52 protein-coding genes, 2 tRNA genes and 1 other annotated feature (1 of these 55 only partly in view) are annotated in these 57,671 nt (G+C 41.2%); of the genes, 24 read left to right on the top strand and 30 right to left on the bottom strand.

Annotated elements, in window-relative coordinates; all coding sequences use genetic code 11:
• Positions 1–508: 508 nt before the first annotated feature.
• The 5 genes from HPC67_RS12620 to HPC67_RS12600 all read right to left on the bottom strand — a co-directional run bounded on the left by HPC67_RS12620 (position 509) and on the right by HPC67_RS12600 (position 6,348).
• A complete protein-coding gene (locus HPC67_RS12620; RefSeq protein ID WP_217588454.1) occupies positions 509–934 on the bottom strand; it encodes a hypothetical protein in 426 nt (141 codons plus the stop codon).
• A gap of 486 nt (positions 935–1,420) precedes the next feature.
• On the bottom strand, positions 1,421–2,797 hold the full coding sequence (dnaB, locus tag HPC67_RS12615) for a replicative DNA helicase (protein ID WP_217588453.1): 1,377 nt from the start codon (positions 2,795–2,797) through the stop codon (positions 1,421–1,423).
• Positions 2,798–2,897: 100 nt separating this feature from the next.
• Complete coding sequence (gene rplI / locus HPC67_RS12610) at positions 2,898–3,344, bottom strand: 50S ribosomal protein L9 (RefSeq protein WP_217588452.1); 447 nt, start codon at positions 3,342–3,344, stop codon at positions 2,898–2,900.
• Positions 3,341–5,317 carry a DHH family phosphoesterase gene (locus tag HPC67_RS12605; protein ID WP_217588451.1) on the bottom strand — a complete coding sequence of 659 codons (1,977 nt, stop codon included), beginning with the start codon at positions 5,315–5,317 and terminating at the stop codon, positions 3,341–3,343. The genes rplI and HPC67_RS12605 overlap by 4 nt, the downstream gene beginning before the upstream one ends.
• Before the next feature lie 83 nt (positions 5,318–5,400).
• Entirely contained in the window at positions 5,401–6,348 is a 948-nt protein-coding gene (locus HPC67_RS12600; protein WP_217588450.1) for a YybS family protein, read from the bottom strand.
• Between the two features lie 358 nt (positions 6,349–6,706).
• Here HPC67_RS12600 and HPC67_RS12595 point away from each other — a divergent pair, with 358 nt between their 5' ends.
• Positions 6,707–7,201 (top strand): DUF1189 family protein, encoded by a 495-nt coding sequence (locus tag HPC67_RS12595; RefSeq protein WP_217588449.1) that lies wholly within the window; start codon positions 6,707–6,709, stop codon positions 7,199–7,201.
• Positions 7,202–7,249: 48 nt separating this feature from the next.
• Here the strand turns inward: HPC67_RS12595 and rpsR are convergent, their stop codons facing one another.
• The 6 genes from rpsR to HPC67_RS12565 all read right to left on the bottom strand — a co-directional run bounded on the left by rpsR (position 7,250) and on the right by HPC67_RS12565 (position 11,142).
• The gene (gene rpsR / locus HPC67_RS12590) at positions 7,250–7,480 is read right to left on the bottom strand and encodes a 30S ribosomal protein S18 (protein WP_217588447.1); all 231 of its coding nucleotides are present in this window, start codon (positions 7,478–7,480) and stop codon (positions 7,250–7,252) included.
• 55 nt (positions 7,481–7,535) lie between these two features.
• Positions 7,536–8,018, bottom strand: a complete 483-nt coding sequence (ssb, locus tag HPC67_RS12585) for a single-stranded DNA-binding protein (RefSeq protein WP_217588444.1) — start codon at positions 8,016–8,018, stop codon at positions 7,536–7,538.
• A 16-nt stretch (positions 8,019–8,034) separates the two neighbouring features.
• On the bottom strand, positions 8,035–8,325 hold the full coding sequence (gene rpsF / locus HPC67_RS12580; protein WP_217588443.1) for a 30S ribosomal protein S6: 291 nt from the start codon (positions 8,323–8,325) through the stop codon (positions 8,035–8,037).
• 144 nt (positions 8,326–8,469) lie between these two features.
• Entirely contained in the window at positions 8,470–9,570 is a 1,101-nt protein-coding gene (gene ychF, locus HPC67_RS12575) for a redox-regulated ATPase YchF (RefSeq protein WP_217588442.1), read from the bottom strand.
• 254 nt (positions 9,571–9,824) lie between these two features.
• Complete coding sequence (locus HPC67_RS12570; protein ID WP_217588441.1) at positions 9,825–10,040, bottom strand: DUF951 domain-containing protein; 216 nt, start codon at positions 10,038–10,040, stop codon at positions 9,825–9,827.
• A 73-nt stretch (positions 10,041–10,113) separates the two neighbouring features.
• Complete coding sequence (locus HPC67_RS12565) at positions 10,114–11,142, bottom strand: YkvI family membrane protein (protein ID WP_217588440.1); 1,029 nt, start codon at positions 11,140–11,142, stop codon at positions 10,114–10,116.
• A gap of 104 nt (positions 11,143–11,246) precedes the next feature.
• Here HPC67_RS12565 and yyaC point away from each other — a divergent pair, with 104 nt between their 5' ends.
• Positions 11,247–11,864, top strand: coding sequence for a spore protease YyaC (gene yyaC, locus HPC67_RS12560; protein ID WP_217588439.1), 618 nt, complete (start codon positions 11,247–11,249; stop codon positions 11,862–11,864).
• Positions 11,865–11,989: 125 nt separating this feature from the next.
• On the opposite strand, the gene HPC67_RS12555 is transcribed toward yyaC, so the two are convergent.
• The 12 genes from HPC67_RS12555 to rpmH all read right to left on the bottom strand — a co-directional run bounded on the left by HPC67_RS12555 (position 11,990) and on the right by rpmH (position 24,332).
• A complete protein-coding gene (locus tag HPC67_RS12555) occupies positions 11,990–12,703 on the bottom strand; it encodes a DUF554 domain-containing protein (protein WP_217588437.1) in 714 nt (237 codons plus the stop codon).
• A 32-nt stretch (positions 12,704–12,735) separates the two neighbouring features.
• Entirely contained in the window at positions 12,736–13,890 is a 1,155-nt protein-coding gene (locus tag HPC67_RS12550; RefSeq protein WP_217588436.1) for an aminotransferase class V-fold PLP-dependent enzyme, read from the bottom strand.
• Between the two features lie 95 nt (positions 13,891–13,985).
• A complete protein-coding gene (locus HPC67_RS12545; RefSeq protein WP_217588435.1) occupies positions 13,986–14,822 on the bottom strand; it encodes a ParB/RepB/Spo0J family partition protein in 837 nt (278 codons plus the stop codon).
• Positions 14,803–15,576 carry a ParA family protein gene (locus tag HPC67_RS12540; RefSeq protein WP_217588434.1) on the bottom strand — a complete coding sequence of 258 codons (774 nt, stop codon included), beginning with the start codon at positions 15,574–15,576 and terminating at the stop codon, positions 14,803–14,805. The genes HPC67_RS12545 and HPC67_RS12540 overlap by 20 nt, the downstream gene beginning before the upstream one ends.
• Positions 15,577–15,879: 303 nt before the next feature.
• Positions 15,880–16,722: a nucleoid occlusion protein gene (gene noc, locus HPC67_RS12535; protein WP_217588432.1), complete on the bottom strand. Its 843-nt coding sequence runs from the start codon at positions 16,720–16,722 to the stop codon at positions 15,880–15,882.
• 261 nt (positions 16,723–16,983) lie between these two features.
• Positions 16,984–17,697 (bottom strand): 16S rRNA (guanine(527)-N(7))-methyltransferase RsmG, encoded by a 714-nt coding sequence (gene rsmG, locus HPC67_RS12530; RefSeq protein ID WP_217588431.1) that lies wholly within the window; start codon positions 17,695–17,697, stop codon positions 16,984–16,986.
• 416 nt (positions 17,698–18,113) lie between these two features.
• On the bottom strand, positions 18,114–20,000 hold the full coding sequence (mnmG, locus tag HPC67_RS12525) for a tRNA uridine-5-carboxymethylaminomethyl(34) synthesis enzyme MnmG (protein WP_217588456.1): 1,887 nt from the start codon (positions 19,998–20,000) through the stop codon (positions 18,114–18,116).
• Between the two features lie 613 nt (positions 20,001–20,613).
• On the bottom strand, positions 20,614–21,990 hold the full coding sequence (mnmE, locus tag HPC67_RS12520) for a tRNA uridine-5-carboxymethylaminomethyl(34) synthesis GTPase MnmE (protein ID WP_217588430.1): 1,377 nt from the start codon (positions 21,988–21,990) through the stop codon (positions 20,614–20,616).
• A gap of 290 nt (positions 21,991–22,280) precedes the next feature.
• Positions 22,281–22,913, bottom strand: a complete 633-nt coding sequence (jag, locus tag HPC67_RS12515) for an RNA-binding cell elongation regulator Jag/EloR (protein WP_217588429.1) — start codon at positions 22,911–22,913, stop codon at positions 22,281–22,283.
• On the bottom strand, positions 22,910–23,677 hold the full coding sequence (gene spoIIIJ / locus HPC67_RS12510) for a YidC family membrane integrase SpoIIIJ (RefSeq protein ID WP_217588428.1): 768 nt from the start codon (positions 23,675–23,677) through the stop codon (positions 22,910–22,912). Before spoIIIJ ends, jag begins: the two co-directional genes overlap by 4 nt.
• A 101-nt stretch (positions 23,678–23,778) precedes the next feature.
• Positions 23,779–24,123 (bottom strand): ribonuclease P protein component, encoded by a 345-nt coding sequence (gene rnpA / locus HPC67_RS12505; protein WP_217588427.1) that lies wholly within the window; start codon positions 24,121–24,123, stop codon positions 23,779–23,781.
• A gap of 74 nt (positions 24,124–24,197) precedes the next feature.
• Positions 24,198–24,332, bottom strand: a complete 135-nt coding sequence (rpmH, locus tag HPC67_RS12500) for a 50S ribosomal protein L34 (protein ID WP_188695556.1) — start codon at positions 24,330–24,332, stop codon at positions 24,198–24,200.
• Between the two features lie 706 nt (positions 24,333–25,038).
• Between rpmH and dnaA the strand changes: the two genes are divergently transcribed.
• From dnaA to HPC67_RS12460, 8 genes are all read left to right on the top strand, one after another.
• Positions 25,039–26,394 (top strand): chromosomal replication initiator protein DnaA, encoded by a 1,356-nt coding sequence (gene dnaA, locus HPC67_RS12495; protein ID WP_217588426.1) that lies wholly within the window; start codon positions 25,039–25,041, stop codon positions 26,392–26,394.
• 211 nt (positions 26,395–26,605) lie between these two features.
• Positions 26,606–27,739, top strand: a complete 1,134-nt coding sequence (gene dnaN, locus HPC67_RS12490; protein WP_217588425.1) for a DNA polymerase III subunit beta — start codon at positions 26,606–26,608, stop codon at positions 27,737–27,739.
• Between the two features lie 516 nt (positions 27,740–28,255).
• On the top strand, positions 28,256–28,474 hold the full coding sequence (yaaA, locus tag HPC67_RS12485; RefSeq protein WP_217588424.1) for a S4 domain-containing protein YaaA: 219 nt from the start codon (positions 28,256–28,258) through the stop codon (positions 28,472–28,474).
• 102 nt (positions 28,475–28,576) lie between these two features.
• A complete protein-coding gene (gene recF, locus HPC67_RS12480; protein ID WP_217588423.1) occupies positions 28,577–29,686 on the top strand; it encodes a DNA replication/repair protein RecF in 1,110 nt (369 codons plus the stop codon).
• A 22-nt stretch (positions 29,687–29,708) separates the two neighbouring features.
• A complete protein-coding gene (gene remB, locus HPC67_RS12475; RefSeq protein WP_217588422.1) occupies positions 29,709–29,993 on the top strand; it encodes an extracellular matrix regulator RemB in 285 nt (94 codons plus the stop codon).
• A 77-nt stretch (positions 29,994–30,070) separates the two neighbouring features.
• Positions 30,071–31,987: a DNA topoisomerase (ATP-hydrolyzing) subunit B gene (gene gyrB / locus HPC67_RS12470; protein ID WP_217588421.1), complete on the top strand. Its 1,917-nt coding sequence runs from the start codon at positions 30,071–30,073 to the stop codon at positions 31,985–31,987.
• 75 nt (positions 31,988–32,062) lie between these two features.
• On the top strand, positions 32,063–34,600 hold the full coding sequence (gyrA, locus tag HPC67_RS12465) for a DNA gyrase subunit A (RefSeq protein WP_217588420.1): 2,538 nt from the start codon (positions 32,063–32,065) through the stop codon (positions 34,598–34,600).
• Between the two features lie 119 nt (positions 34,601–34,719).
• On the top strand, positions 34,720–35,814 hold the full coding sequence (locus HPC67_RS12460) for an HD-GYP domain-containing protein (RefSeq protein ID WP_217588419.1): 1,095 nt from the start codon (positions 34,720–34,722) through the stop codon (positions 35,812–35,814).
• 6 nt (positions 35,815–35,820) lie between these two features.
• On the opposite strand, the gene HPC67_RS12455 is transcribed toward HPC67_RS12460, so the two are convergent.
• Positions 35,821–36,783, bottom strand: a complete 963-nt coding sequence (locus HPC67_RS12455) for a YaaC family protein (RefSeq protein WP_217588418.1) — start codon at positions 36,781–36,783, stop codon at positions 35,821–35,823.
• Positions 36,784–36,962: 179 nt separating this feature from the next.
• On the opposite strand from HPC67_RS12455, the gene guaB reads away from it, so the two are divergent.
• The 6 genes from guaB (at position 36,963) to HPC67_RS12425 (ending at position 44,464) form a co-directional block, all read left to right on the top strand.
• Positions 36,963–38,432: an IMP dehydrogenase gene (gene guaB, locus HPC67_RS12450; RefSeq protein ID WP_217588417.1), complete on the top strand. Its 1,470-nt coding sequence runs from the start codon at positions 36,963–36,965 to the stop codon at positions 38,430–38,432.
• 250 nt (positions 38,433–38,682) lie between these two features.
• Entirely contained in the window at positions 38,683–39,972 is a 1,290-nt protein-coding gene (locus HPC67_RS12445) for a serine hydrolase (protein ID WP_217588455.1), read from the top strand.
• 570 nt (positions 39,973–40,542) lie between these two features.
• Positions 40,543–41,454, top strand: a complete 912-nt coding sequence (locus HPC67_RS12440) for an ABC transporter permease (RefSeq protein WP_217588416.1) — start codon at positions 40,543–40,545, stop codon at positions 41,452–41,454.
• A 15-nt stretch (positions 41,455–41,469) separates the two neighbouring features.
• A complete protein-coding gene (locus HPC67_RS12435) occupies positions 41,470–42,390 on the top strand; it encodes an ABC transporter permease (protein ID WP_217588414.1) in 921 nt (306 codons plus the stop codon).
• Positions 42,391–42,423: 33 nt separating this feature from the next.
• Positions 42,424–43,446, top strand: a complete 1,023-nt coding sequence (locus HPC67_RS12430; RefSeq protein ID WP_217588412.1) for an ABC transporter ATP-binding protein — start codon at positions 42,424–42,426, stop codon at positions 43,444–43,446.
• Positions 43,424–44,464, top strand: coding sequence for an ABC transporter ATP-binding protein (locus tag HPC67_RS12425; protein WP_217588411.1), 1,041 nt, complete (start codon positions 43,424–43,426; stop codon positions 44,462–44,464). Before HPC67_RS12430 ends, HPC67_RS12425 begins: the two co-directional genes overlap by 23 nt.
• A gap of 152 nt (positions 44,465–44,616) precedes the next feature.
• On the opposite strand, the gene HPC67_RS12420 is transcribed toward HPC67_RS12425, so the two are convergent.
• Positions 44,617–44,772, bottom strand: coding sequence for a hypothetical protein (locus HPC67_RS12420; RefSeq protein WP_217588410.1), 156 nt, complete (start codon positions 44,770–44,772; stop codon positions 44,617–44,619).
• Between the two features lie 122 nt (positions 44,773–44,894).
• Complete coding sequence (locus HPC67_RS12415; protein WP_217588409.1) at positions 44,895–46,520, bottom strand: glutathione ABC transporter substrate-binding protein; 1,626 nt, start codon at positions 46,518–46,520, stop codon at positions 44,895–44,897.
• A 194-nt stretch (positions 46,521–46,714) separates the two neighbouring features.
• Positions 46,715–46,949 (top strand) — a binding site (T-box leader).
• A gap of 80 nt (positions 46,950–47,029) precedes the next feature.
• Here HPC67_RS12415 and serS point away from each other — a divergent pair.
• Together serS and HPC67_RS12405 are read left to right on the top strand one after the other, a co-directional pair.
• Positions 47,030–48,304: a serine--tRNA ligase gene (serS, locus tag HPC67_RS12410; protein WP_217588408.1), complete on the top strand. Its 1,275-nt coding sequence runs from the start codon at positions 47,030–47,032 to the stop codon at positions 48,302–48,304.
• A 145-nt stretch (positions 48,305–48,449) separates the two neighbouring features.
• Positions 48,450–48,542 (top strand) — tRNA-Ser (locus tag HPC67_RS12405).
• 74 nt (positions 48,543–48,616) lie between these two features.
• Here HPC67_RS12405 and HPC67_RS12400 read toward each other — a convergent pair.
• A complete protein-coding gene (locus tag HPC67_RS12400; RefSeq protein WP_217588407.1) occupies positions 48,617–49,033 on the bottom strand; it encodes a universal stress protein in 417 nt (138 codons plus the stop codon).
• 173 nt (positions 49,034–49,206) lie between these two features.
• Here HPC67_RS12400 and HPC67_RS12395 point away from each other — a divergent pair, with 173 nt between their 5' ends.
• Both HPC67_RS12395 and proC read left to right on the top strand, forming a co-directional pair.
• Positions 49,207–50,685 carry a SulP family inorganic anion transporter gene (locus HPC67_RS12395; protein WP_217588406.1) on the top strand — a complete coding sequence of 493 codons (1,479 nt, stop codon included), beginning with the start codon at positions 49,207–49,209 and terminating at the stop codon, positions 50,683–50,685.
• A 161-nt stretch (positions 50,686–50,846) separates the two neighbouring features.
• Positions 50,847–51,656: a pyrroline-5-carboxylate reductase gene (gene proC / locus HPC67_RS12390; protein ID WP_217588404.1), complete on the top strand. Its 810-nt coding sequence runs from the start codon at positions 50,847–50,849 to the stop codon at positions 51,654–51,656.
• Positions 51,657–51,985: 329 nt separating this feature from the next.
• On the opposite strand, the gene HPC67_RS12385 is transcribed toward proC, so the two are convergent.
• Together HPC67_RS12385 and HPC67_RS12380 are read right to left on the bottom strand one after the other, a co-directional pair.
• Positions 51,986–52,666, bottom strand: a complete 681-nt coding sequence (locus HPC67_RS12385; RefSeq protein WP_217588402.1) for a deoxynucleoside kinase — start codon at positions 52,664–52,666, stop codon at positions 51,986–51,988.
• Between the two features lie 13 nt (positions 52,667–52,679).
• Positions 52,680–53,321, bottom strand: coding sequence for a deoxynucleoside kinase (locus tag HPC67_RS12380; protein ID WP_217588401.1), 642 nt, complete (start codon positions 53,319–53,321; stop codon positions 52,680–52,682).
• Positions 53,322–53,450: 129 nt separating this feature from the next.
• Between HPC67_RS12380 and HPC67_RS12375 the strand changes: the two genes are divergently transcribed.
• From HPC67_RS12375 to HPC67_RS12360, 4 genes are all read left to right on the top strand, one after another.
• Positions 53,451–53,523: transfer RNA gene (locus HPC67_RS12375), tRNA-Arg, on the top strand.
• A 283-nt stretch (positions 53,524–53,806) separates the two neighbouring features.
• Positions 53,807–54,328 carry a hypothetical protein gene (locus HPC67_RS12370; RefSeq protein WP_217588400.1) on the top strand — a complete coding sequence of 174 codons (522 nt, stop codon included), beginning with the start codon at positions 53,807–53,809 and terminating at the stop codon, positions 54,326–54,328.
• 697 nt (positions 54,329–55,025) lie between these two features.
• Positions 55,026–56,741: an acetate--CoA ligase gene (acsA, locus tag HPC67_RS12365; RefSeq protein WP_217588399.1), complete on the top strand. Its 1,716-nt coding sequence runs from the start codon at positions 55,026–55,028 to the stop codon at positions 56,739–56,741.
• 97 nt (positions 56,742–56,838) lie between these two features.
• Complete coding sequence (locus tag HPC67_RS12360) at positions 56,839–57,411, top strand: DUF2087 domain-containing protein (protein ID WP_217588398.1); 573 nt, start codon at positions 56,839–56,841, stop codon at positions 57,409–57,411.
• A 104-nt stretch (positions 57,412–57,515) separates the two neighbouring features.
• Here HPC67_RS12360 and HPC67_RS12355 read toward each other — a convergent pair whose 3' ends face one another.
• Positions 57,516–57,671: the final stretch of a glycoside hydrolase family 18 protein gene (locus HPC67_RS12355; protein ID WP_217588393.1), read on the bottom strand. The gene runs 1,131 nt beyond the window's last position; only the last 156 of its 1,287 coding nucleotides appear in the window; the start codon falls outside the window, past its right edge; the stop codon is at positions 57,516–57,518.

Raw genomic sequence — 57,671 nt, 5'->3', positions numbered from 1 at the left:
TCGCTTATTACTTTTCCACCTCGTTAATCAGTTTGTTAGTCGAAGCAGAGGTAGAAGCAGCATGCACGGACGAAATAGGTATGCCCGCAACTAACAACAACAAAGCCATGGATAAGGTAAAGAAGGTAAAAATTCTCTTTAGCATTATTAAAAACCTCCTTGATATTTCGTTTATAAGTTACCATATTACTTGTTTTCCTACAACGGGGATAAATACCTATTTTAAAAAGATTTTGTAAATATAAGTTTTAAAAAACGCACAGAATTATTTCTCTGTGCGTTTTATTTGATGATTCAAATCATTATTCTCGCTCGTAAAAAGAGCATTATTTCCCTCTTTAAATCAAAAATACAATTCAACTTGGTAAATTGCCTGGGTTGCGGGCTTAATGTAGTAAATAGAGTTGTTTTCCTTATCATAAAATGCATTTGCTACATTGTAATCAAGCGGAGCCGATTCACCTAGAGTAGTATGGAACAATGTAAGTGGTGACGACGGGGGATCTGATTACATCATAAATACTTCTTCATGAACCCAGTGTAAGTCTCCCAGTAAATCACCTGTCATCAGTTCGTCCGTTTCAGAGAATAACTTTTCCCCTGATTCAATATAAGGTTTCCCGGAAGTCGTATAGACCATCTGAGGGTTTCCTTCGTACAGAAAGGGAGGATTCTTGAGTTCTATGATACGTTCTTCTAATTCAAGGCCTAAAGAATAAAGTTTTTCTTGTCCATTGTTTTTATAACCAGTCACATCTCCGGTTTGTCTGTCGACAGTATAAAATCTGTACTCACTGCCTTCCACTTGTACAATCTCCTTGTTGCCTTCTATGACGTGAATACTTTCTCTATCGTTCAACCCGATGAAGTTGGTTTCATTGTCTTCTTCATCATAAAAATAAACATATTCACCTGTAAATTTAAGGTCGTTCAATGGGTGGGTTGATGATAAAATTAATCTTTCTCACTTTGATTGTAATTGATACCAGAAACCTAGTGTTCTCTAAGTCCATTCTGTTCGCCAGTAATTCTATCATAAACTAAAATATCATCCTTCACTGTGGCGAATTGGATGTGACCTACTATGATGAAGTGAAAATTTTTGACATCAAGTGGTTGTCAGGACAACTCAAAGAATTGTTCACTATCGACGGTGAGGGTATAAAGAATTATAAGGAATTTTTCAAAGCAATCTTTTGATAAATACTGAATAATAGATAGGACGCCCCTGTATTTTCGGAGCGTCCTATCTGTTGACACTGCCCTTTTAGTCTTTCAATGAAAAAAGAGTTTAGGGATTTCTATTTTTTAACGAATTACTAAGACAAGGAGGGAATTCACTATGCAATGCCATGAACAATTAAACAATAAACCAACAAGGGATGAGGACAACTTGGTATATACACCACCAACCTTATCCTTAAGCGTGAACTGGTGGGGCGGATGGGATATCACTTTCATTGTAGCGATGATCCAAGTCAACAAATTTGTTATATTCTTTTACAAAAGCAAGTTCAACTGTTCCGACTGGACCATTACGTTGCTTAGATATGATAATTTCAATAATATTTTGTTTCTCGGATTCTTGATCATAATAGTCGTCACGGTACAAAAATCCAACGATGTCGGCATCCTGCTCGATACTGCCTGATTCACGAAGGTCAGACATCATCGGGCGTTTATCCTGACGCGACTCTACGCCACGGGAAAGCTGTGACAACGCAATAAGTGGAACTTCAAGCTCTCTTGCAAGGCCTTTAAGACTCCGGGATATTTCCGATACTTCTTGCTGACGGTTTTCCCGAGAGCTCGGACTTCCTTGAATGAGCTGTAAATAGTCAATGACGATCATTCCGAGGCCATGCTCTTGCTTGAGACGGCGACATTTAGATCTGATTTCACTGACGCGAATGCCTGGTGAATCATCAATGAAAATACCAGCATTTGATAAGCTGCCCATTGCCATCGTGAGCTTGCCCCAATCCTCGGCTTCCAGACTACCTGTTCGGAGACGTTGCGCGTCAATATTACCCTCGGCACATAGCATACGGGAAACGAGCTGATCCGCTCCCATCTCCAAACTAAAGATCGCGACATTCTCATCTGTGTTGATGGCGACATTTTGAGCAATATTTAGAGCGAATGCTGTTTTACCGACGGAAGGACGTGCGGCGATAATAATTAAATCGTTTCTTTGGAAGCCAGACGTAATCCGGTCCAAATCACGGAATCCTGTCGGTACACCCGTAATATCGGCATTACTATGATGAAGCTGTTCAATGTTGTCATAAACCTCTATGAGAACATCTTTAATTTGTTTAAATGCGCCACTGTTACGCCGACTTGACACTTCAAGAATGTTCTTTTCAGCGTCATTTAAAATATCTTCAACTTCATCTTCTTTTTCATAACTCGTTGAAACGATATCCGTTGCCGTCCGAATCAGCCGGCGCAGCAAAGATTTTTCTTCAACAATTTTGCTGTAGTACTCAATGTTCGCTGCTGTCGGGACACTTCCTGCTAAGTCGGACAGGTAAGAAACGCCACCTGCTTCATCAAGTGTTTTTTCACTTGCAAGCGCGGAGGTTACTGTAACGAGATCAATCGGCTCTCCGCGATCAGAGAGCTTTGCCATCGTATCAAATATCCGCTGATGCGCAGCTCGGTAAAAGTCCTGTGGCATTAAATGCTCTGAGGCTGACGCAAAAGCATCCGGCTCTAGAAAAATAGCACCGAGTACAGCTTGTTCTGCTTCTATATTATGTGGCGGTGTACGATCATTCCACGCTTCACTCATGTTTTCTCCCCCTCTTGCTCGAGGCTGTGGCATATATGCGCCATCCTCACGCGTTTACACACATGAAAAAATGACAAACGGATATGTTAGCTCTGTATTATTATTCTTCAACAACTTGTACTTGAATGGAACCTGTTACTTCTGGATGTAATTTCACGGGCACTTGTGTGTGACCGAGAGACCGAATCGGGCTATCAAGCTCGATTTTACGCTTATCAATTTTATAGCCATGGTCTTTTTTCAACGTATCCGCAATGTGCTTGTTCGTAACAGAACCAAACAACGTACCACCTTCGCCTGATTTAGCTTTAATGACGACCTTAAGATCAGCAAGCTTATTCTTGAAATCAATCGCATCTTCTTTTTCCTGCTGTTCACGTTTTTGATCTTTACGTTTTTTCGCTTGCAAAGCATCCATGTTCGCTTTCGTCGCTTCATCTGCTAATTTATGCTTGAGCAAATAGTTACGTGCATAACCATCCGCAACATCCTTCACTTCGCCTTTTTTTCCAGTACCTTTAACATCTTTTAGTAATATAACCTTCATTCTTCGTCTCCCCCTTCAAAATAGTCCGTGAGTAATTCTTTCAACAACACTTCGACATCGTCAATCGTTGTGTCCTCGATTTGCGTAGCGGCATTTGTTAAATGACCGCCACCATTCATTTGTTCCATAATGACTTGAACGTTGACCTTGCCGAGTGAGCGGGCACTTATGCCAATTCTACCATCCTTGCGTTCTGATATAACGAATGATGCTTCAACACCTGACATCGTTAATAGCGTATCAGCTGTTTGCGCAATCAGAATTGGATTATACGTTCTGCCTGTCGTCCCTTTGGCAATCGCCACTGTATCATGAAACATATAAGCTCTTTCTACAAGTTTACTCCGTTCTATATAGATATCAAGATCTTCCTTTAAAAATTGCTGCACGAGTACGGTATCGGCGCCTTGAGATCTTAAGTAAGAAGCGGCATCAAATGTCCGTGACCCTGTTCTTAACGTAAAGCTTTTCGTATCGACAATAATGCCGGCTAGTAGCGCTGTTGCTTCAAGCATTTTTAACTTTAGCTTTTTCGGCTGATATTCAAGCAGCTCTGTCACTAATTCTGCCGTTGACGATGCGTAAGGCTCCATATAAACGAGTGTTGGATTTTCAACAAATTCTTCCGCCCGTCGATGGTGGTCAATGACAACTTTAAATTCTGTTTTATTAAGAAGACGTGGGTGTACGACCATTGACGGCTTATGCACATCAACGACGACGACAAGGCTGTTGGACGTTGCCATGTCATCTGCCTCATCAGGCGTTATGAAATAATTCCATATGTCATCATCTTCTTTTAAAGCTTGAATGAGACGATACACACCTGTTTCAACATCATCAGGGTCATATACAACATAGCCTTCAACATCGTTCGCTCGAGCAATGTTTAACACACCGATGGCAGCTCCAACAGAATCCATATCAGGCATCTGATGGCCCATAATTAAAACATTATCACTGTCTTTCACAAGCTCTCTTAAAGCGTGAGAAATAACGCGTGCACGGACACGGGTCCGTTTTTCCATCGGATTCGTTTTCCCACCATAAAACCGGACTTTTCCGGATTCATCTTTTATGGCAACCTGATCGCCACCGCGCCCAAGAACTAGATCTAGACTTGATTGTGCCAGCTCACCAAGCTCTGGCAAGTTTATTCGACTCGCTCCCACACCAATACTAATCGTTAATGGGACGTTTTGTTCTGTATCGATATGTCTAACTTCATCAAGAATATCGAAACGGTTTTTCTCAAGCTTTTCTAAAATGGCTTGTGAAGCGACAGCCATAAAACGATCCTGTGATGTTCGTTTCAAGTAAACGCCATACTCATGCGACCAATTGTTCAAAACGGACGTCACCTGAGAATTCAACTCACTTTTACGCGCATCCTCCATGTTCTGGGTAATGTCGTCATAGTTATCAAGGAAAATAATTGCGAGAACGGTTTGCTCCTGCTTAAACATCTTTTCAATTTCTGCTTGCTCTGTACGATCAAACAAGTATATGAGTCGTTCTGCTCGTTTTACATGGGCTTGAAAGACGTAATTGCCATATTGAAACATATGATTGTCTTCAGTGTCATCATTAATATACTCTGATAAGCTCTTGGATAGAAAATCAAGTGATTCCCCAATGAGCGTATCTTCATTAGCGATATCACTGACGTACGAATTCGTCCATTCAATGTTGAAATCATCATTGTACAACACGATACCGATGGGCATTTCTAATAAAGCTTCCTCGCCAACTTTTCTCACGCGATGAGAGAGTGTTGAAATATAAGCTTCTGTTTCATCTACAAGAGTTTGCTCGACTCGCAAGCTATAATAAAACGAAACGGCTAAGAAAAGCGTCATGACAATCCCAAGTATCCAATTAAAATACCAGATTAACGCCAAGAGGCCGATCGCCAAGCCATAAATCACCAATAAATGGCTCCCAATTTTAAGTTTTTTTTCGAATCCAGGCATCTAATCAGCTCCTGTTTCTTTTCCTCATGTGAAAGCCATGCATGTGTTCCAAACTAGACTTCCCAAACGTACGCAACGTCAAATTATTTTTGATCATTACTCAAGCGATCACGTAATCCAAATCCAATGTCAATAATCCCGATAATCCGGATGATGTAGAGCATGACAAATGGCATGAGTAATGAAATAACGACGATGGTAATTGGTATTGCTTTAGACATTTTTTTATTGTGAGCATAGAAAAAAATAAACGAAAACCCTTGTAAGGTCATTAATAATCCTGTTAATAAAAGGGCGTTTTGAGTGGCGAGCAGCATAAAGCTATCACCATCTTTAACCAACAAACCCGCTATGAGTGCAATAAAGTATACCCAAATGAGCGAGCTCGGTAAACGCATTGAACGAAAAGGCGGAAAGCGTAATTTACGGGTTTCCAAACGATTGATGACTTTATAGCTGAACCATTGTGTAACGAAAGCCATAAAGATGGCCATAACGGCGAGTGCAACGGGCAAATAATCGGTCAGACTTTCAAACATTTCTCTTGCGACAGCCATTTGTTCTGTTGCTTGATCACTAAGTCCAACACTCGTCATAATCTGTTCACTCATTGCAAGGGACTCATCGATCATTTGATCCGTTTCTGCAATCCAGTTTACATCGAGTACAACCTGACTGAATACAAATGCAATGACAAGACCAATGATAAATCCAATCGTCCCACTTGCCCACGTTTCATAGGGTGAGAGTTTTTTGTTAATCGCCGTTCCAATCATGATGCCGCCAAATGCAGCGAGCGCCGCAACCGGAATCGAAAAAAATGTTCCAAACAATATGGCCAATAAATGTGCCACTATAAACATGATCCCAACAGCTTTCCAATCATACTTAGCTGCATAAAGAACAAATGGAACAGGTAATACAAAGGTTGCAAATAGATTCAAGACCGGAACAAAAATGGCCATAATCAAAAGTACGATGAACACAACTGTCATGAGTGCTCCGTCTGTTATTTTTTTTGACACATGCATTATGGATGTCTCCTCTGATGTCCGAGTCATGTCACTCGAGTTCTCAATTTACTTCATTACTCTATGATAACATGATTCGCGTTTAATTTGGTACGTCATCAACCAGAAAATATTTCCCGGGCAATACCTGACAAAAATCGCGCGCATTCTCACGTAAGAAATATTTAGCGACCAATTGTTCATCATAAATCACCGAACAAGCATCACGTGCTGTTTTCAGATATAATATATATCAGTTTGTTATGAAGCAAACGTTGTATATGAACTGAGCAATTTTAATCAGTTTTTAAAACAAACATTTACATATTAAGGAAGTCCATACCAGGACTTCAATTATAAAGAAAAAAGGATGATACATATGGTACTTTGGCATACATTCCTTTATAGTCTGCAGCTCCCTAAAAAACAGGCGATGTTCAAACTTAATCGGATCGGAATGGATTTTGCCGTTATTTACGTGCTCCTTTTAACGTTGATCGGATCAATTCCTGTTGCTGTCCAGCTGTTGTCTTCTGGAACAAATGAACAAGAGATCAATACGCTGTTTTGGCTCGTATATTTTTTCTTCATATATTACGTCCCATTGACGATCGGGATATTTCTGGTGCTCACCTTCATCGCATATATGGGAACGATCGTTGCAAAGCTTATGCATCGAAAGCTTAAATTGTCTATTCTTTGGAAAATGAGCGCATTTGCCTCGACAATACCTGCTCTCATCTATACCATTATTGCGTTTGTATATCCGTTAAGTATTCACACGTTGTGGCTCTTTATGTTATACGTATGTATTTTCCTAGTTAAAATGATCACCGTTTATCCAAAACGGCGTCAAAGAAGAAACGCGTCTTAAACATGTATAAGGCCCCCAACGCTTCATAGCATTGAGGGCCTTTATCATTTATTCTGCAACATACGGCAATAATGCCATTTGTCTTGCGCGTTTGATTGCTTTAGTCAATTTACGCTGATATTTTGCAGATGTTCCAGTTACACGACGAGGAAGAATTTTCCCACGTTCAGAAATGAAACGCTTAAGCAAATCAACGTCTTTATAGTCAATGTGCGTAATGCCGTTAGCTGTGAAGAAACACACCTTACGACGTCTTGCACGTCCACGACGAGCTGCCATATTTTACGCCTCCCTACTTTCAAGGATTAACGATGATCGATTTCGATCCGACCATCTAAAATGGTAAATCATCATCAGATATATCAATCGGTTCGCCTTCTTCTTGGAAAATCGAACCTTTATTAGGCTGGTTTTGGCCTTGTGATTGATTCTGATTGAAGTTTTGGTTTTGGTTCTGTTGGAATCCTGGTGCATCCTGCCCGCGATTTTGTGAGCTGCCTTTAGGCTCCAAAAACTGTACGCTATCCGCGACAATTTCAGTCACAAAAACCGTTTTCCCATCTTGTCCTTCAAATGTACGTGTTTGTACACGACCGTCTACACCGATCAAGTTGCCTTTTTTCATAAAGTTAGCTAGGTTTTCCGCTGGTCTGCGCCATACAACACAGTTAATAAAATCAGCTTCACGAGCACCTTGCTGGTTTGAAAAAGGCCGATTCACTGCAATGGTAAAATTGGCTACCGCTACTCCGGATTGTGTATAACGTAGATCAGGATCCTTCGTTAATCTGCCGACAAGTACGACACGATTCAACATCAGAACCACCCCTTATTTATTGGTCTTCTTCACGAATTGCAATATGACGGATAATATCATCTGAGTATTTTGCCTGACGATCGAATTCATTTACAGCGTTTTCGTCACCAGAGAAATTAATGATGATATAATGTCCATCACGATAATCGTTAATTTCATAGGCAAGGCGTTTCTTGCCTTTATCGTCAACTTTTTCAATTTCCGCGCCGTTGTCAGTAAGCACTTTGTTGAAACGCTCGATTAGCGCTGTTTGTGCTTCCTCTTCCATGTCCGGGCGGATGATGTACATAATTTCGTATTTTCTCATCCGTTACACCTCCTTTTGGTCTTGGCGGCCCCTTTTAATAAAAGGAGCAAGGAGCAATTAATTTTCATTACTCACATCGATTGATTATACCAAACCTGATAGAAAAAAACAACTATAGAACGATAAAAGGGATCCTACTAACGTTTACACATTAAATCTGAAATGAATGACGTCTCCGTCTTTCACGATATATGCTTTGCCTTCTAGGCGTACTTTACCATTTTCCTTTGCCTGTACCATCGAACCTGCATCCATCAAATCATCATAAGAGACAGTTTCAGCTCGAATAAAGCCGCGTTCAAAATCTGTATGGATAATGCCCGCTGTTTGTGGTGCTGTCATACCGATCCGGAAAGTCCAAGCTCTCACCTCTTGGACTCCAGCTGTAAAGAAGGTTGCAAGACCGAGCATGTGATAAGATGCTTTAATGAGCTTGTCCAAGCCAGATTCAGCAATGCCAAGCTCATCAAGAAACTCAGCCTTTTCATCGGCATCAAGCTCAGAAATTTCTTCCTCAACTTTCGCACATACCGTAATGACCTCTGAGCCTTCTTTTTCAGCATGGGCCTTTACGGCCTGTACCATTTCATTCGCATCTGGATCAGCGACTTCATCTTCACTCACATTGGCAACATAAAGCATCGGCTTTGATGTTAACAAGTGTAAGCCTTTTACGATGACCTTTTCCTCATCCGTAAATTCAACTGCTCTTGCGGGTTTTTCGGATTCAAGACCGTCCTTGAGCTTTTGCAAGACGTTAAATTCTGCTGCCGCATCTTTGTCCTTCTGTTTTGCTAATTTCTCTACACGCTGATACCGTTTATTGATCGTCTCCATATCAGCTAGAATGAGCTCAAGGTTAATCGTTTCAATATCGTCGATTGGATCAACTTTACCAGATACGTGCGTAATATTTTCATCTTCAAAACAACGCACAACCTGACAAATCGCGTCAACCTGGCGAATGTGTGATAAAAACTGATTACCGAGACCTTCACCCTTGCTAGCACCTTTGACAATACCAGCAATGTCCGTGAATTCAAATGTTGTCGGAACTGTTTTCTTCGGGTTTACGACTTCTGTTAATTTATTTAAGCGACTGTCCGGAACTTCTACAATACCTACGTTCGGATCGATCGTTGCAAATGGGTAATTTGCAGCTTCAGCGCCCGCTTGCGTAATGGCATTAAACAATGTTGATTTTCCAACATTGGGCAGTCCTACGATTCCTGCTGTTAAAGACATTCAACTTTCAACTCCTTAAAAGGTTACCATTCATATGAACGCGTTGGTCATTCCAATTATAGATTCAAGCACAGCGTTTGACAAGAAATGAAAATACAAAAATAGACAACTCTCATTGCCTATTTTTGCTTTTTGCGGCTCTATATCATCTTTTTTACAATTTCAACAGTTTTGAAGTCCTATTTGTTGCCATAACTGCCTAAAATTGCGCAATATTAAATTCGCTTTATTCATAATCATCTATTTAATCAAGCTTAGTCCTCTATATTTTGTGGTGCTTCTGCCTTCACGAGTATTTTTTTCATTGTTTTCGCAAACTCGCGACGTGGTATCATAACACTATGATCACAGCCTAGACATTTTATCCGTATGTCCATACCCATACGAATGATTTGCCACCGGTTTTCTCCGCAAGGATGTTGTTTTTTCATTTGGACGATATCATTAAGTGCGAAGTCTTTGTCTGCCATGCGTCCCTACCTCCCTGTCCACTCTTCTACTCAAATTCTATAACAAATGAGATGGATTGAAAAGTCTAGAACGCTATTTATTAGATGGATTCGGCTTTTTGTTCCATATTGGATAAAGCAACAGCCGTGTTAAGACATAAAGATTTAGTATGCCATAGACAGGATATATAAAGCTAATGAGTGTTGAGAAACCAAGCGTCGTTAATGGGATCATAGCTAGAACTAGACAGGCGACCAACAACCATAATGGCAGCTGAATGCGGTGTCCAATTCGGGTAACTAAGCCTAACATTCCTGAGGCTGCTGTTGTAAATATGGCAAACCAAAGTAATACAGACATAAATATAAGCATCTGAAATGGATAATGCTTCAAGATCGCAAAAAGCGGAATTTCATAGAGGAGCAACTCTTCAGATATTTGAATTAAGCTATTATTATATATGAAGGAAATCGTTCCTAACGTAAGGCCACTGCCCACACCAGCAATCCAGATTTCTTTTGGTGAGCCAATTTTGCTTCCAATCGCACCTAATACAGCGATGAGCGGTAAGATATTTAAAGCGGTAAAAGGAAATGCCGCCATCCAATTGCTTTGTTCATGCCAATGAGACAACAAAAAGAGCTCTTGATCGTACGTAAATCGAAGCAGTACATATAACAGCCCTCCTAACAAAAGGGGGAGAATATAGCGGTTCATGGCAATTAACCCATTAATATCGTTAAGAAACAACACAACGAGTGCTGTTATGATTAAACCAATTCCCCACCAATAAGAATAGTTGAACGCCTGTGCTGTTGCCCCACTCCCAGCAATCATCACAACAGTTGTCGTAAACAAATAAATGAATATCATAACATCATAAATGCGCGTCATGCGTTCTCCAACAACAATCCTTAACACTGGTAAATATTGCGTTGATTTTAACCGATAGCTAATCTTCATAATAACAACACAGCACATTGAAAAAAAGACCGCAAACATCAATATAGCTAGTCCACTTTCATGCCCAAAAAATTGCCACAGTTCTTGTCCTGAAGCATATCCCGCACCAATTGTCGTTCCGATAATTAAAAACATCCAGCTCAAGCCGCCTCGCATCATCAAAAACCTCCACATCAAGAATGCTCGTCTCATTTTTTAGTTTGATGTATAGAATGATTCAAATATCCGTATACTTATATCAATATGTATGTGGAGGCAAAGCTATGAATCTCGGAAACCGAATTAATTCAAAAAACTCCTTCATAAGAATTGAACATACACGGCCTGATGCAATCGCAACAATTTGTCAGACACTTCTTTCCTGGACACCAGTCGTACCTCGTGAATATGTCGTCGTGTTTGTTGGCACAGATCGTTCGACAGGTGATGCGCTCGGACCCCTTGCTGGATCGTATTTATCTGAGTTAAAACCTAAGCATTTGACAATATACGGCACGTTACATCAACCAATTCATGCAACAAACATGGAAGAATCTCTTGCTCACATCTATCATGTGCATCATAATCCATTTATTATTGCTGTAGATGCGTGCCTTGGCAAAACAAGTTCAATTGGAACGATCATTGCTGAGCGGGCTCCGTTAAAGCCAGGGGCAGCCTTGAATAAGACATTACCGGAGATTGGTGATGTACATATTACAGGAGTTGTTAATGTAAGTGGGTTTATGTCCTACGCTGTACTTCAAAACACGCGTTTATCAATCGTCGTAGATATGGCAAAAAAGATTGCGGCAACATTTGAAGCGCTCGATCAACAGCTCACCTATTATTCTGTTCCAACAGCTATGAAGCGTTTATCGCCTGATAACCAAACAGTATAAGACTTTAAAATCAAATTGATGATCATTTCTATAAGGGGTTTAAGATTCGCTATCCCTTCTCAAACAGATTCAGAAACACAAAAAACGACTCTCCATATGGTAGGAGATGTCGTTTTCATCACGTTTTAATATATAAGGTGATACACATAATAAACGAGTCCAACGAGCACCAAGGAAGGAATTAAATTACCAACCCTAATTTTAGTGATCTTTAACATATTTAAACCAATTGCTAAAATGATTAAGCCGCCAACAGATGTTACTTCTGCAATCAGCCCGTTTAAAACATCTTGTGGTACCCATCGTTCAACTTGTGTTGCAATTAGCGTTAACGTTCCTTGATATAGGAGCACCGGAATAAAGGCGAATAACACACCGCTTCCTAACGTTGTTGTGAGTACAAGTGCCGTGAAACCATCTAACACACTTTTCGTTAGAAGCACTTCATGGTCGCCTCTTATGCCACTATCAAGTGGACCGATGATCGCCATTGCACCTACACAAAAAATGAGTGTTGCTGTTACAAAACCTTGTGAAAAGCTCATACCGGATTCTGATGCTGAGCGCGCAAAACGGGTTGCAAACCAATCACCGGCATTATTGAGCGACTCCTCTAATCGGATAAACTCCCCAACTACACTTCCGATCAGCATACTAAGAAGTACAACGATAATTGACTGTGTTGCAAATGCCATCTGCATGCCAATTAATAAAACGGCTAATCCGATACTGTGCATAACTGTTTCTTTCACACGTTCCGGGATTTTAGATAAAAATAGACCGAGTGTGCTTCCTACAATAATACATATACCATTTACAATGGTCCCGAACAGAACCATAGCGTCTCCCCCATTCCTTAGCGAATGGACCACTACAGCTCTGAATAAGCTGCTGCTATTTCACCAAGCGCTTTAATAAATATGTCTACTTCATGTTCTGTATTATAAACGCCTAGACTAGCTCTGACAATACCTGTCTGTAACGTTTTTATGTGTTCATGAGCGAGTGGGCTACAATGCAAGCCTGCTCTGACTGCAATTTGATAATGTGAATCAAGAATCATCGCTATTTCTTGAGAATCTGCACCAACAATGTTAAACGCAACAATTGGGAGCTTCAACTGCTCACTGGCTGGGCCATACAGCTTCACATTAGGAATCTTTTTTAACTCTGTTCTGAGCTTTTGAGCGAGCATTGTTTCACGTGGAACATTTTCACTAATACGTTGTTCATATAACTCGAGTGCTGCGTGTAGCCCGGCAATTGCTGGAACATTTAACGTACCACTTTCAAACTGATCAGGCCAAATATTTGGCTGATGCGGCAGCTCTGAATAAGTTCCAGTTCCACCATGGTGTATCGGTTCTAGCGTTATCCCTTCTGCAACGAGCAGCATACCGATGCCCTGTGGTCCCATTAACCCTTTATGACCTGGCATCGCAAGCATATCAATCCCAGTTTGCTGCATATGTATGGGAATATGACCTGCCGTTTGTGACGCATCCACAATGAAAAGGCAGTCATGCGCTTGTGCAACAGCTGCTATTGCTTCAATAGGAAGCACATCTCCGGTAACGTTTGAGCCATGTGTCATGATAATGGCTTTCGTCTCTGGTTTTAAGGCGTCCTTCACCTCTGAAACAAACGAATCAGCTTGTGGGCATGAATCTATGTACGTAACACGAATGTTTGCTTTTTCTTCTAAGTGGACGAGAGGGCGTCTGACTGAATTATGCTCAAAGACGCTGGCAATAACATGGTCACCTGCTGTTAGATTGAGGCCTTTTATCGCTTGATTAAGGGCAACAGTTGCATTAGAAAAAAAGAGAACGTGATCTGGACGCAGACATCCAAACAGAGCTGCAGCTTTTCTTCGTGCTGCTTGAATCATTGATGTTGACGTACGTGCTGACTGATGTGTGCCTCTTCCTGGGTTACCGCCCGTTCCATTCATCGTTTCAACGACGGCATCGATCACTTCTATTGGTTTAGGAAAAGATGTTGCTGCCTGATCAAAATAGATCATTTCATCACACTCCATATGGCAAACTAAGCTGAAGGCTTTGAATAAAAACTGGCGCAATGACGCTTGTTACACGCATCATTGTGCCAGCTATTACACTATTTTCCTAATGACTCGATTATACGATCAAGATCATCATCGCTAAAAAATTCGATTTCGATCTTCCCTTTTTTCTTTCCACGTTGAATCGTGACGGCTGTTCCAAGTTTGTCTCTCAATACTGTTTCGCGCTCTTGTAAAAATATATCTTTTTTAGCTTTAGGTTTCTCTTTTGTAGGAGCTGCATTTGCTTGAACGATTAATTGCTCAACCTGGCGCACATTCAGCTTGTCCTTACGTATTTTATTAACAATCGGGATCATTTGATCTTTATCCTTTAATCCAAGTAAGGCACGGCCATGACCCATACTCAATTCTCCGTTGTTAATATGAGCGACAATTTGATCTGGTAACGATAGTAGTCTCACAATATTAGCGATATGCGAACGGCTTTTCCCAAGTTTTTGTGACAGGTCTTCTTGGGTAATTTGAAGCTCTTTCATGAGGTTTGCATAGGCATGTGCTTCCTCTATCGGTGTCAAATCTTCACGTTGGAGGTTTTCCAGCAAGGCGAGCTCCATCATTTTTTCATCTGTAAGTTCTTTTACAACTGCTGGAATGCTCTTAAGGCCTGCTTCACGTGCGGCACGAAAGCGTCTTTCACCAACAACAATTTCATACCCTTTAATGCTCTGTCTCACAATGAGCGGTTGAATGATGCCATATTCTAAAATTGATTCTTTTAGTTCCTCTATTGCATCGGCATGAAATGTCTTTCGCGGCTGATACGGATTGGGACGACATTCATCTATCGGGATTTCTTGAACGGTATCATGATCTGTTTGCTCAATGTCCGTAAATAGTGCATCTAGTCCTCTACCCAACCTTCGCGTCATTGGTCATCACTTCCTTCGCTAACTCAAGATACACTTCGGCACCTTTTGATTTTGCGTCATATTGAATGATTGGTTTACCATGACTCGGCGCTTCTCCTAATCTTACATTTCTAGGAATGATGGCATTGTACACCTTATCCTGGAAGTATTTTTTAACTTCCTCAATAACTTGTAATCCTAGATTTGTACGGGCATCGAGCATCGTTAATAACACACCTTCAATCATAAGCGCTTTATTTAAATGCTTCTGTACGAGCCTAATCGTATTCAGCAATTGACTCAAACCCTCTAGCGCATAATATTCACACTGAACTGGTATGAGAACTGAGTCTGAGGATGTTAACGCGTTGATTGTTAAGAGACCCAAAGACGGGGGACAGTCGATGATAATGTAATCATATCTATCCTTCACTTCATCTAAAGCTTTTTTTAGTCTAATTTCCCTTGAAATCGTTGGAACGAGCTCGATCTCTGCACCAGCAAGCTGAATGGTTGCTGGAATAACATCGAGATTCGCTACTTTTGTTGGAACACATACCTCTTCAGCAGGTAAACTGTCCACCAGAACGTTATACACACATTTTTCCATGTCTGCTTTATTAATGCCTACACCACTTGTTGCATTTCCCTGGGGATCAATATCAACAAGGAGGACTTTTTTATTTAAATGAGCGAGTCCTGCACTTAAGTTCACTGCTGATGTTGTTTTGCCGACGCCACCTTTTTGGTTGGCGATAGCGATTGTTTTACCCATCTTGGCACCTACCTCTGACAATATAATTCTATTCTATCACGTTTTAACTTAAATGCTTACAAATACTGTCATCTTTTTTATATCATTTTTATATCATGGGTCATTTTTACGAACATTAATATTGAACAGGTCTATTTATTTTATCATGTAGACCAGATGAATTAAATATCATATTCATTTAATAGACTCTATCTTCCTAGCAAATCTGCTTTTGAGTGCGGGTTATAAGGAGAATCAAATAAAACCCAGCTTAAACATAAGCATGGGTTTTATTTTAAAAATAGCTGTTATAAAGATATGCAATTATTTCTTTTTCGGAATTCGAATCGTGATTTGATAGTAATCTTCAAGGTCCTCTTCGTTTGATTCTACGTCGACACCGGTATCGGATACCATATTAAGTGACTGGCGAATGGTATTCATTGCAATGCGGATGTCCTTGTTAATGCCTTTAAGCTTTGGACGTTTTTTAGGCTTTTTCTCATCTTTATGCTGAAGATTTGCTATGTAAGCCTCTGTTTCTTTAACATTAAGCTGCTTGTCTTTAATCACCTTCAAAACAGCTGATTGCTTTTCTTCTTCGCCCAGTTTAATGAGTGCTCTTGCGTGGCGTTCAGTGATCTCTTTATTAAGGATCGCTGTTTGAACATCCAATGGAAGCTTCAACAACCTTAATTTATTTGCAATTGTTGACTGACTCTTTCCTAATCGCTGAGCCAAAGCTTCTTGTGTTAAAGCATGTAACTCAAGCAACTGAGCATATGCTTTAGCTTCCTCAATAACGGTTAATTCTTCCCGCTGTAAATTCTCTATAAGCGCAACAGATGCCGTCTCCGTATCAGTCATCTCTCTGACAATCGCAGGAATGTTATCCCAGCCAAGCATTTGAACAGCACGCCATCTTCTTTCACCCGCAATAATCTCATAACCGTCCTCATCCGTTTTCCTGACAACGATTGGTTGGATCATGCCATGTGTATGAATGGTCTGTGATAATTCCTGAATCTTTTCTTCATTAAAAATTGCACGCGGTTGAAATCGATTCGCTTGTATATCCGTTACAGGAATTTCAATCACTTCGTCTGATTGTATGAGATTTTCATCAGTCTCTTGCTTGTCCCCTGTATTAAAAATCCGATTAAACATATGTTACACCACCTTTCAATAAACAAATGTTTCACGTGGAACAATTAATATCATATATGTGTAAACTGTCGTTCACTTGAATGAACCACATGTTGTTGGTTTTGGACGTTATGTATAAAACGCTGCAACAACAAGTTGCCGCGCTTTATTTGGATTACTATTATTTTATCATACTCGCGCTCATAAAGGGAATCTCATGCAAGCAAAAACAAACCTCACATGTCTACAAACAATAATCTAGCACTTATATGACAATAAAAATTATAATGGAAGCTTATTTGGTGTCCCTGGTTTACGCGGATATTTCTTAGGTGTCTGTTTGATCTTATCAACTAAGATAATCGCGCGCTCACTTTCCTCACTAGGTAATGTGAAAGCATGTGTCTCCTTAATGGCGCCTCCTAAAAGCTTAATTGCTTGTTTAGACTCGGATAATTCCTCAGCGCTTTGCGCGCCCTTCATTGCAATAAACATACCTGATGGCTTCACTAACGGTAAGCAAAGCTCACTTAATACCGACATACGAGCAACAGCTCGGGCTGTTACAATATCGTATTTTTCTCTGAATTGTTTATTTTTTCCGAATGTTTCTGCACGATCATGGTGAAATTGAACACCAGTTAAGCCGAGTTGATCACTCAAATGCTCTAAAAATCCGATACGTTTTTTCAAAGAGTCGACAATGGTAATGTTTAGGTCAGGAAAACAGATTTTAAGTGGGATACTTGGAAATCCGGCCCCGGCCCCTACATCACAAATATGGTGTTGACCCGTAAAATCCACAAAAAAGGCTGCACTAATCGAATCGTAAAAGTGTTTGAGATATACATCTTCTGGCGATGTTAATGCCGTTAAATTCATCTTTTCGTTCCATTCAACGAGCGTGCGATAATAGGTCGCAAACTGGTTGATTTGTCGGTCATCAAGATCGATACCATTTTTTTGTAGTGCTAAAACGAACTGTTCAGGATTCAAAACTAGAACTCCTCATATAGTATATTTAGGCATTGATTTTACGCCTATTTATTCTGAACCCTTAAGCATACAAAGGGTTATACCGCCGTTACCTTACAGGCGGACGCTTTCCACGGGCACGGCTTGAGCCTCGGGCCAAAAGGATGTTGGTCATGAAGGTGTGGCGATTGTCGTCGCGATTTTAACCTTCCTTCCTTTTCTGTGGGGTCTTCGGACGCGTGTTGTTCCCGCAGGAGTCGCCGCCTTCCATTCCAGGTAACTCAGTATGTGCATCTATTTCATAAATGAGTGTGCCTAAATGGACGCTCTTAGATAGGCCAATAGAATGGTCTTAGGCAATTCGTGATATCATTATGATAAATTTACCCTTTAGATAACGCGTTTATTTTTCTTTTAACATATTACTGCTCTTCTGTTTATTGGGCAGTGTATGCCATTTTCCCTTGCTCGATATAAATAAGCAGAATGGACACATCTGAAGGGTTCACACCAGATATACGTGATGCCTGCCCAACCGATAATGGCTGTACCTTCTTTAATTTCTCACGTGCTTCTGATGCAAGGCCCGTAATCGCATCATAATCGATGTGTTCTGGAATTTTCTTATCTTCCATTTTAAGCATACGTTCGACTTGTTCATTCGCTTTTTTAATATAGCCTTCGTACTTAATATGAATTTCAACTTGTTCTTTCACATGATCTGGAAGGCTGTCATCTGATTCGATCACAGAGTCAAGCAGATCATACGTCATTTCAGGACGTTTGAGCAAGTCAGATGCTTTAACAGCTTCTTTTAGCGGTGTTGCTTTTGCAACCTTCAACATATCTTGAACGGCCTCTGTCGGTTTAATAATAAGCTTTCGTAGTCGCTTAATTTCCGCTTCGACCTGTTTCCGTTTATCCAAGAAGTCCGTATACCGCTCTTCCGAAATAAGTCCTAACTCATGACCTAAATCGGTTAACCGCACATCTGCATTGTCATGACGCAGCAAAAGGCGATATTCAGCCCGTGACGTGAGTAAACGGTAAGGCTCTTGAGTGCCCTTCGTAACAAGATCGTCAATCATAACACCAATATACGCTTGGGAGCGGTCTAAAATCACGGGGTCTTTTCCTTGTATTTTGCGAGCCGCGTTAATGCCAGCCATTAACCCTTGAGCTGCCGCTTCTTCATAACCGGATGTCCCATTTATTTGGCCAGCTGTGAACAAGCCTGCGATATGTTTTAATTCCAATGTCGGCCATAGCTGTGTTGGAATAACAGAATCATACTCAATTGCATAGCCAGCACGCATAATCTCAGCGTGTTCAAGCCCAGGAACGCTTCTAACGAGGTCATGCTGTACAGATTCTGGTAAGGATGTTGATAAACCTTGTACGTAAACTTCCTCTGTTTGTCTGCCCTCAGGCTCTAAAAAGATTTGATGGCGTGGTTTATCGTTAAACCGTACAACTTTATCTTCGATTGAAGGGCAGTAACGTGGTCCCGTACCCCGCTTCATACCAGAATACATAGATGACAACGTTAAGTTATCATTAATGATTTGGTGCGTAAATTCATTCGTATATGTGAGCCAGCATGGAATTTGATCTGTTATATAATCCGTCGTTTCATAAGAAAACGCTTGGGGTTTATCATCACCAGGCTGGATTTCTGTTTTTGAGTAATCAATTGTATGACTGTTGACACGAGGTGGTGTCCCTGTCTTGAAACGCGTTAACTCAAGCCCTGTTTGCTCAAGATATTCAGACAGTTTAATGGATGCGCGTTGGTTATTTGGACCACTTTCGTATTCCAAGTCACCCATGAGCACTTTCCCACGCATAAAGGTACCCGTTGTCATAATCACCGCATCTGCATAATACGCAGCGTGTGTTTCGGTAATAACCCCTTTACAGATCCCATCCTCAATGATTAATTCATTCACCATGCCTTGACGGAGGGTAATGTTTTCTTCACGTTCAAGTAAATGCTTCATTTCTTTTATATACTCTGGCTTATCAGCTTGTGCTCTAAGCGCTTGAACGGCAGGCCCTTTACGTGTATTAAGCATGCGCATTTGAATATACGTTTTATCTATAACCTTGGCCATCGCGCCTCCAAGGGCATCAATTTCTCTAATAACAATGCCTTTTGCCGGACCACCGAGTGACGGGTTACACGGCATAAAGGCGATCATATCTAGATTAAGCGTCAGCATCAGTGTCTTGGCACCCATTTTAGCAGCCGCAAGTCCTGCTTCTACACCGGCATGACCAGCACCAATAACGATGACATCATAACGTCCAGCATCATATACCATATTCATTCATTCCTTTCCTTTATTATTCGAGTCGATTCTAATACCATCCGGACGCACCGTTAAAAACGGGAGCAGAAATATTAAACCTCCACCCCGTTCCACATCGTCCAATTAAATGACATGATCGTCATATATAAACGGTGAGATCAAAAGGTAAATATTACACTACATTAGCTCCGGAAATATACGTAGACTCCAGCGGGAGGAAGGCATAGGTGAGACCCCACAGTGCGTAGGAAAGGAAGGCTAAGACCGCGACGACAATCGCCACGCCTTCATGACCAACCTCCTGTTGCCCCGAGGCTCACCGAGGGGATGTTCGATTAAATTCGGCGCGTCCTGCGCCAACATCGAACGACCAACGTCCTGTTGGCCCACGGAAAGCGTAGTATATTTCCGGGGCGGTCGNTGCGTAGGAAAGGAAGGCTAAGACCGCGACGACAATCGCCACGCCTTCATGACCAACCTCCTGTTGCCCCGAGGCTCACCGAGGGGATGTTCGATTAAATTCGGCGCGTCCTGCGCCAACATCGAACGACCAACGTCCTGTTGGCCCACGGAAAGCGTAGTATATTTCCGGGGCGGTCGCTTTACCTCATATATCAAACGTTCATTATTTGCCTAAACAAAATTGCGAAAACAGCTGATCAATCAAGCTATCACTTGCAGTATCGCCAATAATTTCACCTAAATATTCCCACGTTCTCGTCACATCAATTTGGACAATATCTAATGGCATTCCCATTTCAAGACTTGCCATCGCATCCTCCAACGCACCTTTTGCTTTTTTAAGCAGCTGTATATGGCGCATATTCGATACATACGTCATATCCCCTGCATCTAAACGCCCTGAGAAGAAAATATCTGCAATCGCTTCTTCAAGCTGATCAATGCCTTTTGCATCAATAAGAGACGTTTCAACAATACGGTGTGATCCAGCAAGCTCTTTAACATGATCAAGATCGAGCTTTTGTGGCAGATCTGTTTTATTAATGATAACAACATAATCAAGGTCACCAATTAATTCAAGCAGCTGTATATCTTCAGGAGATAGCGCTTCATTATAATTAAGCACAAACAAAATCAAATCCGATTGCTTTAACGCCTGACGTGAGCGATCAACACCAATTTTTTCGACGATGTCTTCTGTTTCACGAATACCAGCTGTATCCACAAGCTTCAACGGAACACCGCGCACGTTCACATATTCTTCTATCACATCTCGGGTCGTTCCTGGTATTTCTGTTACGATTGCTTTATTTTCTTGGGCAAGTGCATTTAAGAGCGATGATTTGCCGACATTTGGGCGTCCGATAATCGCTGTTGCCAGCCCTTCACGTAATATCTTTCCTTGTTTCGCTACAGATAACAGCTCTTCAATATCATCATGAACTTCAGCAGTTTTTTGTTGCATCATCTTATGTGACATTTCTTCAACATCATCATATTCCGGATAATCGATGTTAACCTCGACGTGTGCAACCGTCTCAAGCAATTGTTGACGATACTTTCGTATTAAAGTCGATAGACGGCCTTCCATCTGATTGAGTGCAACCGACATCGCCTTGTCTGTTTTCGCACGAATCAAATCCATCACAGCTTCAGCTTGCGATAAATCAATACGTCCGTTCAAAAATGCCCGCTTCGTAAATTCTCCCGGCTCAGCCAAGCGCGCACCATTCGACAGCAATATATCAAGCACTCGATTAACGGCGGTTAACCCACCATGACAATTAATCTCTACAATATTTTCTCTCGTAAATGTCTTTGGTGCATGCATCACACTTGCCATAACCTCTTCAGCAACATCACCTGTTTCAGGATCAATGATTTTGCCGTAATGGATTGTATGTGTTGCAACATCTGTTAACTGCTTCCCGTTAAAAATACGTGCAGCTATGTTTATAGCATCCGGCCCACTTAGTCTAACAATCGATATTGCGCCTTCGCCTAAAGGGGTCGAAATCGCTGCAATTGTATCTGTCTCCATCGGCTGCACCCTCCTTTATCATCTTTTTTTCACTCTATATAAAAATCGTTATTGTATATATCACCAACGTTAGCGACTATTCACATGTAGATAAGTCACTAACTAAATAGAATATCATAAACCTACCTAAAAATAAATATATCCACAGCATTAAAATTTTCCAGTCGGAGCTCAGTTATGCACATGTGGATAAGCTTATTCTTCTTTAACGTACTTCATTATAACCGAAAACACATAAAAAACCCACTTGAGCTTACGTTCAAGTGGGTTAAATAGGCTTTACATAACGATTATTTAGATTGTGACGGTACAATAACGATGTGTCGATGGGGCTCCTGTCCATCTGAGTACGTCGAAATACGATCATCCGACTGAAGCATCTGATGAATGATTTTCCTTTCAAATGCTGGCATCGGTTCGAGCGCAACCTTCCGCTGTAAATAGAGCGCTTTTTCAGCCATTTTATGAGCCAAACTATCAAGTGAAGCCTTGCGACGATCACGATAGCCTTCTGCATCAACAATGACTGAAAAATGATTTTCACTATTTTTATTGACGACGAGATGAACGAGATACTGCAACGCATTCAATGTCTGACCACGCTTGCCAATGAGCATTCCCATTTTTTCACCTTCTAAATTGAAGGTTAAGGTTCGCGTATCTTCATCCTTAACAGTTGAAACCTGAACAGGCACATTCATCTTCGCTGTCACATCTAATATAAACTCTTCCCCTGTTTTGATCGGATCCTTGATCATGGTTACTTTAACAACAGCAAGCTTCGAGCCAAATACACCGAGCAAGCCCTTCTTACCTTCATCAATGATGTCAATCTTAACCTGGTCCCGTGTTGTGTTTAACTGCTCTAATGCTGACTTGACCGCTTGTTCGACCGTTTGTCCACTAGCAGTTATTTCTTTCACTTTTTGTCTCCTCCAGTTTCGGTGCCCTTCATCATCGGTTTACGAATAAACATCGTCTGGGCAACCATAAATATGTTACCGACAACCCAATATAAGGCCAACGCTGCCGGGAAGAAAAACGCAAACACAGTGATCATGATCGGCATCACATAAAGCATTACCGTCATTTGTGGGTTTTGTGCTGCCGGACTTCCTGCCATCATTAATTTCTGTTGTAAAAATGTTGCGGCACCTGCGATCAATGGTAAGATCATATCTGGCGAATCAAGTGCAAACCAAAGAAATGTTTGACCTGCCTCTATGCCTTCTGGGCGCCTTAACGCATGGAAAAGTGCGATTAAAATCGGCATTTGAACAAAAATAGGTAAACAACCAGCAAGTGGGTTCACACCATGCTTTTGAAACAGTGCCATCGTTTCCTGTTGTAGCTTTTGTTGTGTGTTCGCATCTTTTGAACTGTATTTTGCTTGTAATTCTTTTAATTCAGGTTGAATATCCTGCATAGCTTTAGAGCTTTTAAGCTGCTTAACGTTAAGCGGCACTAAAACTAAGCGAATGATAATCGTTACAATAATAATGGATATTCCGTAACTATTATTAAATACATCCGCAAAATACCTTAAGGCCAGTACCATCGGCCAAACAAACCAGTTGTTCCAAATGCCTTCGCTGTCTTCCGTAATTGGTTCATTTATGTCCGTACAGCCAGACAGTAATGTAACGAGTGCCAACAAGGCTGCGACGAGTAAAACCTTTTTGCGCAATTTCTTTCCTCCTAACAAAAAACCAGTCCAATTAGGTTTATGTATATCATTTATGTTTAGTTTACCATTAATGATTAAGGGCAATCCATTAAAAACCTAGGCTATCTTTTCAATAATAGTCCTTGTTTATTCAGCAAATGGTTGAGACTACGTTTGATGTCTTTGAATTCAAGGTCTTTTGTCGGGTTTCTCGCAATGATCACGATATCGTATTCAGGTAAAATACGCTCCGAAAGCTCTTGGAACGCTTGACGTAAGTGTCTCTTAATGCGATTACGTGTCACGGCATTCCCAATCTTTTTGCCTACAGATAATCCGACTCTAAAATGCACCTGCTGAGGTACTTTTGTATAGTAGATCACGAGCTGTCTATTGGCAAATGTCTGCCCTGTATCAAACACCTTTTGAAACTCACTATTCTTTTTTATTCTAAATTGCTTTTTCAATGTGATCACCCTTAAAAGCATGCGACCGAACGTGTTCTATAAAAGTGGAAAAAAGACCACTGATATTCAGTGGCCTATGCAGACAATACTTTTCTTCCTTTACGACGACGGCGTGCCAAAACTTTACGACCATTTTTTGTGCTCATACGGGCACGGAAGCCGTGTACTTTTTTGCGTTTACGCGTATTTGGTTGATACGTTCTTTTCATTTATGCTGCACCTCCCCAAGGGATTGAAAAAAATCCAGTTAAAAATCAGTCTCAGTAATTATACGTAAAATATACATGCTATGTCAACTTGTAATTCATTTCCGATCGCTCGAATTATGATAAGCGTTATTTTTCACGATCATATTATACCCTCTCTCTTATCCACACACTTATCCATCACCCAAACAACATATTTCATCCTTCCACAACATTAATCGACATGTTAACCACAAAATACAGACATGTGGATGACTTTTCACCACAAGAAGTGGAGAATGTGGATAACTGTCGAAAAACCATTGCATTCAAACGGTTTTTTTGATAAGATATCATTGTTTTAACTTGTGCATAATTCATTTTGGTTTTAAGTTATACACAAGTTGTGAATAGTTTGTGGATAATTGTTAACAGGCTTTTGATAAACATATACACATCATTGTGGATTTTGTCAACAAGCGCTCTCTTTGACGCGTCTGCTAACCAATTCATATCCACAGGTGCTTCATCTTTTACACGCACCTGATTTCGCAAATATATGTCCAGAAATGGTACTTCTTCTTAAGTCTATGTTGAATGATGTACCATTATGTCTGTTTATTAAAGTGACACCCTCTTTCACCTGTCATTATTGAGAGAGGCTTTTTCTGTCATCACTAAAAAGCGACATCAAATAAAATACGATCTAAGAAAGGAGTGAATATGAAAAGTGGAAAATATTAATGAATTATGGACGGCGACACTTAAAGAAATTGAAGATAAAATAAGCAAACCGAGCTACGAAACATGGTTGGAAAATACGATGGCAAAGAGTTTAGAAGGCGATTTATTAGTCGTCTCCGCCCCAAATGAATTTGCTAGAGACTGGTTAGAAAATCGCTATACAATATTGATTGCTGATATTTTAAAAGAACTAACTGGTGCTGAGCTAACCGTTAAATTTGTCATTCCGAATAACAAAGAAAAACAAGATGATGTAGATGAAGCTACTGCAGAGCAAGCGACACCAATGAATGGCCATAATGGAACGATTGCACCTAAAACAATGCTGAATTCTAAATATACATTTGATACGTTTGTCATCGGTGCTGGTAACCGCTTTGCTCATGCTGCATCTCTAGCCGTTGCTGAGGCCCCCGCTAAAGCCTATAACCCTCTTTTCATATATGGAGGTGTTGGCCTTGGTAAAACACACTTAATGCATGCGATCGGTCATTACGTACAAGAGCACAATCCTGGTGCAAATGTCGTTTATTTGTCGTCTGAAAAATTTACGAACGAATTTATTAATGCCATTATGGACAATAAAACGATTAACTTCCGCAATAAATATCGAAACGCCGATATTTTATTAATTGATGATATTCAATTCATAGCTGGAAAGGAATCGACGCAAGAGGAATTTTTCCATACATTTAACGCCTTACATGAAGATAATAAACAAATTATTATTTCCAGTGACCGGCCTCCAAAAGAAATTCCGACACTTGAAGATCGCTTACGTTCACGATTCGAGTGGGGACTCATTACGGATATTACCCCGCCTGATCTTGAAACACGAACAGCCATTTTATATAAAAAGGCGAAAGCAGAAGGGCTCGATATCCCTGATGAAGTGATGATTTATATCGCTAATCAAATTGATACGAACATTCGTGAACTAGAGGGCGCACTCATACGCGTTGTCGCCTATTCATCTCTAGTAAATCAAGATATTGATGCATCCTTAGCTGCAGATGCGCTTAAAGATATTATTCCGAGCAATAAGCCAAGAATCATCAACGTGCAAAAAATCCAACACGTTGTAGGTGAAAAATATAATATTCGTATAGAGGATTTTGCAGCGAAGAAGCGAACGAAATCCATTGCGTTTCCGAGACAAATTGCCATGTATTTGGCGAGAGAATTAACAGACCTCTCTCTCCCGAAAATTGGTGAGGAATTTGGTGGACGTGATCATACGACTGTTATTCATGCTCACGACAAAATCTCTAAGCTGTTAGAAAATGACATTGATTTAGAACGCAATATAGAAGACATCAAAGAACAGCTTAAATCGATTTAATCGACACAGGATTTCATTACTCAATAATTTGTCCACTGTGTATAATGTGAATGAAGGTGTTGACTTATTCAGCGGTTATGCACATGTGGATAATAATGTTTCGCAAAGCTTTAAGTAGCTTATCCACATAATCACAGCCCTTATTACTATTACTATTATCTTTTTATAAAGAAATATATATAATACATCTCGTTCAGGAGGATCCAAAAAAATGAAGTTCACTATACAACGCGATCCATTAATCGCCAGCATTCAAGATGTTGCCAAAGCAATATCACCTCGTACAGCGATCCCGATCTTAACAGGGATGAAACTCGACGTTCGCCAGCACGGCGTAACGTTAACTGGAAGTGATTCAGACATTTCTATTGAGTCATTTATTCCAGCTGAAGAAAATGGCATCGTCCAAGTGGAAAATATAGAAGAAGGTTCAATCGTCATTCAGTCAAAATACTTTACAGAAATTGTACGTAAACTACCTGAACAAACGGTTGAAATCGATGTAGATGATTCATTAAAGGTAACGATCCGTTCTGGTAAAGCTGTTTTTAATTTGAACGGTCAAGATGCTTCAGAGTATCCACAGCTTCCAAAAGTTGAAACAGATGATAGTTTTAGTGTTGATACAACGCTCTTAAAGCATTTAATTAAACAAACTGTTTTTGCTGTATCAACAATGGAAACACGTCCGATTTTAACCGGTATTAAATGCCAAATGGCAAATAACGTGCTTAATTTCACAGCGACAGACAGCTATCGCCTTGCTTCTCGAGAAATTCCAGTTGACCATACGTCATTAGAATTTACTTGTGTCGTTCCTGGTAAAAGTATGAATGAGCTTCATAAAATATTAGATGACTCTGAAGAAAATGTAGAAATTAGCATTACGAAAAACCAAATTTTATTTAGAACAAAGCATTTATCTTTCTTATCACGCTTGCTAGAAGGCAATTATCCAGAGACATCACGGTTGATTCCTGATGATAGTAAAACAGTCATTCATGCTAAAACAAAACAATTAATTCAAACGGTTGACCGTGCATCATTGCTTGCTCGAACAAATGATAATAGTGTCGTCAAGCTCGTCGCAGATCAAGATGGATTCATTGAAATCTCAGGTTACTCTCAAGATATAGGTGAAGTAAGTGAAGAGGTTCAAGTATCCGGTATAGACGGTGAATCATTGAACATATCATTTAGCTCTGCCTACATGCTTGAAGCATTAAAAGCGATTGACGCTGAAGATATCAAAATTGAATTCACTGGCGCAATGCGGCCATTCATCATTAGACCAGAAAACGATCAATCCGTTCTCCAACTGATCGTACCCGTACGTACGTTTTAATTTAGTAAAAAGAGATTGAGACATAACAAAAATTCAAATCAAATAGACGACTAACACGCGTTGTTAGCTCCGGAAATATACGTAGACTCCGGCGGGAGGAAAGGCCTAGGCGAGACCCCGCAGTGCGTTAGCACGAGGAGGCTCACCAGCCGCCCGCGGAAAGCGAAGTGTATTTCCGGAGCGGGTATTATTCGTAATTTATTTGATTAGAATTCTTTTGTCACAATCTCTTTTTTTGTGTCTAATTAACTTAGACAATGCCCGTTTATTAAAAGTCAATTTTCGTTTAAAAGAATGAGATCTCCCCTCATGTTGCAAACTTAACTATGAGAACATCATAGAAAAAACAATTTTAAGCCAATCACAAACGTTTTTTACAGTTTTATAGGTCAACCCTTTCTTTAATGGCTAAACTTTAGTAAAATAGATATATGGACATTTTAATGGGATCGTGTTCGGATTTAATACTTCTGAATGACATTTAAACATGTCATTGAAAATGGCAGGTGAACAGACATGCAAGAAACAATCGTGATCGATTCCGAATTTATTACGCTTGGACAGCTCATCAAACTTGCCAACATTTTGGAATCAGGCGGAATGGTTAAAGGGTTTATTAAAGAAGAAGGTGCAATCGTTAATGGCGAACGTGAACATAGACGGGGTCGAAAGCTATACCCTGGAGATACCGTTGAAGTTGACGGTGTAGGCGCTTTTGTCGTTGCGCGCAATTAAAATAGGTGCTCACTATTTAACATGATCGTCTTCAGTGTGTTCCCCGAACTTAGCCACCTGAGCGCTCAATGATCCACTCACATCGTTAAATGAGGAGTCAACATGCATATAGAACAATTGATGTTAAAGCAATTTCGCAATTACGATTCGCTTGATGTCTCATTTGACAATAAAGTCAATGTGATCATCGGTGAGAATGCTCAAGGTAAAACCAATTTAATGGAGGCTATGTACACGCTTGCGTTTACGAAATCACATCGTACCCCACGTGAAAAGGAACTCATCCAGTGGGATGCTGATTTTGCTCGGATTGAGGGAAGAATAACGAAGCGCAATCAGTCCATTCCTCTTGATTTAACCATTTCCGCAAAAGGGAAAAAGGCACGGTTGAACCGGCTTGAACAAAGACGTTTAAGCGACTATATAGGGGCCTTGAATATCGTTATGTTTGCACCAGAGGATTTAGGACTTGTTAAAGGGCCACCGCAAAACCGTCGACGCTTCATAGACATGGAGCTTGGCCAAATTCAACCGAAATATATATATCATCTTGGTCTTTACCAAAAGGTGTTAAAGCAGCGTAATTATTTATTGAAGCAGCTACAGCGTAGACAAACAGAAGACCGTACGATGCTGTATGTGTTAACAGAGCAGCTTGCTGAGCATGCTGCGGCGCTTTTATCCCGGCGCTACAAATTTCTAGAGCTTTTACGAAAATGGGCAGGACCAATTCATCACAGCATCAGTCATGAACTAGAAACGTTAGAAATCGTCTATATTCCGACAATTGAAGTATCAGAAGCTGCAAATGAGGAGAAAATAACGAGTAGTTACATATCTCAGTTTCAGGCAATTGCAGAAAAGGAAATAGAACGAGGTACGACGTTAATTGGACCTCATCGCGATGATCTCGTTTTTAACGTCAATAACCGAGATGTACAAACATATGGCTCTCAAGGACAGCAACGGACGACAGCTTTATCTTTGAAACTTGCAGAAATTGAATTAATTCACAACGAAATTGGTGAATACCCGATCCTACTGCTCGATGATGTGCTTAGTGAACTTGATGATTACCGGCAATCCCACTTACTGAACACCATTCAAGGGAAAGTCCAAACATTTGTTTCGACAACAACTGTTGATGGTATCAATCATGACACATTAAAACAGGCAGATATTTTTCACGTTCAAAACGGGAAGATCCGCTAGTTTCAAGGGGGAGAAGATTGCGATGTTTATATATATAGGTGATGACAATGTGCTTCAGGTAAAGGACATTGTTGCAATTATTGATCATAGTGTCGTCACATCTTCAATTATTACACAAGAAACAATCGCACAAACAAAAGCAAATGGAGATTTGTATGGCGACCCAGATCAAGCAAAAACGGTCATCATAACAACTGAACGGATCTATTACAGCTCATTATCGGCAGCGACTTTGAAAAAAAGATCTGGAATGGTTTCAGTGATTAGCAAGCTCGAAGATTACTCGGATCATATTGAAATTGACTGAGTATAGCTCGATGTAATAAGAGTGAGTGATTAAAAGATGCACGTTTTTCAATAAAAAGAAACGCAGGTGAAGTGAACATGGAAGAAAAAATAACAAATCAGGCATATGATGCCGATCAAATACAGGTGTTGGAAGGCTTAGAGGCTGTTCGTAAACGACCTGGCATGTATATCGGGTCTACGAGTCAAAAAGGATTGCACCACCTTGTATGGGAGATTGTCGACAACAGTATTGACGAAGCACTTGCTGGCTATTGTGATCATATTCAAGTCATCATTGAAAAAGACAATAGCATTACAGTAAAAGACAACGGTCGTGGTATCCCTGTTGATACACATGAAAAAACCGGCCGTCCAGCAGTAGAAGTCATATTAACTGTCTTACACGCTGGAGGTAAATTTGGCGGTGGCGGCTATAAAGTATCGGGCGGACTTCACGGTGTCGGTGCTTCTGTTGTTAATGCACTGTCCTCTCAACTTGATGTTCATGTACACCGTGATGGCAACATTCATTTTTTGAGCTTTAAGCAAGGGAAGCCACAAGGTGACCTTGAAATCATTGGCGAAACCGATCATACAGGGACGATTACCCATTTTATACCGGATCCAGAAATTTTTACGGAAGTAACCGAGTTTGATTTTGAAACATTATCGCAAAGACTTCGTGAACTCGCCTTTTTGAACAAAAAAATTACGATTACGATTGAAGATAAACGCGATGATTCTGAGCCAGTTAGTTATTATTATGAAGGTGGCATCAGCTCGTACGTTGAATATATTAATCGGACAAAAGAAGTGCTTCACGAACCATTCTATGCAGAAGGTGAAGCAGATGAAATAGCAGTTGAAGTCGCCATTCAGTACAATGACGGCTTTGCAAGCAATATTTATTCATTTGCGAACAACATCCATACGTATGAAGGTGGAACGCATGAAGTTGGTTTTCGAACTGGACTAACGCGTATCATTAACGACTACGCTCGTAAAAACAATTTATTTAAAGAAGCCGATCCAAATTTAACCGGCGATGACGTTCGTGAAGGAATGACAGCGATCATTTCGATTAAGCATCCGGATCCACAATTTGAAGGGCAAACGAAGACAAAGCTCGGCAACAGTGAGGTTCGTGCTGTAACGGATAGTGTCTTTAGTGAAACGTTTTCTAAATTCCTTTATGAAAATCCTTCAACAGCTAAAATCATCGTTGAAAAAGGATTAATGGCGTCACGTGCTCGAATGGCAGCGAAAAAAGCCCGTGAATTAACGCGTCGTAAAGGTGCCTTAGAGATCAGTAATCTTCCGGGAAAACTTGCTGATTGTTCATCTAGAGATGCATCCATTAGTGAGCTTTATATCGTTGAGGGTGACTCGGCTGGTGGAAGTGCTAAACAAGGTCGTGATCGACATTTTCAGGCGATCCTGCCACTCCGCGGTAAAATTCTCAACGTGGAAAAAGCCCGTTTAGATAAAATTTTATCTAACAATGAGGTCCGGATGATGATTACGGCGCTCGGAACAGGTATTGATGCAGATTTTGATATTACAAAAGCCCGTTATCATAAAGTTGTCATTATGACAGATGCTGACGTTGATGGGGCTCATATTCGTACGTTATTGTTAACCTTTTTCTATCGTTATATGCGTCCGTTAATTGAACATGGTTACATCTATATTGCTCAGCCACCACTTTATAAGGTGCAGCAAGGTAAGGCGATCCATTATGCATATAACGACCAAGAAATGGATAACATTCTCGCAGGCTTATCACAAACACCAAAGCCAGGTATTCAAAGATATAAAGGTCTTGGTGAAATGAATGCAACTCAGCTTTGGGAGACGACAATGAATCCTGAATCACGCACCCTCCTTCAAGTAGAGCTTAAAGATGCCATTGAAGCGGATCAGGTATTTGACATATTAATGGGCGATAAAGTGGAACCGCGGAGAAACTTTATTCAAGAAAATGCTCAGTATGTTAAAAATCTTGATGTGTGATCAAGCATATAAACGATCAATGAGCATAGAGATAGGCCTTGGCTTTGAGCCGGGTTCTTCCAGGGAGGTAATGAAATGGCGGATCAACAACGCCCAAATGTAAAAGAAATTAATATTAGCCAGGAAATGCGAACGTCTTTTCTGGATTATGCTATGAGTGTTATTGTCTCACGTGCACTTCCAGACGTACGTGACGGTCTTAAGCCTGTTCATCGCAGAATTCTTTATGCGATGAACGACCTTGGCATGCATGCGGATAAAGCATATAAGAAAAGTGCAAGAATTGTCGGTGAAGTTATCGGTAAGTATCACCCACACGGCGATTCAGCGGTATATGAAGCGATGGTTCGAATGGCTCAAGACTTTAGCTACCGCAACATGCTCGTCGATGGGCATGGTAACTTTGGTTCAGTTGATGGTGACTCGGCTGCTGCGATGCGTTATACCGAAGCACGTATGTCAAAAATATCAATGGAGCTATTGCGTGATATTAACAAAGACACTATTGATTATGCCGATAACTATGATGGTACTGAACGTGAGCCGGTCGTTTTTCCAGCTCGCTTCCCTAACCTACTCGTGAACGGTGCATCGGGTATCGCTGTCGGGATGGCAACAAATATTCCACCGCATAATCTCGGTGAAACGATTGATGCTGTTCTCGCTTTAAGTAAGGATCCAGATATTACGATAGAAGAGCTGATGGATGATTATATTCACGGTCCTGATTTTCCAACAGCAGGTGATATTCTCGGACGTAGTGGTATTCGTAAAGCCTATGAAACAGGTAAAGGCTCTATTACAATTCGTGCGAAAGCTGATATTGAAGAGCATGCGAATGGCAAGGCAACGATTATCGTAACGGAGCTGCCTTATCAGGTGAATAAAGCGAAGCTGGTTGAAAAGATTGCCGAGCTTGTTCGCGATAAACGCATTGATGGTATTACCGATCTTAGAGATGAATCTGACCGGAATGGTATGCGCATCGTTATCGAATTAAGACGTGATGTGAATGCGAATGTTGTATTGAATAACTTGTACAAATATACCGCATTGCAGACGTCATTCGGCATTAACATACTCGCATTAGTGGATGGTCAACCTAAAGTGCTCACATTAAAGCAATGTCTCGAGCATTATTTAAGACACCAAATTGAAATTATTAAACGCCGCACAGCCTTCGAATTAAGAAAAGCTGAAGCACGTGCCCATATTCTTGAAGGGCTCCGAATCGCTTTAGATCATATCGATCAAATTATTGCCTTGATTCGTGGCTCAAAAACGACTGACATCGCTAGAGAAGGCTTGATCACTCAATTTAGCTTGTCTGACAAGCAGGCACAAGCCATTTTAGATATGCGCCTTCAGCGTTTAACTGGACTAGAGCGGGAAAAAATCGAAAATGAGTACAATGATTTGCTTGAACTCATCACAGAATTGAAAGCCATTTTGGCTGATGAAGAAAAAGTGCTCGAAATTATTCGTGAAGAATTAACGGAAATTAAAGAGCGTTTTGATGACGGCCGCCGTACTGAGATTTTAACCGGTGGTACAGACTTTTTTGAGGATGAAGACTTAATTCCTGAAGAAAACATTGTCATCACATTGACCCATCAAGGCTATATTAAACGCCTACCTTCCTCCACTTACCGCACTCAAAAACGCGGTGGCCGAGGCATTCAAGGAATGGGTACGAATGAGGACGACTTTGTTGAACATCTCGTATCAACATCGACACATGATACCGTCTTATTTTTCACAAATAAAGGTAAGGTTTACCGTGCGAAAGGCTATGAGGTACCTGAATTTAGCCGGACAGCGAAAGGGATTCCTTTAATCAATTTGCTGCAGGTTGAAAAAGGTGAATGGGTTAATGCGGTCATATCTGTGAATGAATTCTCCGATGATGAATTCTTGTTTTTCACGACGAGACACGGTATTTCCAAGCGCACAACCCTTTCACAATTTGCGAATATCCGTAAAAGTGGCTTGATTGCTCTAGGACTAAGAGAAGGCGACGAGCTCATATCTGTCCGAAAAACAGATGGTGATAAAGATATCTTGATTGGAACAAACAACGGCTATGTGATTCGTTTTCCAGAGGGCGAAATTCGTTCTATGGGACGGACAGCAGCTGGTGTCCGTGGCATTTCGCTTCGAGAAGGCGATCAAGTCGTCTCAATGGAAATCATTGAGCCAGGCGATCAGATTTTGCATGTTACGGATAAAGGTATTGGTAAACGGACACCTGAAGAGCAATATCGCACAACACGCCGTGGTGGTAAGGGGATCTTTACGTGCCGCCTAAATGATGACACAGGCCACGTTGTTGCTGTTAAAACTGTAACAGGTCAAGAGGACATTATGCTTATTACTGTTGCTGGTGTGTTGATTCGTATTCCAGTTGAGGATATCTCACAAACAGGACGTAATACACAAGGTGTTCGCTTAATTCGTTTGCAAAATGATGAAGCAGTCGCGACCGTTGCAAAAGTACAGGAAGATGAAGAGGAAGATGATGAAGCAGTCATCGAGAACAATGAGCATTCGAGCGATTCAGATGCTGACAGTGTTGATTCGATGACGAATGATGACGAGGAAAATATCGATTAACAGCTTCATCAAGCAGGGCGACTCCAGAGAGCAATGAGCATTCTCACAGAGTCGCCTTTTCTTTAAACGTAAAAAAGATCCAGCTGATCAATCGAGAATCAACTTTAGGGGGAAGAGAGATGCACATCAATGTGTCACAACTAAAACCTGGGGATGTCGTTTTAAAAGAGATTGTTGGACGATCCGGAAAGCCAATTGTCCAAAAAAAGACTGTGTTAACTGCAGAGCATATTTCGGTATTAAAGCTGTTCCAAATCGAATCAGTGTCTATTGTGAAAGGCGAATTCGTATCAGAACAGGCGGAAGCGGATACAACTGATGAACCGCCTGCACAAAATCAGAACGATCTCGAAATAGATCGAGATGAAAAGTCGTTTCAGGCGCATTATAAAACCGTTGTAGCCGGTTTTAAGAAGCACTTTAACAAGTGGCAGAACCAAGTGCCAGTTGATTTACCTGCACTTCGCAAGCTATTCCTTCCTTTGATTGAACGGGTTGATGATGTTGGACAGGCCGTTTATAAACTTCATCATCTCGCCACAAAGCAAGATTATTTGTATCATCATGCCGTAAGTGTCGGTGTATTATCGTCTTTTTTAGGGAGGAAGATGGGGTATCCGAAAGGTGAGTGGCTCCAGATCGGTCTTGCCGGCTTACTATCAGATTGTGGCATGGCAAAAATTGATGCAACAATTCTTGAAAAAACAGTCCCCCTTACTGATGCTGAATTTAATATTATTAAAGCGCATCCAACCCATTCTTATTACATGATTGAGAAGCTACCAACGTTATCACAGCCCGTGAAGCTGGCAGTGCTACAGCATCATGAGCGCCAGGATGGTCAAGGCTATCCGCTCGGCTTAAAAGGTAGCCAAATACAAATGTACGCTCGCATTGTTGCTGTATGTGATATGTACCATGCGATGACCTGTGAACGTACGTACCGTGAAAAGACATCACCATTCAAGGTCATCGAATTACTAGAGCGGGAGCAGTTTAAAAATCTTGATCCGAATGTCGTCCAAACGTTCATTAATAATTTATATAATGTAACCGTTGGCATAAAAGTCGTTCTCAGCAATCATCGCGTTGGTGATATTGTGTTTGTTGATAATCAAAACCCTACAAGGCCAATGGTGAGAATGGATGACGATGACAGTTTTATTGCTTTAAAGGACCATCCGGATCTTTTTATCAGTGATATATTAGGGTAAACGTTTCTAATCCTTAGACTCATACTGCCGATACAAGTACTCTCCTAGCATCAAAGGGATTTTATCGCTCGTACAATCAAGAAACCCCTTTATAAGTGGGTAGTCCATATCTGGCTTCGTTGCAATTAATTCACCCCACCAAGCGGGCTCATAGCGCGATAGCATACCAAGATTGTAAAGAATGAGATAGTGAACGATCACCTCAGACATTGGTAAAAACTGCTCACGACGGATAGGAAAATAAACGCTTTTAAGGGTGCTATTGACGTAAAACGGCCCATTTTCTCCAAGAAGTGCTGCGTCTAAGTGAATGTTAATCATCTGATGATCTATGTCCTGGTGGGTGATCGGTGGTAAAAAGGCTTGTACTTTTTGTAAAAAACCATGCTCTGTTAAATGATACTGATCAAGAAGTGTCTGTGGAAAGGTCAACTCGTTATGACCGAGCGTACCTACTTGAACCATAGAAGGCGCTTTGTGCCATTGATACAATGGTACAAGCTCAGGGATAACCGCAAGCAGCTGCTGCATCGTTATTTTCGTAAAAGGCAGCTGCTTTAAATTAAATAAATGTTCACTCATATAAGGCAGCAGTCCCTTATGCTGTACTTTTACTTCATCGGTTATGAAGGTGTAATCCTTTTTCTTCTTTTTACGTGATGACACACCATGAGCGAGCATCGTTGTAGATTCGGGATAGTCCGGTCGTACCGTTAAAATACAAGCCTTTAGCAAATGGACCATGCCATAAAAGTATAATAATGGCTTGAGACGATCATCGGCTTTTTTTCCACTGTTATAAAATGTGTGTCCATGGTCAAGATAATACATGAAAGTCGTACAATTATCGTAACTTTTCGCTTCAGCATCGATGCCATCAAGCTGCTTGTAACACTGTAATAAATACGAACGACTTGAGTTTTGTGATTGAAGATATGTATATAACGCATGCACATGTTGCTGCTTCATTGTGATCATTCCCCTTTTCCTTAAAAATTTTGAATGCATTTACTTTTTATATCCGTACATCAGGTATTGAAAAAGCCGTTTTGATGACGTATTCTAAAATACAATAGACACAGAGTTGCTTTAGTTTCGCCCATTTGTGCCATTTTATATTCACTAATTCATCGAGGAGGATTTCAACTATGCGGGAGGATAAATTCGCAAAAGAAGGTATTACATTTGATGACGTTCTAATGATCCCAGCAGCATCGGATGTGTTACCAAATCAAGTTGACGTCAGTACAGAGCTTACATCAAAAATCAAATTACGTGCCCCATTAATTAGTGCGGGTATGGACACCGTCACTGAGGCGGAAATGGCGATTGCGATGGCCAGACAGGGTGGTTTCGGCGTGATCCACAAAAACATGTCTGTTGAAGAACAAGCCGAGCATGTTGATCGCGTAAAACGTTCAGAAAGTGGCGTCATTACGAACCCATTCTTTTTAACGCCAGAGCATCAAGTGTATGATGCTGAGCATTTAATGGGTAAGTTCCGTATTTCTGGTGTGCCAATCGTCAACAACATTGATGAACAAAAGCTTGTTGGTATTTTGACGAACAGAGATTTGCGCTTTGTTGAGGATTATTCCATCGCCATCTCTGAAGTTATGACACATGAGAACTTAATCACAGCACCTGTTGGAACAACTTTAAAAGAAGCTGAAAAGTTACTCCAGCGTCATAAAATTGAAAAGCTGCCACTTGTTGACAGCAATAATATTTTAAAAGGGCTTATTACGATTAAGGATATTGAGAAAGTCATTGAATTTCCGAATGCAGCGAAAGACGCTCAAGGACGTTTGCTCGTTGGTGCAGCTGTAGGGGTAACTGTTGACGCAATGACACGTATTGAAAAATTGGTTGAAGCTGGTGTTGATGTCATTGTTATTGATACAGCACATGGTCATTCAAAAGGTGTTATTGAACAAGTTGAGCGCGTGTCCAAGCGTTGGCCAGACCTTGACATCATTGCTGGTAACGTTGCAACGCCTGAAGCAACGAAAGCACTTATTGAAGCAGGTGCTTCTATTGTCAAAGTCGGAATCGGTCCAGGCTCTATCTGTACAACACGCGTTGTTGCAGGTGTTGGTGTGCCACAAGTAACAGCTGTTTATGATTGTGCGCGCGCAGCAGCTGAGTACAATGTGCCAGTTATCGCTGACGGGGGGATTAAATACTCCGGTGATATCGTAAAAGCATTAGCAGCTGGTGCTCATGCTGTTATGCTCGGTAGTCTATTTGCCGGTGTATCAGAAAGCCCTGGAGAACGAGAAATTTATCAAGGTCGTCAGTATAAAGTTTATCGTGGCATGGGTTCTGTCGGTGCGATGGAAGCTGGTTCAAAAGACCGCTATTTCCAAGATACTGACGAAACGAAAAAGCTCGTTCCAGAAGGTATTGAAGGCCGTATCGCTTATAAAGGACCGCTCGCTGATACAGTCCATCAGCTTCTCGGTGGTCTACGTGCTGGAATGGGGTATTGTGGAACACCAACAATTGATGCGTTAAGAACGGATGCCCGTTTTGTTCGCATTACGAACGCTGGTCTAAGAGAAAGTCATCCACACGATGTACAAATTACGAAAGAAGCACCAAATTATTCAATCTAACATCACATCAATTCGACAAAAGTAGCCTCTCTTTCATAAGAGAGCTGCTTTTTTTTGACCAAATCTATGATTGCCGTAAATTACCTCATAAAATACATGATTCAAACTCTCCTTGCCATCTATTTTTTAGATACACAATATGATAAAATAACAAGATAGCATCAGTTTACAATCTAGTAAAAAAAGAACGGTATATTTCAAGGTGGAGGTAGAGAAAGTGAAACAAAAATGGATTCCGTTACGGATTTTTATGGTGTTGGTCTTGCTTGTTCCGGTCCTTCTGCGACCTTCTGTATCGCAGGCAGATGAAATCTTGGACATTGAAGCCAAAGCAGCGATATTGGTAGATGCAAATACGGGCAAAGTCTTATATGCTAAAAATCCGGATAGCACCTTACCATCTGCTAGTATGACCAAAATGATGACTGAATACCTTGTGTGGGAAGCAGTTGAAACAGAGTCAAATGGCATCACATGGGATACGACAACACAGATTAGTGACTACCCATATGGGATTTCAGCGAACAACAACTTTTCCGGAATTGGTTTGCGGCAAAATGTTGATTATACCGTTCGTGAATTATACCATGCTATGGCGATCTATTCCGATAACGCAACATCGATTGCACTTGCGGAATTAATTGCGGGTTCTGAAGGCGAATTTGTTAAAATGATGAATGATAAAGCGAAAGAACTTGGTATGGATGGTTATAAATTTGTGAATGCGACTGGCCTTAACAATGCCCATTTAGGTGATCACTACCCAGAGGGGACAAGTCCAGATGATATGAATTTATTATCACCACGATCAGCTGCCCTTCTTGCCCATCGCTTAATTGAGGATTATCCAGAAGCGCTTGATATTTCAAGCATTCCACAAGAGGTATTTGATGATCAGTTGATGATCAACTGGAACTGGATGCTGAAACACGATTCTGTTAACTTTGAGCAATTCTATTTTGAAGGTGTTGACGGCTTGAAAACCGGCTACACAGAAGAAGCTGGTAATTGCTTTACTGGAACAGCGATTCGTGATGGCAAGCGACTCATTACAGTTGTGATGAATGCAGATACACGTGAACAGCGTTTTAATGAAACAAAGAAATTACTCAATTACGGCTATAACAATTTTGCCGAGCAAGAAGTCATTCCTGCTGGCTATCAGTTAGATGATGAAAAAACGCTAGACGTTGTAAAAGGTAAAGAAGAATCAGTTGAAATTGCAACAGAAAAAGCATTTACACTGCCTATTAGACAAGGTGATCAGGATCAATATACTGTCACGTTTCATATTGATAAAGATCAGTTGAATGAAGATGGCCAACTTGTTGCCCCAATAGAAAAAGGACAAAAAGTCGGTACAGCTGAACTCGTTTATAATGGGACTGACCATGGAAGCATTCTTCCTGGACAGAAGACGCTCACTGTTCCGCTCGTCGCAGAACAGTCCGTTGATAAATCAAACTGGTTTATGCTCATGCTCGGCTCAGTTGGTGACTTTTTCAGTAACCTCTTCTCAACAATAAAAGGCTGGTTTTAATAGAAAGCTAGAGGCTAGGATACACCTTATAGTTTAATCCAAAAGACGAACAATGCTCAACACTAGCTCAGGAAATATACGTAGACTCCGGCGGGAGGAAAGGCATAGGTGAGACCCCACAGTGCGTTAGCGGAAGGAAGGCTAAAGTCGCGACGACAATCGCCACGCCTTCATGACCAACGTCCTGTTGGCCCGAGGCTCACCGAGGGGATGTTCGATTAAATTCGGCGCGTCCTGCGCCAACATCGAACGACCAACGTCCTGTTAGCCCGCGGAAAGCGAAGTATATTTCCTGAGCGGTGGTATTGTTCGTCTTTTTTATTTAATTAATAGTCTTTTGTCCTTATCCTATTTTTTGTGCCTGTCAACTCCTCGAGTTTTGTCGAATGATGTCAAAACCCTCTTTTTACTAAAATGGTAAACTTTCAAAATGTGGGAATTAGTAGATTGCGTTATTGCATTCAGACAGCTTTAATTGTAATATATATTCATATCGTTTTAAAAGAATTCGTGCACATAAAAAATTCGGATTCTTTCATTTTTTCTATAAAGCATAGGGGGGAAAACAACATGACTGCTGAAGAACGAGTAGAGCCGCTTGACGATGACAAGCGGAAGAAAAAGAAAAAAGATAGTCCTTTTAAGCGCTCACTTAAAGACTTTTATAGAAAGCTGAAGAAGAATAAAAGTGCGATGGTAGGTGGCTATCTCATTATTTTTCTCATATTGGTAGCGCTTATAGGACCATACTTAACGCAGTACGATATACGACAGCCTGATTACAGCATTAAGTTTGAAGGCCCGTCTGCCGAGCATTGGTTTGGGGCTGATCATCACGGGAGAGATGTGTTTTCAAGGGTCATTCATGGATTAGGCATTACGATGAAAATTGGCCTCTTATCGACTTTATTTGGTGGTTTAGCAGGTATTTTAATCGGCATCATTTCTGGATACTATGGTCGAAAAGTCGATGCTGTTATTATGCGATTTATGGATGTATTGCTGGCATTTCCGGGCATTTTGCTCGCTTTGGCACTCATTAGTATTTTAGGGGCCTCTGAGGAAAATGTCATTATCGCTGTGTCAATCTTTGCGGTACCAACATTTGCACGGATTGTTCGTGGCTCGACACTGGCAACGAAAAATTTAGAGTACATTGATGCGATGAAAGCCCTTGGTGCTTCTGATATCCGCATTATTTTTAAACATATTTTACCGAATATATTATCACCTATTATTGTCCAGGCGAGCTTATTTATAGCGAGTGCGATTTTGTCTGCGAGTGGTCTTTCCTTTATTGGTATGGGTGTCCAGCCACCATCTCCAGAGCTTGGGGCGATCTTAAGTGAAGGTCGTGACTTTATGTGGGATGCAGGTCATATCACATTATATCCGGGTCTCGTAATTATGCTGCTCGTGCTGGCATTTAACGTATTTGGTGATGGTTTACGGGATGCATTAGATCCAAAAATGAAAAAATAGGAAGTAGGTGCAAGTATGTTCCAATTTATAGTTCGTCGACTGCTACAGCTTATCCCTGTTTTACTGGGGGTTACGATACTTGTCTTTTCATTGATGCACCTCACTCCGGGGAATCCAGCCCATATCATTGCCGGAGAAAGTGCACCTGCCGATACGATCAAACAAATAGAAGAACGTCTTGGTTTGAATGATCCAATCCCCGTTCAATATTTTAACTTTCTCAAAGATGCCATTATGCTTGATTTCGGTAATTCGTGGAGAACAAGCTTAGAGGTTAGTGAAGAGCTATGGCCCAAGTTTTGGGTGACGTTTGAACTGGCAGTATACAGTACAATCTTTAGTATTTTTATTGGGCTTATTGCCGGCATCATTTCTGCCGTTAGACAATATTCTTTCTCTGATGTATCGATTATGCTTGTGGCACTGTTCGGTTTGTCGATGCCAAACTTCTGGCTCGGTCTCATGTTAATGCAATGGTTTGCGATTAATCTAGGATGGGTGCCTGCGACCGGTTGGGGAACACCACAACAAGTTGTATTACCCGTTATTACGCTCGGAACGATGGGGGCTGCGGTCGTCGCACGGATGACACGATCGAGTATGCTCGACGTTATTTCACAGGATTATATTCGAACAGCCCGCGCAAAAGGTTTAAAGGAAAGCATCGTTATTTATCGGCATGCTTTAAAAAATGCTTTAATTCCAGTTGTGACTGTCGTAGGCTTGCAATTCGGTAGTTTACTAGCTGGTGCCGTGTTGACAGAATCTGTTTTTGCGATAAATGGTATGGGAAAATTGGTCATTGATCGGATATTGGCCAGAGACTTCCCTGTTGTTCAAGCTGCTGTCCTTGTGATCGCTGTCGTGTTTGTATTTGTGAACCTGCTCGTTGACATATCTTATAAGTTTTTAAATAAACGCATTGATCTGGATTAAATACATTCAGAAACTAGATAGAGGTGAGACATATTGAGCGAGGAAATCATTTTAGACATAAACAATTTAAGAACCTCATTCTTTGATGATGATGGCGAGATTAAAGCCGTTGATGGCGTTTCATTCAAGCTTCCAAAAGGAAAAACGCTCGGCGTTGTCGGGGAATCAGGATCAGGTAAAAGCATTACCGCTTTATCAATTTTGCGGTTGATTGATTCCAAGGGAAAGATTGTAGACGGAAGCATTAATTTTAAAGGAAAAGATTTAACAAAACTGAGTACGAAACAGATTCAACATATTCGCGGTAATGAAATTTCAATGATTTTTCAGGAGCCGATGACGTCTTTAAACCCCGTTTATACGATTGGTCAACAAATTCGTGAAACGTTAAAGGTTCATGAAGGTATAGGAAAAGAAAAGGGTAATAAACGGGCCGTTGAATTGCTTCAGCTCGTCGGTATCCCATCACCTGAAGCGCGTCTCAAGCAATACCCGCATGAGCTCTCAGGTGGCATGAGACAGCGGGTGATGATCGCTATGGCACTCGCATGTAAGCCAGACCTTTTGATTGCGGATGAGCCGACGACCGCACTTGATGTGACAATTCAAGCGCAAATTCTAGAGCTTATTAATGATTTACAGGATAACTTAGGAATGTCAGTCATTATGATTACCCATGACCTTGGCGTTGTTGCAGAGACGTGTGACTATGTAGCAGTCATGTACGGTGGTAAGGTTGTTGAATATCAGGATGTTATCTCATTGTTTAAAAATCCGAGACATCCATACACAGTTGGCCTGCTCAATTCGATTCCGCGTCATGATATTGATGTGGAAGATTTAGAGCCAATTCGTGGCAGCGTCCCGAGTCCAAAAAATATGCCTAAAGGCTGTCATTTTGCGCCAAGATGTCCGTTTGCAACTGACCTATGCAATGCAGAAATGCCATCACTCGATCATCTAGGTGACGACAGTGACGTGCGGTGCTGGATCTATAGTGACCGCTGGGATGGCGATCCGGAGGTGAATGTTGTTGACCAAAAAACAACTTCTTGAAGTCGATCATTTAAAACAATATTTTCCGATTAAAGGTGGTTTTTTAGGAAGAACCGTCAACCACGTTAAAGCAGTTGATGATATCTCCTTTCAAATCTTCGAAGGCGAAACACTAAGTGTGGTAGGAGAGTCTGGTTGTGGGAAGTCAACGACAGGAAGAGCCATCCTAAGACTAGATGAACCGACCGATGGGACGATAGAGTTTGATGGGGTCGATCTGTTGTCTTTAAGTAAACGTAAGATGCGGAAAAAACGTAAGGATCTACAAGTGATTTTCCAGGATCCATTTGCGTCCTTAAATCCGCGTCAAACGGTTAAAAAAATCTTAACCGAAGCGATGGCCATTCAAAATGTCGTTCCGAAACATCAACGGGAAGCACGTGCCGTTGAATTGCTTGAAACAGTCGGAATGAACGCTGAACAGCTTGATCGGTATCCGCATGAATTCTCAGGTGGTCAAAGACAGCGGATCGGAATTGCCCGCGCCCTGTCGGTTGATCCGAAGCTCATTATTTGTGATGAGGCTGTCTCTGCGCTTGACGTATCGATTCAGGCTCAAGTGCTTAATTTGTTGAAAAAGCTACAGCGGCAATTTAATTTAACATATTTATTCATTGCCCATGATCTCGGTGTTGTTCGACACATTTCAGATCGTATTATCGTAATGTATCTCGGTAAAGTTGTGGAGATTGCAGATAAAAAATCGTTATTTGATAATCCACAGCATCCCTATACGAAAGCGCTTCTGTCAGCGATCCCAACACCTGATCCAGAGCATAAAAAAGAACGGATCATCTTAAAAGGTGATGTTCCGTCACCGATCGATCCACCTTCAGGCTGTCGCTTTCATACGCGGTGTCCGTTTGCAACAGACCTATGTAAACAGGAAGAACCACAGCTCCGTAACTTGTCCATGATGAAGGAAGGCCATCAAGCTGCCTGCCATCATATAGAAAAGATTTATGCGGGACAGCCGCCAAATGAACAGAGCCAAGAGAATGAACCAACATTGACATAATGCATAAACGTGAGATGTGGGCACTAAATATAACAAATTAAAAAGGCTGACTCAAAGGTGTGCGCCTATCAGCCAGATGTTCATCTGGTTTGTAGGGCAGTAGCACACACTTTGGAGTCAGCCTTTGTTTGTATAAAACGATTATAATAGAGCTATAGCTTACTAATCAAAAGACTACCAAATTGCCAAATCGAAATGGAAATCATCATCAATGATACGACTTGTAACCATCTCTTTTTGGTTAAAAAACCAATCGTCAACAATAAAAGCGCACAGACGACCAACGTTATAATTAATGGTAAATTCATCTTTAACCCTCTTATCAATTTTTATTCATTCACATCTTGAGAAATGGCTGAATAACAACGATACGATAGATACATTATGAAGCAACCTAGGGGCACGAGCCCCTTAGGTTGCTTTATGACATTTATTGTTCAATATATGCATCTTTAAGCTGATAGATGCCTTGTGGGTTAATTGAGAAATCTTTAACGGTACTATTGACACCAATTAGATACTCCTGGTGATGGATGTATAGCATTGGTGCAAGTTCAACGAGCATTTCTTGTGCTTGTGAGTATAGGTCCTGACGTGCTTGTGGATCTGTTTCTTTTCGTGCATCATCAAGGACTTTATCAAGCTCGTCATTTTCAAGGAATGAACGGTTTCCTGGATCACCGACTGCTGAAGAGTGGAACAATGGATACATGCCATAGTCCGCATCTGACGTTACGACAGACCAGCCTAGGATAAACATGTCATGCTCGCCATTGGCCGTTCTCTCTAGGTAAGCGCCCCATTCGAGCTCTTCAATTTTAACGTCGATACCAATTTCTTTCAGTTGAGCCTGGACATTAACAGCTGTATCGACACGTTGCTCATTGTCGTTTGTCCAGATTGTCGTTGAAAAGCCGTCTTCATAGCCAGCTTCTGCAAGCAATTCTTTCGCTTTCTCAACATCATACTCTAGACCATCAACATTTTCATCATAACCGAACACGGGTGGTGCCAATGGACCGATCGCTGGAATACCAACGCCATTATAGATACCTTGAATGATCTCATCTTTATCAATCGCCATTGAGATCGCTTGACGGACTTTTACATTATCAAAAGGTTCTTTTTGAGCGTTGAAGCCAACGTATGAAAGGGAAACACTTGGCTCCTGAAGAACGTCAGCATTATCCATTCCCTCAACTCGTGATACGTTGTTTGGACCGATATTGTCAACAATGTGAGAGCCTTCTGTATCAAGCTCAGCAATACGTGCACTTTGCTCACTTACAACTTTAAATGTGATTGTATCAAGCTTGGCATTGTCGCCCCAATAGTCTTCATATCTTTCTAATACAATCTTTTCACCTGGTGTCCACTCTTGTAATTTAAATGGACCTGTACCAGCAGGATTTTTGTTAATGTATGCGTCAGGATCGCCGCCTTCTTCTAACTGCTTATAATCTTCTTCAATTACTTTAGGACTCATGATCCCTGTTCCACTATGAGCTAAGTTAGATAAGAGCGGTGCGTATGCATATTTCAAATTAATGCGCAGTGTGTAATCGCCTGTTACTTCCCAGCTGTCAACAGCTTCAAGCAAGAAGGAACGTGGAGAAGCGATTTTTTCATCAACGAGACGGTCAAAGTTCTGCTTTACAGCTTCTGCGTTCAGCTCTTCGCCATCATGGAACTTAATGCCTTCCTTTATATGGAAGTCCCAAGTTGTTTCATCAATTTCTTCCCAGTCTGCTAACCCTGGTTGTACCTCTTGATTTTCATCGAGGACGGTTAGCGTCTCGTAGACGTTTTCTCCGACGTTACTTGATGGCACGTCGTTTGATCCTTGTGTTGATAACGTGACAGCATCAGACCCCATTGCAATAATGATGTCTCCGCCTTTTGCAGCGTTATCTGAATCATCATTTCCTTCAGCCGCTCCGTTGTCGTCGTTGTTCTCGGAGTCGTTATTTGGTGTACCGTCTCCTGCGCATGCTGCTAATACAAATGCGAGCATAAACAATAGAGATACAAGCCATAGCATTTTTCTAGACTTCATAGTTTTAATACCCCCCAGTATGTGTGTAAATGATTGCTTAGTGGAGCAACCTAATTACAAATATATAATAAATCATCCAAAATAGCAAGAATATTTTAATGGTTGTGATGATCGAAATATCCATAAAAGCGTGTCAATAATGTGCGTGCTTGCATAATCATATTAAATTGGCTATGATAGAACATAATCAAGCATCAATAGTAATGATAGGAACTAGTAGCAATCGTCCTTTCTAACAGAGAGCCAGCGGTCGGTGTGAGTTGGTAGAAAAACGTTGTGAATCCCTCCTTGAACTGGTTTGCCGAATATGGTGAGTATCATTAGTAAGCAGACCCGGTACGGCACCGTTAATCGCCATGAGCCGGAAAAGACCGTCGTTTGTCTTTTCAACAAGGGTGGCATCGCGGGTATTCAACTCTCGTCCCTATTTAGGGGTGGGAGTTTTTTGTATTCTGTTAAGACCAGTCGTTTTTAAATTACAAAATATATATGCATATGGAGGTATGAACATGCTGGATATGAAGTATTTAAGACAACATTTTGCTGAAGTGAAGGAAAAGCTGAATCATCGAGGTGAGGATTTATCAGAACTTGAACGATTTGGAGAGCTTGATGAACATCGTCGTACACTCATTGCTAAGGTGGAGCAACTGAAGGCGAAGCGCAATGAAGCATCAAAACAAATTCCCCAGCTGAAAAAAGCCGGTCAGGATGCCGATGCGGTCATTAAGGAAATGCGTGAAGTTGGTGACGAGATTGCCGAGTTAGATACGGAGCTAAGAGATATTGAGGGACAGCTCGAACATATTATGCTGTCGATTCCGAATATCCCTCATGAAAGTGTTCCAGTTGGTGAGGACGAAGATGATAACGTAGAGGTTTGTACATGGGGAGACGTGCCTAGCTTTGATTTTGAGATTCAGCCGCATTGGGATATCGCGACGAACTTGGGCATTGTTGACTTTGAGCGTGCTGCGAAGGTAACTGGAAGTCGGTTTATTTTCTATACAGGTCTTGGCGCACGTCTTGAACGCGCATTGATGAGCTTTATGATGGATCTTCATGCAGATGAGCACGGTTATGAAGAAATGCTGCCACCATACATTGTAAATAGAGACAGTCTAACAGGAACAGGGCAGCTGCCAAAGTTCGCTGAAGATGTCTTTAAGCTTGATGGACCAGATTATTTCTTAATTCCAACTGCTGAAGTGCCTGTTACGAACTATCATCGCGATGAAATTTTAAAGGAAGAGGATCTTCCAAAGAGATACACAGCATTTAGTGGCTGTTTCCGTTCAGAGGCAGGATCTGCTGGGCGTGATACACGTGGACTCATTCGCCAGCACCAGTTTAACAAAGTGGAGCTCGTTCATTTCGTCAAGCCTGAGGATTCATATGAGACGTTAGAAATGCTGACGAATCATGCAGAAAAAGTATTGCAGCTTCTCGGCTTGCCATATCGTGTTATGAGCATGTGCACAGGTGACCTTGGCTTCACAGCGGCAAAGAAATACGATATCGAAGTGTGGATTCCAGCACAGGAGACGTACAGAGAGATTTCTTCTTGCTCAAATTTTGAAGATTTCCAAGCGCGTCGTGCAGGCATTCGTTTCCGCAGAGGACCAAAAGGTAAGCCTGAATATGTCCACACATTAAATGGCTCTGGCCTTGCCATCGGCCGTACCGTTGCAGCGATTTTGGAAAATTACCAGCAAGAAGACGGCAGTGTCGTAGTCCCTGAAGTACTCCGACCATATATGGGTGGAAAAACTGTTATTCAATAAGTAAGGTATGTATCATCCCGTCCACATCTAGAGGACGGGATGATGATTTAACGAAACGGTGCATAGATTTTTTATTAAATAAAATAAAATATCGATCTTCCATTGACAAGTGTCGCAAATTGTTGTATATTATTAAACGTTGCATGGAGGTATACCCAAGTCTGGCTGAAGGGATCGGTCTTGAAAACCGACAGGCGGGTCAAACCGCGCGGGGGTTCGAATCCCTCTACCTCCTCCATTTAAATTTTAAAATGATAATTATATATATAACCACCACTGGATGTGCAGTGGTGGTTTCGTTTTATTTATGGACTATTTAATGATTAGGACTGGGCAATTGACCCGCTTAGCTACTTTATGACTCACACTACCAAGAACCATTTCCTGCAGGACATTAAGTCCCCGACTGCCGATCACAACGATATCATAGTCGTGATGATTGGCATGTTTGACGATCGTTGGTCCAGGCTCGCCGTGTAGAAATGTGAGCTCGTAAGGAACGTTATGATACTGCGCTTTTTGCTCAAACATCGACATCCGCTGTTTTCTTAATACAGATGTGTCTTCTCCCCAGTGATGAATAACATCTTCCTTAGCGTGTTTTGTATCAACAACATAAATGATATCTACTTGAGCGTCCTTTTGTAAGCTTGCTAGTGAAAATGCATGGTCCGCAGCGCGTAATGCATGCTCTGAACCATCCGATGCAAGCAAGATTTTTTGATACATGGTTACCCCCCTTAATGACGTTCAACTTCATATTTTCCCCATTATAACACGATTGTTCGTGTAGGGCGTTTGTTTTTAGGTACCTGTCACTTGACTGGATATGTCATAAATCCAAAAGACTATGTGCTGTCGTGTGCATGGTTTAAATATAAAAAATCAATGTAGAAAGAGATGTGAATGAATTGACATTAAAACAAGAATGGTTTGGCAATATAAGAGGAGATGTGTTGGCTGGAATTGTTGTCGCCTTAGCTTTAATTCCTGAAGCGATTGCCTTTTCCGTTATTGCTGGCGTTGATCCAATGGTTGGGCTGTATGCATCATTTTGTATTGCGGTCGTCATTGCCTTTGTCGGTGGGCGTCCTGGTATGATCTCGGCTGCAACCGGAGCGACTGCTTTATTAATGGTAACGCTCGTTGCAGAATACGGCTTACAGTATTTATTAGCGGCTACAATTTTAACAGGTATTTTGCAAATTATTATGGGAGCACTGAAGCTTGGTAAACTGATGAAATTTGTTCCTAAGGCTGTCATGGTCGGCTTCGTTAATGCTTTAGCAATATTAATATTCACCTCACAAATCACCCATTTCGTAGGTGAAACGTGGGTGATGTACGCGATGGTAGCGGGTGCTTTAGCCATTATTTATATTTTACCGCGGATGACAAAAGCCGTCCCATCACCACTCGTTGCAATCATCGTGATTACACTGATCGCCATTACAACAGGCAGTGGTGTGCGAACAGTCGGTGATATGGGTGAATTAACCCAATCATTACCGATATTTATGATTCCTGATATACCGTTTAACCTTGAAACGTTGCAAATTATTTTTCCATATTCCCTATCAATTGCCATTGTCGGTCTCGTTGAATCATTGCTGACAGCGACAATTGTCGACGATATGACTGAAACAACGAGTGACAAAAATAAAGAAGCACGCGGTCAAGGAATTGCCAATATCGTCTCAGGACTATTTGGTGGCATGGCAGGCTGTGCAATGATCGGTCAGTCAGTTATTAACGTTAAATCAGGTGGTCGCGGACGCTTGTCAGCACTTGTAGCAGGTACGTTCTTAATGATGCTTATTTTGCTTTTAAGTGATTTTGTTGTTCAAATTCCGATGGCAGCGCTCGTCGGCGTTATGATTATGGTGTCGATCGGTACGTTTGAATGGTCAACCCTTAAGACATTGCATAAAACACCAATTACAGATACGACAGTAATGGTTGCGACAGTCGTAACCGTGCTGTTCACACATGACTTATCAAAAGGCGTGCTCGTCGGTATTATGCTGAGTGCCATTTTCTTTGCCGCCAAGATTTCCAAAATAAAAGTGGCAAGACTTGCAACAGATGCGTCTGCAAAGGTTGTGTATCAAGTGACTGGACAGCTCTTTTTTGCCTCAACAACAGAATTTATTGAAGGCTTTTCCTATGAATCGGATATTGAGTCAGTGAAGATAGATTTGACACACGCTCATCTATGGGATGATTCTGCTGTGGGTGCCATTGATAAAGTCGTCATGAAATATGAACAAAATGGCGTACAAGTTGAGATCAAAGGCTTGAATCAGGAAAGTGATCAGCTGTTGAAGAAACTAGGCACTTATCACGGTACACACACAATTGAAAAAGCAGCGAATTCATAATGACGGTTTTAAAAGACATGCTTAGTTGACATGACGCGTGATGCGTTCTATAGTACTTACAACGTATGTATGGGCGATCCTATGTATTGTAAGTCATCGCCATCTTGCCCTTTTGTAGGGTAGGATGGCTTTTATATAGGTTTTTGAAAAGGAGGGACACAATGGCTGAAAAAATCGTATTTATTGGTGCGGGATCTATGGCAGAAGCGATGATCGCAGGCTTAGTGGATGCTCAAGTACTCAACTGTCAAAATATCTATGTTACAAATAAAGAAAATAAACAGCGGTTGAAAGCTTTAAATGAAGCGTACGGCGTGACCTGTTTATCGGATAAACAAGCTGCCTTGAAGGAAGCTAATATGATTATTTTGGCAACGAAGCCTCATGATGCAGAAGCGGCTCTTGCTGCGATTAAACAAGATGTGACCTCTGATCAACTCGTTATATCGGTCGTTGCCGGACTTGAAACGACATTTATTGAACAACGATTTTCGGGAGATATTCCTGTCGTTCGCGCGATGCCGAACACATCAGCCGCTGTTGGTGCATCTGCAACGGCGATTTGTGCGGGGGCGTATGTTCAAGAAAGCCATTTGAAGGCTGCAGAGATGCTTTTGCAAACGATTGGAACAACAACGGTCGTGGCTGAAAAGGACATGCACGCTGTCACAGCAATTTCCGGAAGTGGTCCAGCCTACATGTATTATTTAATCGAAGCGATGGAGAAAGCGGCGCTTGATGCAGGGCTTGATCGTGACGTCGCGCGATCACTGCTCATCCAAACGGTCGTAGGTGCTGGCAATATGCTCGCATCTTCCTCTGATGCACCAGCTTTATTAAGGAAAAAAATAACGAGCCCTAACGGCACAACTGAGGCAGGTATCAACACATTGCAAGCTCATGATTTTGAAGCGATCATTAAAGCATGCGTTGAAAGTGCGCGTGCACGTTCGGTGGAGCTTGGTCGATAAAGGTTGTTTTTTATTAGAAGTGAGGTCAACGAAAGAGCCGGAAGGAAGTTCCTTGTTTAGGGATGCTTCCTTCCGGCTTTATTGTGTGTGCGAAATTCGTGCTTATGACCGCTGAATGATGTGTATGGCCGGTTATACGGCTGCGTGTCCTTTTATGCGGCTCGAAACCCATTTATACGGCTGTTTCTCGAGTTATGCGCCTGTTTTGATCGATATGCGTCTATTTGAGCATATATGCGGTTGAATCGCTTTTTATGCGGCGCATATGGGATATATGCGTTTCTGCTACTTGATTTACCGTCTTGCTAACGACCTGTTTAATCGTATCGTTATAGCTGACCAGCTTTCCATTTGCGTGATTGCTGGATAAAGTGCCCGATTTTTTCTAGGATTGGTTCAATAGATCCTTCTTCTTCGACAATATCGTAATCTGCAATGCTTAAGCGCATGATCGGACAGGCGTTAAAGTTGTTCACCCAATTTTCATATCGGTTGTACATATCTTCCCAGTATGAAATTGGCGTATTCTTTTCCATTTCGCGGCCACGTTTATTAATCCGTTCCATAATCTCCTCGAAGGACCCTTCAAGATAGATTAATAAGTCGGGATGTGGGAAATACGGTGTCATCACCATCGCCTCAAATAAGTTCGTATATGTTTCATAGTCGGTTGGTGACATGGTTCCGTTGTCATAGTGCATTTTAGCGAAAATACCGGTATCTTCATAGATGGAGCGGTCTTGAATAAAGCCACCGCCATATTCAAAAATCTTCTTCTGCTCTTTAAACCGTTCAGCAAGGAAGTAGATTTGCAGATGAAAGCTCCACCGTTCAAAATCATAGTAAAATTTTTCGAGATAAGGGTTCGTGTCAACCTTCTCGAAAGACGTCTTGAAGTTAAGCGCCTTCGCAAGGGCGTTCGTCATCGTAGATTTACCAATGCCCACTGTTCCGGCAATTGTAATGATGCTGTCGTTCGGAATATTGTAAACGCTTCTAAGATTTTTCATGTGTGTACCTCACTTATACGTTCGATGTATGATGGTTTAAAAAGCCACTAACGTCGGCGATAATCTGTTCTAAGTCGTGTTGCTTTTTAACAAAATCAAGCTCGTCTCCGTTAATTCGAATTACAGGAATGTCCGGATGAAGCTGTTCAAATGATTTCATATAGCTCTCGTAGTCTTCGGAAAGCTGGGCCAAATAGGACGGTTTAATGTTCTGTTCAATATCCCGTCCGCGCATGCGAATACGCTCCATGAGTGTATCAAGCCCTGCATGGATGTAAATAAGCATGTTTGGAAGTGGCATATCCTTCGTTAATATATGATAGATTTGCTCGTATTTCGTAAATTTTTCATTGTGCAAGGTGCGCTGTGCAAAAATCATGTTTTTCGATATATGGTAATCGGCAATGACCGGTTTTTGTACGTTTAAATACTTCTTTTCGATGTCTTCTAACTGCTTGTAGCGATTGCATAAAAAGAACATTTCAGTTTGAAAGCTCCACTCATCAATATCATCGTAAAATTTACCCAAAAAGGGATTTTCCTCAACGATTTCCTTCAGCAAGTGGTAATCAAAGTGGACCGATAGCTTCTTGGCAAGTGATGTCTTTCCAACGCCGATTGGTCCTTCTATCGCTATAAAAGGGACGTCCTGCATCCTCATTCCTCCCATCAACGTTCGACAATGTTTTTATTTTATCACACAACCGATTGATGTTCCATGTGAAAAAAAGATTCGCTTTTCAATAGGAAGGTATTTTTGTATAATAGTAATGCTTGCTTTTTTGCCCCCGTAGCTCAGGGGATAGAGCATTGGTTTCCTAAACCATGTGTCGCAGGTTCGAATCCTGCCGGGGGCGTTACCAATATGTTAAAGCTGTAACCTTAGATGGAATAAGCACGTCTCATTCATCTAAGGTTTTTTGTTGTGTGTTATACTTTTTATTTTTTAGTTATATTTTAATTATTAGATTTTTGTGCTAAAATAAGTGAACACAGACATGTAAAGTGAATAGTCAAACTATAAAGGGGTGGATTGAAATCGTTAAGGAAAAAGGTTTATTTGCGATGGTGTTCATCATCTTACTTTTAATACACGCGTATCTTTTTAAAGTGCTTTATAACTATTGGATGCTGTGGAAAGTGAATGATTTTACAATCATCATGACGATTACACTTTACTGTATAATTGTGATTCCCTTATCTGGATACTTGTCCAACATACTAACGACATTTGCCGTAAGCAAGGGACTTGTAACCCGTCAAACCATGTTAATCCCAATTGCCGTTATGATTGCGATACCAGTTATTTTTGTCGTCAATGACTATAAAGAAAAAGACTTAAATGAAGTCATTAGCTTTAATATAGATAAAGTTGATTACGTACAAATTGATCATCGTTTGAGAACAGATGAACTGGAAGACGCCAAAACATTAAGCGAGCTTTTGAGCCAATATCGGGTGAAAAAGATGAAAGATCGTGAATGGAATAGTGATGTTTCTAAAGAAAAAGGGTATACAATTACGATTTATCCAAAAGACAGCAACCCGATCATCGCCTCCATTTATGAAGATCGCTTACATACTAATGACGGTGATTATTATGAAGTTGTAAATGGTCCTATCGATATGAGTTGGTTTGATAAGTTGTATGATCAATACTAACGTTCGTCTGTAGATTGGAAACCAATGATAGTCATCTATGAAAAAAACGCACAACCGCATATATCCAAATGCCAACGCATATATCGTGAATCTAACGTATATATGCAAAACAAACCGCATAAACCAGAAATCGCACCCATAAGTTGAAAATGCGCCGCATAACCACCAGGGCAACCGCATAAATAGAAAAACAGCCGCATATATCACATCATGCCGCTGCCGTCATGTTTCCAAAAGCAAGCTGGTCTACACAAATATGTCGACCTACCTACTGCCCGATTTTGACGACCATGATGAACAGCTCCTACCAGACACACACTTCTTGAGTTTAACCTACACTGAGCCGTTTTTGTGAGAAACATACATACGTACTAAGCAGCAGAGGCAGCACACCCCCTCACCAATAATGCATGCTCAATAACCTTGAAATGATAAAAAAATTTCAAGTTGACATATGACATACTGTTCTTCCCGTAACATAAACATGAATTGAAGACCGTTTTAAAACAAATGGACATCCGTTACAAGGAGGTCCATTTGTTAGCTCTCCCTCGTTAAAAAATTCATACTTTTAAATGTTTACTCTTTAAAAATGTCACAAAATGTTCTAAAATAATGACTATCATCTGAAATAACACAACTTTGGTACAAACATTGATGTTTGTAACCGATTTCAAATTATAGGAGAGGTGATTTGATGGATATGCAGCGCATACCCGCACAAGAAGGGGAATTTAATTTACAAGATTATGGTCAGATGCGTGAGACTTTTTCATGGGAGGATGTCCACCAATACTTCAGCTGGGACAAAACGGGAAAGGTCAACATGGCTTATGAAGCAATCGATCGGCATGCTGCGGATCCTGCCAAAAAGGACAAAGTAGCACTCTATTATTCATCACCTGATCGTGAAGAAGCGTTAACCTTTAAGGAAATGAGTGAAAAAAGCAATCAATTTGCCAACGTCCTTAAAGCGTATGACATTCAAAAAGGCGATCGTGTTTTTTTATTTCTTCCGAGAACCCCTGAATTTTACGTATCATTTTTCGGCATTTTAAAAACAGGCGCCATCGCTGGGCCGCTTTTCGAAGCTTTTATGGAGCAAGCCGTTCGTGACAGGTTGGAAAATAGTGAAGCAAAAATGCTCATCACAACGCCTGAACTGCTTGAGCGTATTCCTGAAGCTGACTTACCAGCATTAGAAAAAATCGTTCTTGTCGGTGACCACGATCATCCATCCGAAAAATATATTGATTTTAAATTAGAAATGGCTCAAGCATCCTCGCAATTTGATATTGAATGGGTCGATCTTGAAGACGGCATGGTGCTCCATTACACGTCAGGCTCAACGGGTAAACCGAAAGGCATCTTACACGTACACAATGCGATGATCCAACAGTACATGACGGCTTATTGGACACTTGATTTAAAAGAAGATGACATTTATTGGTGTACAGCTGATCCAGGCTGGGTGACCGGGACGAGCTATGGCGTATTTGGTCCGTGGCTGCATGGTGTTACGAATGTCGTACGTGGAGGACGTTTTACGCCAGAATCATGGTATCAAACCATTGAAAACTATGATGTAACCGTTTGGTACACAGCGCCAACAGCTTTGCGTAAGCTCGTGAGTGCCGGTGAAAAGACGGTTAAACAATTTGACCTCTCTTCCTTGCGTCATTTGCTCAGTGTTGGGGAACCACTTAACCCAGAGGTCATTACATGGGGGATGAATACGTTAAATCTCCGTATCCATGATACGTGGTGGATGACAGAGACAGGTGCCCATATGATCGTTAACCTGCCTTCTGAGGAAATTCGTCCCGGCTCAATGGGTAAGCCCGTTCCTGGCATTGAAGCATCTATTGTAGATCATGAAGGCAATGAAATCCCACCGAATCAAATGGGCAATCTTGCGATCAAAGCAGGCTGGCCGGCAATGATGCGGACGGTTTGGAACAATCCAGGTAAATATGACAGCTATTTTATAAATGGCTGGTATGTATCAGGAGACAGTGCTTATCGTGATGAAGATGGTTATTTCTGGTTCCAAGGAAGACTCGATGACGTTATTAATACGTCTGGAGAGCGCGTTGGACCATTTGAAGTGGAAAGCAAGCTGTTAGAGCATGCAGCTGTTGCTGAAGCCGGCGTGATCGGCAAACCCGATCCAGAGCGTGGAGAAATCATTAAAGCGTTTATTACGTTAAATGATGGGTATGAACAATCAGATGACCTACTTGAAGACATTCGCCAGTTTGTAAAAACAGGTCTCAGTGCACATGCCGCACCACGTGAACTGACGATCGTCGATTCGATTCCAAAAACACGCAGCGGTAAAATTATGCGCCGTCTATTGAAATCATGGGAGCTCGGCCTTCCAACAGGCGACACATCTACATTAGAAAAATAAACTAAGTTTAAAAGGAGCAGTGATGCTCCTTTTTTATGCTATCTATTTACACATATATCTAATTAGATTATAATCTAATTAGATGGGAGGTAAAATCATGCAATTAGATCGACTCGTTCGCTTTCATAAAACGTTAGGCGATAAAACCCGCATACGTATCATTGCTTTATTGAAAAATGGCCCGCTTCATGGTCAAGCCATTGCTGGAAAATTAAAGCTGAAAGCACCAACCATTTCACACCATATTGCCAAATTAAAAGACATTGACGTCATTTATCAACGTCGCGATAAAAACACAATTTATTTTCATTTGAATGAACGGAAGCTTGAACAAATGTCAACTGCGATTAATCGGATTGGAGGTGAGCACATGTTTGAAGTGTTCGATATTAATGAGGAAGAAAAGGCGAAGCTGATCCGTAACTTTACAGAAAAAGATGGTCGCTTAAAACAGTTGCCGGCACAGCGCAAGAAGAAGCTCGTTTTACTTGAATATATGCTTGGCGGCTTAGAGCAAGGTCAATCATATGAAGAAAAGGATATTAACGCACACATACAACAATACCATGACGATTTTGCTACCATTCGTCGCGAGTGGATTATGGCGCAGTTCATGTACCGAGAAAATGGAATATACGAAATGAACCCAAGAGATATGTGGCCAGTGTAGATGCTGACATCTTAAATCCCCCTCCAGAAAAAGACGACGGGAAGGGGATTTTGCTTACATGCCATATATGCAATGATCATTTTAATCTATGCCGAACTGTCCTCTCACAGCTTGCGAATATCAAAATTATCCTGTAGCAAAAGCCAATTTTGTGGGAAGGCGAGACCGAGCTTCCAATAGCTAATGCCACGTAATCCGAGCTCCTTGATTAAATCAAACTTAGCCTGTATTGACCGCGCGTCCTCAAACCATACTTCATG

The organism is Lentibacillus saliphilus, from assembly GCF_019093865.1.
GTDB lineage: Bacteria > Bacillota > Bacilli > Bacillales > Amphibacillaceae > Lentibacillus_B > Lentibacillus_B saliphilus.
Note: the sequence above shows the minus strand (reverse complement) of the source record. Positions and strands in the feature narration are given on the sequence as shown.

Bases quoted from the DNA above. Each gene is read 5' to 3' on its own strand.
- dnaB (WP_217588453.1), bottom strand. From the start codon at position 2,797: ATGAGTGAAGCGTGGAATGATCGTACACCGCCACATAATATAGAAGCA.
- rplI (WP_217588452.1), bottom strand. From the start codon at position 3,344: ATGAAGGTTATATTACTAAAAGATGTTAAAGGTACTGGAAAAAAAGGC.
- HPC67_RS12605 (WP_217588451.1), bottom strand. From the start codon at position 5,317: ATGCCTGGATTCGAAAAAAAACTTAAAATTGGGAGCCATTTATTGGTG.
- HPC67_RS12600 (WP_217588450.1), bottom strand. From the start codon at position 6,348: ATGCATGTGTCAAAAAAAATAACAGACGGAGCACTCATGACAGTTGTG.
- HPC67_RS12595 (WP_217588449.1), top strand. From the start codon at position 6,707: ATGGTACTTTGGCATACATTCCTTTATAGTCTGCAGCTCCCTAAAAAA.
- rpsR (WP_217588447.1), bottom strand. From the start codon at position 7,480: ATGGCAGCTCGTCGTGGACGTGCAAGACGTCGTAAGGTGTGTTTCTTC.
- ssb (WP_217588444.1), bottom strand. From the start codon at position 8,018: ATGTTGAATCGTGTCGTACTTGTCGGCAGATTAACGAAGGATCCTGAT.
- rpsF (WP_217588443.1), bottom strand. From the start codon at position 8,325: ATGAGAAAATACGAAATTATGTACATCATCCGCCCGGACATGGAAGAG.
- ychF (WP_217588442.1), bottom strand. From the start codon at position 9,570: ATGTCTTTAACAGCAGGAATCGTAGGACTGCCCAATGTTGGAAAATCA.
- HPC67_RS12570 (WP_217588441.1), bottom strand. From the start codon at position 10,040: ATGGCAGACAAAGACTTCGCACTTAATGATATCGTCCAAATGAAAAAA.
- HPC67_RS12565 (WP_217588440.1), bottom strand. From the start codon at position 11,142: ATGATGCGAGGCGGCTTGAGCTGGATGTTTTTAATTATCGGAACGACA.
- yyaC (WP_217588439.1), top strand. From the start codon at position 11,247: ATGAATCTCGGAAACCGAATTAATTCAAAAAACTCCTTCATAAGAATT.
- HPC67_RS12555 (WP_217588437.1), bottom strand. From the start codon at position 12,703: ATGGTTCTGTTCGGGACCATTGTAAATGGTATATGTATTATTGTAGGA.
- HPC67_RS12550 (WP_217588436.1), bottom strand. From the start codon at position 13,890: ATGATCTATTTTGATCAGGCAGCAACATCTTTTCCTAAACCAATAGAA.
- HPC67_RS12545 (WP_217588435.1), bottom strand. From the start codon at position 14,822: ATGACGCGAAGGTTGGGTAGAGGACTAGATGCACTATTTACGGACATT.
- HPC67_RS12540 (WP_217588434.1), bottom strand. From the start codon at position 15,576: ATGGGTAAAACAATCGCTATCGCCAACCAAAAAGGTGGCGTCGGCAAA.
- noc (WP_217588432.1), bottom strand. From the start codon at position 16,722: ATGTTTAATCGGATTTTTAATACAGGGGACAAGCAAGAGACTGATGAA.
- mnmG (WP_217588456.1), bottom strand. From the start codon at position 20,000: ATGGTATATGATGCTGGACGTTATGATGTCATCGTTATTGGTGCTGGT.
- mnmE (WP_217588430.1), bottom strand. From the start codon at position 21,990: ATGGAGACAGATACAATTGCAGCGATTTCGACCCCTTTAGGCGAAGGC.
- rpmH (WP_188695556.1), bottom strand. From the start codon at position 24,332: ATGAAAAGAACGTATCAACCAAATACGCGTAAACGCAAAAAAGTACAC.
- dnaN (WP_217588425.1), top strand. From the start codon at position 26,606: ATGAAGTTCACTATACAACGCGATCCATTAATCGCCAGCATTCAAGAT.
- yaaA (WP_217588424.1), top strand. From the start codon at position 28,256: ATGCAAGAAACAATCGTGATCGATTCCGAATTTATTACGCTTGGACAG.
- recF (WP_217588423.1), top strand. From the start codon at position 28,577: ATGCATATAGAACAATTGATGTTAAAGCAATTTCGCAATTACGATTCG.
- remB (WP_217588422.1), top strand. From the start codon at position 29,709: ATGTTTATATATATAGGTGATGACAATGTGCTTCAGGTAAAGGACATT.
- gyrB (WP_217588421.1), top strand. From the start codon at position 30,071: ATGGAAGAAAAAATAACAAATCAGGCATATGATGCCGATCAAATACAG.
- gyrA (WP_217588420.1), top strand. From the start codon at position 32,063: ATGGCGGATCAACAACGCCCAAATGTAAAAGAAATTAATATTAGCCAG.
- HPC67_RS12460 (WP_217588419.1), top strand. From the start codon at position 34,720: ATGCACATCAATGTGTCACAACTAAAACCTGGGGATGTCGTTTTAAAA.
- HPC67_RS12455 (WP_217588418.1), bottom strand. From the start codon at position 36,783: ATGAAGCAGCAACATGTGCATGCGTTATATACATATCTTCAATCACAA.
- guaB (WP_217588417.1), top strand. From the start codon at position 36,963: ATGCGGGAGGATAAATTCGCAAAAGAAGGTATTACATTTGATGACGTT.
- HPC67_RS12445 (WP_217588455.1), top strand. From the start codon at position 38,683: ATGGTGTTGGTCTTGCTTGTTCCGGTCCTTCTGCGACCTTCTGTATCG.
- HPC67_RS12440 (WP_217588416.1), top strand. From the start codon at position 40,543: ATGACTGCTGAAGAACGAGTAGAGCCGCTTGACGATGACAAGCGGAAG.
- HPC67_RS12435 (WP_217588414.1), top strand. From the start codon at position 41,470: ATGTTCCAATTTATAGTTCGTCGACTGCTACAGCTTATCCCTGTTTTA.
- HPC67_RS12420 (WP_217588410.1), bottom strand. From the start codon at position 44,772: ATGAATTTACCATTAATTATAACGTTGGTCGTCTGTGCGCTTTTATTG.
- HPC67_RS12415 (WP_217588409.1), bottom strand. From the start codon at position 46,520: ATGAAGTCTAGAAAAATGCTATGGCTTGTATCTCTATTGTTTATGCTC.
- serS (WP_217588408.1), top strand. From the start codon at position 47,030: ATGCTGGATATGAAGTATTTAAGACAACATTTTGCTGAAGTGAAGGAA.
- HPC67_RS12400 (WP_217588407.1), bottom strand. From the start codon at position 49,033: ATGTATCAAAAAATCTTGCTTGCATCGGATGGTTCAGAGCATGCATTA.
- proC (WP_217588404.1), top strand. From the start codon at position 50,847: ATGGCTGAAAAAATCGTATTTATTGGTGCGGGATCTATGGCAGAAGCG.
- HPC67_RS12385 (WP_217588402.1), bottom strand. From the start codon at position 52,666: ATGAAAAATCTTAGAAGCGTTTACAATATTCCGAACGACAGCATCATT.
- HPC67_RS12380 (WP_217588401.1), bottom strand. From the start codon at position 53,321: ATGCAGGACGTCCCTTTTATAGCGATAGAAGGACCAATCGGCGTTGGA.
- acsA (WP_217588399.1), top strand. From the start codon at position 55,026: ATGGATATGCAGCGCATACCCGCACAAGAAGGGGAATTTAATTTACAA.
- HPC67_RS12360 (WP_217588398.1), top strand. From the start codon at position 56,839: ATGCAATTAGATCGACTCGTTCGCTTTCATAAAACGTTAGGCGATAAA.